This window comes from Ruegeria sp. AF8 (assembly GCF_056541825.1).
In genome coordinates this window covers 1-51244 of the sequence record NZ_JBQFYW010000023.1, presented here as the reverse complement: position 1 = coordinate 51244, position 51244 = coordinate 1, and the positions used below count along the sequence as shown (strand labels likewise).

General features: G+C 56.8%; 39 protein-coding genes, 6 pseudogenes and 1 riboswitch. Of the genes and pseudogenes, 17 read left to right on the top strand and 28 right to left on the bottom strand.

Annotated features, from left to right (window positions below):
* From ACR0AO_RS22275 to ACR0AO_RS22250, 6 genes are all read left to right on the top strand, one after another.
* Positions 1-353 (top strand): adenylate/guanylate cyclase domain-containing protein (locus ACR0AO_RS22275; protein ID WP_480608633.1); only part of this gene is annotated, 353 nt, incomplete at its 5' end.
* 423 nt (positions 354-776) lie between these two features.
* Entirely contained in the window at positions 777-1805 is a 1029-nt protein-coding gene (locus ACR0AO_RS22270; RefSeq protein WP_480608631.1) for a type 2 periplasmic-binding domain-containing protein, read from the top strand.
* Between the two features lie 9 nt (positions 1806-1814).
* Positions 1815-3887: an adenylate/guanylate cyclase domain-containing protein gene (locus tag ACR0AO_RS22265; RefSeq protein ID WP_480608629.1), complete on the top strand. Its 2073-nt coding sequence runs from the start codon at positions 1815-1817 to the stop codon at positions 3885-3887.
* Between the two features lie 306 nt (positions 3888-4193).
* Positions 4194-5090 carry a cyanophycinase gene (locus ACR0AO_RS22260; RefSeq protein WP_480608627.1) on the top strand — a complete coding sequence of 299 codons (897 nt, stop codon included), beginning with the start codon at positions 4194-4196 and terminating at the stop codon, positions 5088-5090.
* 15 nt (positions 5091-5105) lie between these two features.
* A complete protein-coding gene (gene cphA / locus ACR0AO_RS22255; protein WP_480608625.1) occupies positions 5106-7901 on the top strand; it encodes a cyanophycin synthetase in 2796 nt (931 codons plus the stop codon).
* A gap of 14 nt (positions 7902-7915) precedes the next feature.
* On the top strand, positions 7916-9652 hold the full coding sequence (locus ACR0AO_RS22250) for a Mur ligase family protein (RefSeq protein WP_480608623.1): 1737 nt from the start codon (positions 7916-7918) through the stop codon (positions 9650-9652).
* A gap of 232 nt (positions 9653-9884) precedes the next feature.
* Here ACR0AO_RS22250 and ACR0AO_RS22245 read toward each other — a convergent pair.
* The 6 genes and pseudogenes from ACR0AO_RS22245 to ACR0AO_RS22220 all read right to left on the bottom strand — a co-directional run.
* Positions 9885-10139: pseudogene (locus tag ACR0AO_RS22245) on the bottom strand (integrase core domain-containing protein); the annotation flags it as partial.
* 166 nt (positions 10140-10305) lie between these two features.
* Positions 10306-12750 (bottom strand): GcvT family protein, encoded by a 2445-nt coding sequence (locus tag ACR0AO_RS22240; protein WP_480608621.1) that lies wholly within the window; start codon positions 12748-12750, stop codon positions 10306-10308.
* Between the two features lie 8 nt (positions 12751-12758).
* Positions 12759-13640: a phosphotransferase gene (locus tag ACR0AO_RS22235; RefSeq protein WP_480608619.1), complete on the bottom strand. Its 882-nt coding sequence runs from the start codon at positions 13638-13640 to the stop codon at positions 12759-12761.
* A gap of 1 nt (position 13641) precedes the next feature.
* On the bottom strand, positions 13642-15633 hold the full coding sequence (locus ACR0AO_RS22230) for an ABC transporter permease (protein ID WP_480608617.1): 1992 nt from the start codon (positions 15631-15633) through the stop codon (positions 13642-13644).
* The gene (locus ACR0AO_RS22225; RefSeq protein ID WP_480608615.1) at positions 15630-16652 is read right to left on the bottom strand and encodes a quaternary amine ABC transporter ATP-binding protein; all 1023 of its coding nucleotides are present in this window, start codon (positions 16650-16652) and stop codon (positions 15630-15632) included. Before ACR0AO_RS22225 ends, ACR0AO_RS22230 begins: the two co-directional genes overlap by 4 nt.
* 75 nt (positions 16653-16727) lie before the next feature.
* Complete coding sequence (locus ACR0AO_RS22220; RefSeq protein WP_480608614.1) at positions 16728-17675, bottom strand: ABC transporter substrate-binding protein; 948 nt, start codon at positions 17673-17675, stop codon at positions 16728-16730.
* A 161-nt stretch (positions 17676-17836) separates the two neighbouring features.
* Here ACR0AO_RS22220 and ACR0AO_RS22215 point away from each other — a divergent pair, with 161 nt between their 5' ends.
* A complete protein-coding gene (locus ACR0AO_RS22215) occupies positions 17837-18667 on the top strand; it encodes a DeoR/GlpR family DNA-binding transcription regulator (protein ID WP_480608612.1) in 831 nt (276 codons plus the stop codon).
* A gap of 156 nt (positions 18668-18823) precedes the next feature.
* Here the strand turns inward: ACR0AO_RS22215 and ACR0AO_RS22210 are convergent.
* The 4 genes and pseudogenes from ACR0AO_RS22210 to ACR0AO_RS22195 form a co-directional block, all read right to left on the bottom strand.
* A pseudogene (locus tag ACR0AO_RS22210) lies at positions 18824-18967 on the bottom strand (IS3 family transposase); the annotation flags it as partial.
* A 55-nt stretch (positions 18968-19022) separates the two neighbouring features.
* On the bottom strand, positions 19023-19472 hold the full coding sequence (locus ACR0AO_RS22205) for a trimethylamine methyltransferase family protein (RefSeq protein WP_480608610.1): 450 nt from the start codon (positions 19470-19472) through the stop codon (positions 19023-19025).
* Between the two features lie 177 nt (positions 19473-19649).
* Positions 19650-20003: a helix-turn-helix transcriptional regulator gene (locus ACR0AO_RS22200; protein ID WP_480608608.1), complete on the bottom strand. Its 354-nt coding sequence runs from the start codon at positions 20001-20003 to the stop codon at positions 19650-19652.
* 677 nt (positions 20004-20680) lie between these two features.
* Complete coding sequence (locus tag ACR0AO_RS22195) at positions 20681-22591, bottom strand: DUF3604 domain-containing protein (RefSeq protein WP_480608606.1); 1911 nt, start codon at positions 22589-22591, stop codon at positions 20681-20683.
* Positions 22592-22799: 208 nt separating this feature from the next.
* Between ACR0AO_RS22195 and ACR0AO_RS22190 the strand changes: the two are divergent.
* A pseudogene (locus ACR0AO_RS22190) lies at positions 22800-23054 on the top strand (IS6 family transposase); the annotation flags it as partial.
* A gap of 260 nt (positions 23055-23314) precedes the next feature.
* Here ACR0AO_RS22190 and ACR0AO_RS22185 read toward each other — a convergent pair.
* From ACR0AO_RS22185 to ACR0AO_RS22175, 3 genes and pseudogenes are all read right to left on the bottom strand, one after another.
* Positions 23315-23825 (bottom strand): annotated as a pseudogene (locus tag ACR0AO_RS22185) (ABC transporter ATP-binding protein); the annotation flags it as partial.
* Positions 23822-24862 carry a FecCD family ABC transporter permease gene (locus ACR0AO_RS22180; RefSeq protein ID WP_480608635.1) on the bottom strand — a complete coding sequence of 347 codons (1041 nt, stop codon included), beginning with the start codon at positions 24860-24862 and terminating at the stop codon, positions 23822-23824. The gene ACR0AO_RS22180 and the pseudogene ACR0AO_RS22185, both read right to left, overlap by 4 nt.
* A gap of 5 nt (positions 24863-24867) precedes the next feature.
* Entirely contained in the window at positions 24868-25878 is a 1011-nt protein-coding gene (locus tag ACR0AO_RS22175) for an ABC transporter substrate-binding protein (RefSeq protein WP_480608604.1), read from the bottom strand.
* Positions 25879-26030: 152 nt separating this feature from the next.
* Positions 26031-26223, bottom strand: a riboswitch (cobalamin riboswitch).
* Positions 26224-26695: 472 nt separating this feature from the next.
* Between ACR0AO_RS22175 and ACR0AO_RS22170 the strand changes: the two genes are divergently transcribed.
* Positions 26696-27085, top strand: coding sequence for a Rossmann-fold NAD(P)-binding domain-containing protein (locus ACR0AO_RS22170; RefSeq protein ID WP_480608602.1), 390 nt, complete (start codon positions 26696-26698; stop codon positions 27083-27085).
* A 412-nt stretch (positions 27086-27497) separates the two neighbouring features.
* Here ACR0AO_RS22170 and ACR0AO_RS22165 read toward each other — a convergent pair whose 3' ends face one another.
* The 5 genes from ACR0AO_RS22165 to dctP all read right to left on the bottom strand — a co-directional run bounded on the left by ACR0AO_RS22165 (position 27498) and on the right by dctP (position 33212).
* Complete coding sequence (locus ACR0AO_RS22165) at positions 27498-29012, bottom strand: malonate--CoA ligase (protein ID WP_480608601.1); 1515 nt, start codon at positions 29010-29012, stop codon at positions 27498-27500.
* Between the two features lie 5 nt (positions 29013-29017).
* A complete protein-coding gene (locus ACR0AO_RS22160; protein ID WP_480608599.1) occupies positions 29018-30274 on the bottom strand; it encodes a malonyl-CoA decarboxylase in 1257 nt (418 codons plus the stop codon).
* Positions 30271-31587, bottom strand: a complete 1317-nt coding sequence (locus tag ACR0AO_RS22155; RefSeq protein ID WP_480608597.1) for a TRAP transporter large permease — start codon at positions 31585-31587, stop codon at positions 30271-30273. The genes ACR0AO_RS22160 and ACR0AO_RS22155 overlap by 4 nt, the downstream gene beginning before the upstream one ends.
* A 5-nt stretch (positions 31588-31592) precedes the next feature.
* Positions 31593-32135 (bottom strand): TRAP transporter small permease, encoded by a 543-nt coding sequence (locus ACR0AO_RS22150; RefSeq protein ID WP_480608596.1) that lies wholly within the window; start codon positions 32133-32135, stop codon positions 31593-31595.
* Between the two features lie 90 nt (positions 32136-32225).
* Positions 32226-33212: a TRAP transporter substrate-binding protein DctP gene (dctP, locus tag ACR0AO_RS22145; RefSeq protein WP_480608594.1), complete on the bottom strand. Its 987-nt coding sequence runs from the start codon at positions 33210-33212 to the stop codon at positions 32226-32228.
* A 138-nt stretch (positions 33213-33350) separates the two neighbouring features.
* On the opposite strand from dctP, the gene ACR0AO_RS22140 reads away from it, so the two are divergent.
* A complete protein-coding gene (locus tag ACR0AO_RS22140; RefSeq protein ID WP_480608592.1) occupies positions 33351-34007 on the top strand; it encodes a GntR family transcriptional regulator in 657 nt (218 codons plus the stop codon).
* Between the two features lie 499 nt (positions 34008-34506).
* Here the strand turns inward: ACR0AO_RS22140 and ACR0AO_RS22135 are convergent, their stop codons facing one another.
* Genes ACR0AO_RS22135 through ACR0AO_RS22115 form a run of 5 tightly spaced genes read right to left on the bottom strand, consistent with a single transcriptional unit; the run spans position 34507 to position 40461 of the window.
* Positions 34507-36018, bottom strand: coding sequence for a class I adenylate-forming enzyme family protein (locus ACR0AO_RS22135; protein WP_480608590.1), 1512 nt, complete (start codon positions 36016-36018; stop codon positions 34507-34509).
* Positions 36015-37436, bottom strand: coding sequence for an acylating sulfoacetaldehyde dehydrogenase (gene sauS, locus ACR0AO_RS22130; RefSeq protein ID WP_480608588.1), 1422 nt, complete (start codon positions 37434-37436; stop codon positions 36015-36017). The genes ACR0AO_RS22135 and sauS overlap by 4 nt, the downstream gene beginning before the upstream one ends.
* Positions 37437-37495: 59 nt before the next feature.
* The gene (locus ACR0AO_RS22125) at positions 37496-38455 is read right to left on the bottom strand and encodes a Bug family tripartite tricarboxylate transporter substrate binding protein (RefSeq protein WP_480608587.1); all 960 of its coding nucleotides are present in this window, start codon (positions 38453-38455) and stop codon (positions 37496-37498) included.
* Between the two features lie 42 nt (positions 38456-38497).
* Positions 38498-38953 carry a tripartite tricarboxylate transporter TctB family protein gene (locus ACR0AO_RS22120; RefSeq protein WP_480608586.1) on the bottom strand — a complete coding sequence of 152 codons (456 nt, stop codon included), beginning with the start codon at positions 38951-38953 and terminating at the stop codon, positions 38498-38500.
* On the bottom strand, positions 38950-40461 hold the full coding sequence (locus ACR0AO_RS22115; RefSeq protein WP_480608584.1) for a tripartite tricarboxylate transporter permease: 1512 nt from the start codon (positions 40459-40461) through the stop codon (positions 38950-38952). Before ACR0AO_RS22115 ends, ACR0AO_RS22120 begins: the two co-directional genes overlap by 4 nt.
* 113 nt (positions 40462-40574) lie before the next feature.
* Here ACR0AO_RS22115 and ACR0AO_RS22110 point away from each other — a divergent pair, with 113 nt between their 5' ends.
* A complete protein-coding gene (locus ACR0AO_RS22110) occupies positions 40575-41606 on the top strand; it encodes a LacI family DNA-binding transcriptional regulator (protein ID WP_480608582.1) in 1032 nt (343 codons plus the stop codon).
* Positions 41607-41811: 205 nt separating this feature from the next.
* Here ACR0AO_RS22110 and ACR0AO_RS22105 read toward each other — a convergent pair whose 3' ends face one another.
* The 5 genes and pseudogenes from ACR0AO_RS22105 to ACR0AO_RS22085 form a co-directional block, all read right to left on the bottom strand.
* Complete coding sequence (locus ACR0AO_RS22105) at positions 41812-42459, bottom strand: hypothetical protein (protein ID WP_480608581.1); 648 nt, start codon at positions 42457-42459, stop codon at positions 41812-41814.
* Between the two features lie 91 nt (positions 42460-42550).
* Positions 42551-42679 (bottom strand): annotated as a pseudogene (locus ACR0AO_RS22100) (IS5/IS1182 family transposase); the annotation flags it as partial.
* 62 nt (positions 42680-42741) lie between these two features.
* Complete coding sequence (locus ACR0AO_RS22095; protein ID WP_480608579.1) at positions 42742-43341, bottom strand: hypothetical protein; 600 nt, start codon at positions 43339-43341, stop codon at positions 42742-42744.
* A pseudogene (locus ACR0AO_RS22090) lies at positions 43265-44395 on the bottom strand (adenylate/guanylate cyclase domain-containing protein). The gene ACR0AO_RS22095 and the pseudogene ACR0AO_RS22090 overlap by 77 nt, the downstream one beginning before the upstream one ends.
* A gap of 291 nt (positions 44396-44686) precedes the next feature.
* Positions 44687-45604, bottom strand: coding sequence for a LysR family transcriptional regulator (locus tag ACR0AO_RS22085; RefSeq protein ID WP_480608577.1), 918 nt, complete (start codon positions 45602-45604; stop codon positions 44687-44689).
* 160 nt (positions 45605-45764) lie between these two features.
* On the opposite strand from ACR0AO_RS22085, the gene ACR0AO_RS22080 reads away from it, so the two are divergent.
* From ACR0AO_RS22080 to ACR0AO_RS22055, 6 genes are all read left to right on the top strand, one after another.
* Positions 45765-46781 (top strand): TRAP transporter substrate-binding protein, encoded by a 1017-nt coding sequence (locus ACR0AO_RS22080; RefSeq protein WP_480608575.1) that lies wholly within the window; start codon positions 45765-45767, stop codon positions 46779-46781.
* 66 nt (positions 46782-46847) lie between these two features.
* The gene (locus tag ACR0AO_RS22075) at positions 46848-47384 is read left to right on the top strand and encodes a TRAP transporter small permease (RefSeq protein ID WP_480608574.1); all 537 of its coding nucleotides are present in this window, start codon (positions 46848-46850) and stop codon (positions 47382-47384) included.
* A gap of 17 nt (positions 47385-47401) precedes the next feature.
* Positions 47402-48742, top strand: a complete 1341-nt coding sequence (locus ACR0AO_RS22070; RefSeq protein WP_480608572.1) for a TRAP transporter large permease — start codon at positions 47402-47404, stop codon at positions 48740-48742.
* A 17-nt stretch (positions 48743-48759) separates the two neighbouring features.
* Complete coding sequence (locus tag ACR0AO_RS22065; protein WP_480608571.1) at positions 48760-49254, top strand: universal stress protein; 495 nt, start codon at positions 48760-48762, stop codon at positions 49252-49254.
* A 26-nt stretch (positions 49255-49280) separates the two neighbouring features.
* Positions 49281-49667 carry a nuclear transport factor 2 family protein gene (locus ACR0AO_RS22060; protein WP_480608569.1) on the top strand — a complete coding sequence of 129 codons (387 nt, stop codon included), beginning with the start codon at positions 49281-49283 and terminating at the stop codon, positions 49665-49667.
* A gap of 29 nt (positions 49668-49696) precedes the next feature.
* Positions 49697-51100, top strand: coding sequence for an NAD(P)/FAD-dependent oxidoreductase (locus ACR0AO_RS22055; protein WP_480608567.1), 1404 nt, complete (start codon positions 49697-49699; stop codon positions 51098-51100).
* Positions 51101-51244 lie beyond the last annotated feature (144 nt).

The following is a 51244-nucleotide window of genomic DNA, read 5'->3' as shown; positions in this document are numbered from 1 at the left end:
TACAGGAAATGGTGAATACCTGTGAGCAAATCACCGCACGTCATGGGCTGGAAAAAATCAAGACCATAGGGGATGCATACATGGCAACTGCAGGATTGCTGCACTATGTTGAAAACCCGGCTGACGCGAGCGTACGCGCAGGGTTCGAGATGATTTCAGCAGTCAAAAACCTGGAAGCGTCCTGGGATCTGCGCGTTGGAATTCACATCGGGCCAGTTGTCGCCGGCGTTATTGGCCGCAAGCAATTTGTGTTCGATTTGTGGGGCGATACCGTGAATGTCGCATCCAGAATTGTAGCACAAGCTGAACCCTCAAACGTCGTTGTCATCGCCCCGGTTTGGCGTCTGATCTAGGGCAGTTTTCGCGGAAAGTCGATGGGACAAGTGGAATTGAAGGGAAAGGGAGCACTCGAGTTGGTCCAGTGCAAGTCGAGTTGAAACAACTTATTGACTTGAGCTGAACGATAGCTGGATTTGAATATCTTGAGTTTTTTGAATTCGGGCAGGATTATTTTCTAGCCACTTGGTGGGCTGACTTTGGACACCCTTAGCGACCTTGCAGATCCTTCTATACTTTATGGAATGTAAAAAAGTTTGTTCGTTAGAGGATTACCTCGTTACGTTTTTCATGATCCAGGACGCCGCATGCTTGTGGGCAGAAAACTCGCTGTAGGCATCCGAAAGCGACCACAGACAACAACGCATTTGGCGCTCAGGTTCCGCTTTGTTCGCGCAGCTTGCCGATTGTGGTAAAATGCCGGAAGAAATGGAGCTGGTATGAGGTCGCTCGCAACTCTTTTAGCGTTCTTCTTGATGTCGGTTGGCCCGACTGCCGGACCATCCTATGCGGCCGAAAGCGTTTTGGATGCGGTCCGCGAGCGCGGATATGTCAGGTGTTCCATCGGGAACCGGCTGGTCGGTGATACCCGCCTCGGCGAGGATGGTTATGAGGGTTTCTTCCCCGAGTTCTGCAAGGTGGTCGCACTCGCAGTATTCGGTGATCGGAACGCCGTGCAAATGTCACCAACACTGATACGCGCCGGTTTGCAAAGCATCGCGGATGGTGAGGTCGATATCTACGTCTCAAATGTGACATGGACATTTTCTCGGGATATCTCGCTTCACCTGACGCCTGCCGCAGTTCTCTACTACGACGGCCAAGGTTTCATGTCCCATCGCGGAACTTTTGACGGTCCGCTGACCGGTGTCCCAAGAGCAACTGTCTGTGTTTCGCGCGCGACGACAACCATCGGGAACCTACAGGATTTCGTCCAGCGGCACGGGTTGGATTGGGAAATCCTGCCATTTGAGTCGTCCCAAGGACGCAATGACGCCTTTTTGTCGCGCCGCTGCGATCTGCTGACGACCGATCGGTTCGCTTTGGCAACCATGCGGACCTCTGCTCTCGATGATCCCGGCAACTATGTTCTGCATGACGAGATCATCTCAAAAGAACCGCTGGTCGCTTATGTGGCAACCCGCGACATGCTATGGGCGAACATCGTTCGCTGGTCCATTTTTGCGACCATACTGGCCGAGGAAAAGGGGATTTCGCGGTCAAATGTCGAGGCGTTTCTTGACAGCCCCGATCCCGAAGTGCGTCGCCTGCTTGGCGTCGACGAGTTGGAAAGTTCTGTCGACGCAGGGCTGACAACCGACTGGGCGCGCAACGTAATTGCCGGAGCGGGCAATTATGGGGAGATATTCGACAGATATCTGGGGCAGGGCAGTCAGATGAAAATCGACCGCGGCCTCAACCGGCTCTGGAGCGATGGCGGCTTGATGATCAGCCCACCCTTCCGATAGGCTAGGTCGGTGGAGGATACCCACAGAGGCCGGATCAATGCGCGTCAGCGTATTTCCACCGTGCTGTTCAGCATCCTCGCCGGAGTTGCAGCGCTTCTAGTTGTGGGGCTTGTTCTGATCACGGTTCGGCTGTTCGAAATCCGAGGCGAACTCGATCTGCTCCGCAGCCAGTCGCTGCCACGTCTGATCAAGCTTTCTCAACTGTCTCAGGATGCGTCTGCCACAAGCTCGATCGCCCCTGCGCTCAGCCAGGCACCAACCCGGTCGGAATATGAAACGTTGCTCGCACGCATCCAAGACAAGGAAGCATCGCTGAACGCTGTTATCGGGGAATTGGCCGGGTTGTACGAAACCCCCGACCGCATTGATGTTCTGCGGCGCAACGCCGATTTGCTTATCGCCAATCTTACGCAATTGACCGGAGCCGTGGATAACCAGATCAAGGTCGACCGGCAGCTTGAGGCCTTTGCCGATGCCTTTGCACAAAACCTTGGAGTGCTGCGCAATACAGAGAAGGCGGCGGAGGCGGAAACGCAGGCACTTGCGTCCCAGGCTGTGTTTCAGATCAACAACATGTTGCTGGATATGAACAGGGCGCGTTTCCCAAAGAACAGGCAGGCCACGGAAACTAGCTTCGATGCGCTAGTGCGGCATCTCACTCATGTCGCCACTGACGTTGGACCAAACCTCCCGGAACTCGCGCCGTCGCGCAGCATCGCCGAATTTTGGGCCTCGTCCCATCAGGAGATCCTGTCGGAGAAATCGAAGCAGCTAACCAACGCGTTTCAAATCAAGGCCCTGGTCGAAGAAAACTCGTTGATCGCAAATCGGCTTCTCAGCAGCGCCAGCAATGAATTCTGGCGCGCGGGCGCTGACCTGGAGACCCAGGTCCGACTGGTGACCGAGACAACGCGGTTCACGCTGATGGCCATTCTTGGCCTGATCTTGATGGTTGTTCCGGGGGCATTCCTTGTCTTGAGAGTTCTCAACAGGCGTGTGTTCCGACGGCTCGAACAGATGCGGCAATCGCTGGCGCGCTATGCCGAAGACCGTGAACACAGGCTCTCAGATACTCGCCCGGATGAAATCGGCCAGATATCTGGTGCTATGGCGCATTACATGGATGTCATCGATCAGAGGGAAAAGGAATTGGCCGACAAGACGACCGCGCTGGAGCGACTGTCAAATCAACTGGCGAAATACCTCTCGCCTCAGGTATATGACTCGATCTTCAGCGGCAAGCAGGAGGTCAAACTTGTCAGCAGCCGGAAAAAGCTGACCATTTTCTTTTCCGATATCGTCGACTTTACTGAGGCCGCCGATCGGCTGGAATCAGAGGAACTCACGCAACTTCTGAATCACTATCTAACCGAAATGTCCCAGATCGCCTTCCGTCACGGCGCAACCATCGACAAATATGTCGGTGACGCCATTCTGATCTTCTTTGGAGATCCCGACACGCGTGGTGTGAAGGCTGACGCGCTAGCCTGTGTAAGCATGGCACTGGAAATGCGGCAACGTATGGAGCAGCTTCAGAACCAGTGGCGGAGATCCGGTATCGAGAAGCCGATGACCACCCGCATGGGTATCCATACTGGCTATTGCACTGTCGGCAATTTCGGAAGCGAAGACAGGTTGGATTATACCATCATTGGTGGCGCCGTGAATATTGCGTCTAGATTGGAGACCATGGCCGCACCGGGGGAGATCCTGATTTCCTACGAAACCTTCGCACATGTGGAAGACCAGATCGCCTGTAAAAAACGCGGTGAGATAGAGGTCAAAGGCATCGCCTACCCCGTCGCAACCTATCGAGTTCTCGATGCCCGCGCGGTTCTCGAATGCAATCTGCATGAGATGCACGAGCAAAACGCCCATCTACGTCTGGACCTGAATGTCGCATCGATGGCGGCCGAAGATCGCGCGGTTGCTGTCGAAAGTTTGGAAAAAGCATTGCGGCTCTTGGGGCAAGGCTCTGGCGTCTCGCCAACGCCGGAGAATGACGGCTCCCCGACAGGTGATCGGACTGAAGAGGCTACTTCGGCACCGTCGCGAGGTGACGATCCTAACACTGCAAAGTGATCTCCGCGTATGAAGCAGAGAGCGATCAAGAACAAGTTTCGGCAGTTCGTTCGATTCCTCGGGTGTGAGGGGTCACATTTGAGGTTGGAGCAACTTCACCCTGCGCCCGCAATGGTCGCCGGAAAGTGGGCACGGACGCCGATATGGTGGTTCTTGACGAATACTTTGCCGTGCGGCATGTGATGGCTTGGGGGGAATGGCATGTCCGCGATGGCCAGATAGCCCGGCGCGGCATGTATGAACAGGTTTAAGCGTCCACGCGGTCCCCGATGACTGCCCGCTTCAGCACCGGAAGGTAGTTAAGATATGTGCCCTGCGCCCGTTGATGCAGAGACCCCGCGCGGGTTCATCATTCCAATCGGCGGCGGAGAAGACCGCGTCAAGGAAATGCAGATTCACCGCAAATTCGTGGAATTGTCTGGCGGTGCGGATGCCGATATCGTCGTAATCCCGACAGCTTCGATGCTGGAGGAAACCGGACCGGACTATAACCGCATTTTCTCTGAACTCGGGGCTGGCCAGGTCGAATTCCTGCCCATCTCGCGTCGCGCCGATTGCGACAACCCGGACTATGCCGGGATGTTGGATCGCGCGACCGGGATTTTCATGACGGGCGGAAACCAGTTGCGGCTGTCCGCGATTCTGGGCGGCACACTTGTCGCGCAGAAAATTCGACGGCGAAACGCTGCGGGTGTGCCGGTTGCCGGAACTTCTGCCGGTGCCTCAATCATGTCAGAACATATGGTAGCAGGCGGCAGCAGCAACTCTGGTCCCGCCGAAGGCAACATCACACTGGCTCCGGGTATGGGTCTGACCAACGCCGTCATCATTGATCAGCATTTCACTCAGCGTAACCGGTTGGGACGATTGCTAACCGCTTCATCTTTCAATCCTTTTCTGATCGGCTTGGGCATTGACGAAGACACGGCGGCCTTCATTGGGCCAGACAACGTCTTTGAAGTCATCGGTAGCGGAACGGTTACCGTGGTGGATGCCAGCCATTTGACCCATTCTTCGATGTGGGATGCCCGCCGGGGTGAAGCGCTTAGCCTTCTTGGTCTTCGGCTTGACGTTCTGGGCGAAGGGTGCCGTTATGATCTGACGGCTCGCCAGGCTTTTCCGCCGGATGAGCATATGGCGTTCTGCACATTGCCGGATCTGTCCGGGGATGAGGCCGCCAGCGGGGGGGGAATAGCAAGCTAACCAACGGGGAGCCTCATGAAAATAATCTCGACCAATGTCTTTGTCGGCCCGAATGTCTGGGCAAGTTTTCCGGTCATTCGCCACGTCGTCGACCTAGGTGTTCTGGAAGAGTGGCCGTCGGCGAAAATTGGCCCCGAGTTTGTCGATGCATTGATCGAGGCGCTTCCCGGTCTGGCCGAACACGGCTGTTCCTATCGCGAACCCGGCGGGTTCATCCGCCGCTTGCGCGAAGATGAAGGCACTTGGCTGGGCCATGTGCTGGAGCATTGCGCCATCGAGGTGCAGAACGTCGCTGGGACCGACGTGACTTTTGGCCGGACACGCAGCACAGGCGAACCCGGCCAGTACAACATGGTTTATGAATACCGCCAGCGCGATGTAGGTCTTGACGCGGGCAAGCTGGCGATGCGGCTGCTGATGCATCTGTTGCCACAATCCCTCAAGGAGCAGGTGGATTACGATTTCGACCCGGATTTCAACTGGGATGACGAGTTGCGCAGCTTTGTGCTGCGCGCGCAGCGCAAGGAATTTGGTCCCTCAACCGGCTCGCTGGTCAAGGCGGCACAGGAGCGGGACATCCCCTGGATCAGGCTGAACTCTGGCTCACTGGTGCAATTCGGGCATGGGAAATATCAGAAACGCATTCAGGCAACCATCACTTCTGAGACCAAACATATCTCGGTCGAGATTTCCTGCGACAAGGAAGATACACACAATCTGCTGAACGATCTGGGCCTGCCGGTGCCGCAGCAACGCATGGTTTATTCGGCACGCGAGGCGGCAAAGGCGGCAGGACGCATCGGGTTTCCTGTCGTCGTCAAGCCGCTCAACGCCAATCATGGGCGAGGTGTTTCGATCAATCTGAATTCGGAATCCGAGGTCGAGGCCGGTTTTGCCGAAGCCAAGGAACATTCCCGCAGCAGGGCCATTCTGGTGGAAAGTTTCATCACCGGTTTCGATCACCGAATGCTGGTTGTGAACAACAAGCTGGTTGCAGTGGCCAAGCGCGTCCCCGGACATGTAGTTGGCGACGGCACGCACACGATTGCCGAACTGGTCGACATCGTAAACCAGGACCCGCGCCGAGGCATCGGGCACGAAAAAGTGCTGACCATGCTTGAAATCGATAATCAGGCCAAACGCCTGATGGAGAATGCGGGCGTGAACGTAGAGACCGTGTTGCCGGATGGCGAGATTTTCTATCTCCGTTCGACCGCGAACCTGTCGACGGGGGGTACAGCCATTGACCTGACGGATGTGGTGCATCCTGACAACCGTGACATGGCCGAACGCGCCATCATGGCGGTTGGGTTGGATGTGGGCGGCGTCGATTTTCTGATCGACGACATCACCAAATCCTACAAGGATATCGGCGGCGCAATCGTCGAGGTGAACGCAGCCCCCGGTTTCCGGATGCACGTGGCTCCGTCCGAAGGTCAGCCGCGCGACGTGGCGGGCAAAGTGATCGACATGCTGTTCCCAGCCAATGAGAAAACCCGCATCCCGATCGCGGCGATTACCGGCACCAACGGCAAGACGACGACTTCGCGGATGCTGGGGCATATCATGAAAACCAGCGGCAAGATCGTTGGTATGACTTCGACCGACGGCGTCTATGTGGACGGTAAACTGAGCGTCAAGGGTGATATGACGGGACCCAAATCCGCTCAGATCGTCCTCCGCGATCCGGCGGTCGATTTTGCGGTGATGGAAACCGCACGCGGCGGGCTTGTGCGGTCGGGTCTGGGTTATCAGCGCTCGAACGTGGCGGCGTGTCTGAATGTTTCGGCGGACCATCTGGGACTTGGTGGTATTAACACTGTCGAGGAACTGGCCGTGGTCAAGCGCGTGGTGGTGGAAAGCGCGACCGATACAGCGGTGCTGAATGCCGATGACATCAATTGTCTGAAAATGGCCGACTACGCCGGAGCGGATCAGATCTTCTATGTCACGACCAATCCCGGCCACAGCCTGGTCAAGGAACATATCAAGGCAGGCGGCAAGGCTATCGTTCTGGAAAAGGGCATGAATGGTGACATGCTGACCATCTATGACAACGGGCTTCACATCCCGGTTCTGTGGTCGCATTTGATCCCGGCAACGTTGGAAGGCAAAGCGATTTTCAACGTCCAGAACGCGATGTTCGCCGCCGCGATGGCCTATAGTTTCGGCGTGGACCTGGACAATATCCGCCACGGGCTGCGCACCTTCGACACCAGCTATTTCCAGGCCCCTGGGCGGATGAATGTCTATGACGAGCATCCCTTCAAGGTGATCCTCGATTATGGCCACAACCCTGCCGCGCTGAAGGCGATGGCCGCGCTGGCCGACCAGTTGGAGGTCAAGGGCCGCAGGCTGTGCGTCGTTGCGATGCCCGGCGACCGACGCGATGAAGACATTGTTGATGGAGCCGCAGCACTGGCCGGGCATTTTGATCATTTCATCTGCAAGGCAGATGACCGCCGCCGGGGTCGCGGCCATGACGAAGTGCCCCAAATGATGCGGCAGGCTATGATCGACAATGGAGTAGACACAGCTGCCATCACCATCATCCCCGATGAGATCGAGGCGGTAAGTACCGCACTGGAACAGGCCGGGCAGGGCGATCTTCTGGTGATCTTCGGTGACGACACGACGCGCTGCTGGAAACAGATCATCTATTTCAACTCCGATGACGAAGCACCCGAGGCCGTGCCGGCGCCAAGCCCAGTTGAAACGGCATTTGAAGACATGTTCGAAAGCGACCAGAACCTGATCCGGGATGAGCGTGGTGTGCGTCTGGCCCGTGAAATCAGCGAAGACTCGGATTGAGCGGAGGCACCGGAATGGACCGGATCGAAGAGCTTGAGGCCGCGCTGAAAATTGAAAGCGCGACCGCCGATCATATTCAGGTGGATGACGCACGGCGCCTGACCGGACCTGGCCTGCTCTGGGACCGGCCCGGCGCCGTGATGGATGTGTTTTTCACCGATATCGACGCCACGCAGGTTACCGCCCTGTGGGAGAAACATGCGCGCCGGGTGCTGGACGCTCTCGGCTGGCAGGTTCAGGAACTGACCCACCGCACCTTTACTGGTGGCGTCAATCTGGCGATCTCGGCGCCGATGGATCAGCTCTATTCCGCGATATTCGCGGCGCAAACCGCCTGGCATTTCTGTGCCGCTGAATTGTTGGTATCCGAGCCCAGAGACTTCGATCAGATGGTTGCGGATATCAAAGGCGTTATGGAAAAGGAAGCCAATCCCGCTCTGATCGCCCTGATCGCGGCAGCCGAGAAACATGGCGTGGATATGCTCTGCGATGATGACGAAGTGTCGATCGGGCATGGTATTGGCAGTCAGACCTGGCCAGTCGATGCGCTGCCCTCACCTGACGCGGTGGGCTGGTCTGCTCTGCACAATATCCCTGTCGCGTTCATCACCGGAACCAACGGCAAAACCACCACAACCCGGCTGCTTGAGGCCATCGCGCGCGCCTCGGGCAAGGTTGCCGGGCTGACCTCGACCGAGTTTGTGCGGGTGGGTGACGATATCCTGGACCGTGGCGATTACTCAGGCCCCGGTGGCGGGCGAATGCTACTGCGCGACAGACGGCTGGAGGTTGCATGCCTTGAAGTGGCTCGCGGAGGCATCCTGCGTCGGGGCCTGCCGACCCGCGCGGCCACGGCAGCAGCGGTCACCAATGTAGCGAACGACCATCTGGGGCAATATGGGGTCAACACGGTGCCGGAACTGGCTCAGGCCAAATTTGCCGTGCATCGCACGCTGGCCGAAGGAGGCGTTCTGGCCCTGAATGCCGATGACGACTATGTCCGCGCAGAAGCGGAAAACACATCCGCAAATATCTGGTGGTTTTCGCTGGATGCGCAGAACGACCTGATCCGTCGGGCTCGCGATGCGGGCAAGTGCTGCGCTTATGTACAGCAGGGAGAAATCGTTTTTTTCGATGGCACGGTTGAACAGGCAGTGATCGCAGTTTCCAATGTTCCTCTGACCATGGGCGGCGCCGCGAAATACAACATCCTGAACGCGCTGGCGGCTTTGTGCCTTGCCTTGGCCTTGGACCTGCCTGTTCAGGCGGCTCGGGATGGGTTGGCCGGGTTCAAGCCAGACGCCAAAGATAACCCAGGTCGTTGCAACGAGTTTCGGTACAACGAAGCGCGGGTATTTGTGGATTTTGCACATAACCCGCATTCGATTTCGGCTGTTTGCGGTGCGCTGTCGAGTCTGCCAGCAAAACGGCGTTTCATCATGCTCAGCCATGCAGGGGACAGATCGGATCAGGATATCCGGGACGTAACCGCGACGGCGTTGAATTTCCAGCCCGATGTGGTCGTCGCAGCCGAACTGGAAGGGTATTTAAGAGGCCGCGAATTGGGAGAAATCCCGGACCTGATCGAAAAATCAGCCTCAGAACAGGGATATGGCGCACAACAGGTCCTGAGAGCTTCTTCGCCCTCTCAGGCCGCCTCGATGATATTGGATATGCTGGAACCGGGTGATCTTGCCTTGCTCTTGGTGCTGTCCGAACGTGACGCCGTGCTCGCGATGCTCGACAGGTGAAGGCAAAGCCGGACGCCGGACTCACAAAGTTGCAGCCAGTACAAGGCGGTATCAGAAAGCGCAATTGCAGACAGGCAGACCTTCGGGTACCCAAAATGTTGCGACTTTGACCTTATGACCTTCCCCGCGACTAGGGCCGGTTTGATCTGGAATCTTCCGGTTGGGTTTTAGTGTTGAGCGGCAGCGCGGAGACCGCAGGAGTCTCAAGCGCTGGCGCCGTGGTTTTCATCAAGAACTCCGCTGGGGACAGGTAACCGAGCGCCGAATGTGGGCGCTTTGTGTTGTGGTGGTTGCGCCATCGTCCGATTTCCTCGCGCGCATGGCCTAGGGATCGGAACCGGTGAAGGTTCTGGCATTCCTGGCAAAGACGGCTGTTGAAGGACTCGAAATAGGCATTGTCCGTTGGTTTTCCTGGGCGCAAGAAGTCCAACTCGACCTTGTTCAAATAGGCTCATTGATCGAGCCGCCGACCTGCAAACTCTGAACCATAGCACGTCGGGAAGAGGCGGTGCTGAGAGGTTATGGCCAACAGGCACTACCGTCTGGATGCCACCCGTGCGTGGAAAACGGCGGCAAACGTTGCCTGAATCGAAGGCCGGTTTGCCGCTCAAAGCTCAGATAAGTTGCCGGGACAACACTCTCCGAAAGAGCCATCACGCTTTGACACGCTCCATTTTCGGATCGTAAAGCGGTTGTAACGTCACCTCGCAGGGCACGCGCCGGGTTGCAACGTCCAACTCATAGCTACCGGTTGTGACAAATTCGGCGTCCACACCATCCCGGTTGCGCACATAGCCATAGCCGATGGAATTGCCAACAGTGTAGCCATAGCCGCCCGATGTCAGCCAGCCGACCCGTTTGCCATCCCGGTAGATCGTTTCGCGGCCCAGCAGCACCACCTCTGGGTCTACGGTGAAGCAGGCCAGCATTTTATTCACACCTCTAGCCTTTTGAGCTTCGGATGCAGAGCGGCCCTTGAAGTCCACATCCTTGCGCAATTTCACAGCCCAGCCCAGCCCGCATTCGAACGGTGTATGGTCGGGGCCGATATCGGTCCCCCAGGCGCGATAGCCTTTCTCAAGCCGCAGCGATTCAATCGCGCGGTAACCCGCGTTGACCAGACCGTGCGGTCGGCCTGCTTCCATCAGCGTGGTATAAACGGTCTGGGCGTATTCGACTGGTAGATGCAGTTCCCAACCAAGCTCGCCCACATAGGTCACGCGTAGGGCTTTGACGGGGCATCCGGCGATGCCGATGGTGCGGATGGAACCGAATTTGAAGCCGTCGTTCGAGACGTCGTCGCGGGTGACCGCTGCCAGAATGTCCCGAGCCCTGGGGCCCATCAAGGACAGTACGGCGTTCGAGGAAGTGATGTCGAAAAGCTGGCAGTTCATGCCTTCGGGGATATTGCGGCTGATCCAATCGAAATCGTGCGTGGCAAAGCCTGTGCCGGTGACGATGTAGAACTCATCATGCGCGACACGGCCCACAGTCAGGTCGCATTCGATTCCGCCCTTGTCATTCAGCATCTGGGTATAGACCAACGCGCCCACCGGCTTGTCCACATCATTGGCGCAGATCCAGTTCATCGCAGCCAGGGCGTCAGGGCCTTTCAGTGCGAATTTGGCAAACGATGTCTGATCGAACAGCACCGCCGCCTCGCGCGCCGCTTTGTGTTCGCGGCCAACTGCGGCGAACCAGTTCTGGCGGCCAAAGCTGTATTCGTCCTTGGGCGTCTCGCCCAGCGATGCATCCGCATACCAGTTCGGACGTTCCCACCCCAGTTTCTCGCCAAAGCACGCACCCTGATCCTTGAGGGTATCGAAAAGCGGCGACTTGCGGCAGGGGCGGCCCGAGTCGTGTTCTTCATGCGGCCAGGCCATGGTGTAGTGTTTGCCATAGGCCTCGACCGTGCGGGTGCGGACCCAGTCGGTGTCGAAATGCGGGCGACCAAAACGGCGGATGTCGGCGGACCACAGATCAAAGGGCGGCTCGCCATTGGCGGCCCATTCCGCCAGCACCATTCCGGCGCCGCCGCCCGAGGCGATACCAAAGGCGTTGAAGCCGGCGCCGACAAAGAAATTCTTCAACTCGGGCGCTTCACCCACGATGAAATTTCCATCTGGTGTGAAGCTCTCGGGGCCGTTGGTCAGGGTCTTGATCCCGGCGGTTTCCAACGCCGGTACCCGGCCCAGTGACAGCTCCATGATCTGTTCGAAATGATCGAAATTACTGTCGAGTAAGGTATAGTGGAACCCTTTCGGGATGCCGTCGATTGCCCACGGGATTGGGTTCGGCTCGTACCCGCCCATTACGAGCCCACCGACCTCTTCCTTGTAATAGGTCAGCCGATCGGGATCGCGCAGAGTAGGCAGGTCACCGGGTACGCCAAAGGGTTCGGTGACCATGTATTGATGTTCCATCGGCACCAGCGGCACGTTCACGCCGAATTTGGCGGCGAAATCGCGCGTCCACTGACCGGCGCAGACGATCACCTTTTCGCATTCGATGCGGCCCTGTTCGGTAATGACGGCGCGGATCTTGCCATTGTCGATCTCAAGATCGGTGACCTTGGTATCTTCAAAGATCCTCGCGCCCGCCATCCGCGCGCCTTTGGCCAGCGCCTGGGTGATGTCCGACGGATTCGCCTGACCATCCGTCGGCAGGAAGGCAGCACCGATCACATCGCCGATGTCCATCAGCGGCCACAGATCCTGCGCCTCCTGCGGGGTCAGCAGCTGCATATCGAGGCCAAAGGAATGCGCCGTGGTCGCCTGGCGCTTCACTTCGGTCCAGCGTTCCTCGTTGCAAGCCAGCCGCAGGCCGCCATTCATCTTCCAACCGGTTCCGAGGCCGGTTTCTTCCTCCAGTTTCTTGTAAAGCTCCACCGAATAGCCCAACAACTGGGTGATATTGGCGTTTGAGCGCAACTGACCGACGAGACCCGCCGCATGGAAGGTAGTGCCCGAGGTCAGTTTCTTGCGCTCAAGAAGAACCGTATCGGTCCAACCCATCTTGGCCAGGTGATAAGCAGCCGAACAGCCGATGATACCGCCGCCGATGATGACCGCCTTTGCAGAAGAGGGAAGTTCAGTCATGTCTGTCCTCAGGTGTTATTGAAGTCGTTGAGCGCCGCGCGGAAACGCGCAAGGTTTTCAGCTGTGTAAGCCGCGTAGTCGAAGTCGATATCCGAGGTGATCTCGGACACCATGCTCCACATGGTTTCTCGCAGCAACGAAGCGCATTTCATCGCCGAATAGCGATGACGCAGGTCGTCGGTTACCGGGGTTTCGAAATAGGTTTCCAGCACCCAGTCTTCCTGTTTGGGCGTGAGTCCGTTGTTCGAGGCCAACCCGCCCAGATCAAACAGTGGCGAGTTGAACCCGGCATAATCAAAATCGATCAGCCAAAGGCGGTTGCCATCGTCCAGAAAATTGCCGCAGAGCAGGTCGTTATGGCCAAAGACCACGTCATAGGGCCCGGCCTCACGTTCCAACATCGCGCTCGCGTCGATCAGATCGGGGATCAGCGCGGTATGTGCGCTGCCCTGCTCGGTCAGGGTCGCGGCGTAGTCGCGGATGACGTGGAACACCCAAAACACCAGCGACGGTCCGCGCAGATGGGTGGGCACCTCGCGGTGGCAGCGTTTCACCAGATCCAGCACGCGCGGCAGCATGTCGGGTTGGCGCACGTCCCCTTCGGTCAGGGTACGGCTTTCGATGAATTCCAGCACCGTCAGATCACCTTCGGAGTGCACCACGGCTGGAGACAATCCTGCGGCATGGGCGGCGCGGCTGGCGGCCAGTTCGTTGAACCGCATGACCTGATGCAGCGGGATGTCATCGCCTACGCGCACCACATAAGCCCCTGCGTCATCGGTGACCTTGTAGTTTACATTGGTGATACCGCCGGTGAGCGGAGTGGCCGCGATCTCTCCCTGCCAGATCGACAGGGCGCGGACGCGGGTTATCAGATCGGGTTGGTTCAATTCAACTCTCCAGTCCAAAGCGGATGCGGGCCTGACGGGCCCCGGCATTCACCAGCCGGTCGGCGATGATGGCGATGAAGGCGATGGCCAGACCGGCGACCAAACCCCGGCCCGTGTCGGCCTTGGTCAGGGCGATATAGACCTCTTGCCCCAGATCGCGGGTGCCGACGAGCGCGGTGATCACCAGCATCGACAAGGCCAGCATGATGGTCTGGTTGATGCCCAGCAGAATCTCGGGCAGGGCCATCGGCAGGCGGATATGGCGCAGGAGTTGCATGCGGGTGCAGCCTGAGACCAGACCGGCCTCAATCAGTTCCTCGCTGACAGAGCGCACGCCATGTGCGGCGTAGCGCACTGCCGGGGCCAATGCGTAAAGGACTATGGCGATGAGGGCGGTGAAATCACCGACACGGAACAACATGACAACCGGGATCAGGTAGACAAAGCTTGGCAGTGTTTGCAGCGTGTCGATCAGCAGGTTGATCATTGATCCGGCACGTTTGTTCAGCGCCGCCAGCACGCCCAGCGGAACCCCGATCAGCGTAGCCAGAATGACCGAGGCGCCGCAGAGATACACCGTCACCATTGCCTTGGCCCACAACCCCGAGACAAGGATCAGTGAGGCCATACCGCCGCACAGCAGCGCCAGCCGCCAGCCGCCTGCATGCCAGCCCAGCAGGGTCAGCATGGTAATTGCCCAGGGCCATGGGATGCCTAGCAGAACTGTCTTGATCGGGATCATGAACCACGTCAGGAATACGACTTTGATCGCTTCGAACGTGTCGAAATAGTTGACATTCAGGTATTCAACCGTGTTGTCCCAGAACGCACCGGTAGTGATCGTCTGGCTTTCGGGATATTTCAGAAGCAGGGGCGAGAACTGGCCCAACACCCATGTGACAACCAACAGAATCAGTACCAGAACCGTCCGGCGATGTCGGGCGAACCACGAGCCAGGAACCTCGTGATGCACCTGCCCCATGCGCTCGGCAAAAGCCTGGCTCAGGCGGTCGACGGCGATGGCCAGAACCACAATGGCAATCCCGGCCTCGAACCCTGCGCCGATATCCAGACGACGCAGCGCCGCGAGAACGTCAAAGCCAAGCCCTCCGGCCCCGATCATTGAGGCGATAATAACCATGTTCAGCGTCAGCATGATCACCTGATTGACGCCCACCATCAGGCTGTGGCTGGCCGACGGCACCAACACGCGCCACATCAGCTGGCGCTGAGTCGTACCCGCCATGCGTCCGAAATCCAGAATCTCCGGGTCAACCGCCTTTAGCGCCAGCGCGGTAATCCGAACCATCGGCGGGGTGGCGTAAATGATCGTCGCCACCAGAGCCGAGATCGGACCAAATCCGAACATGAACAGGATCGGTACCAAATAGGCGAAGATCGGGATCGTCTGCATCAGGTCCAGAATGGGCGAGATGACACGTTCAAATGTTGGGTGACGATATGCGAGGATGCCCAACAACAGCCCGCCGCCTGCGCCAATCGGCACCGCGATCAGGACCGAGGCCAGAGTGACCATCGCACTGTCCCATTGGCCGAAGACGGCCAGATAGATGAAGCACGCGCCGACCAGCGCCGCCAATGCCCAATCCCGGCAATACTGACCCAGAGCGATTACGGCCGTGGTCACCACAATCCAGCTGATCGCCGGCAGAATGACCTGTGCGTCGTTGCCCTGACCGCTGACAAAGCCATCGGCCAACAGAGCCAGCACCAGATTATAGGGCTGCTCGATCAACCAGGCGATGGCGCGGGTGACGTCAGTGAATGAGACCGGCCCGATGGCCGCATCCTCGATCAGCCAGGACATCGCGGATGAGATGTAGGTTTTGAACGGGATCACCCAGGCTGAAGGAAACTTGGTCAGCCAGCGCGCATCCAGCGCATTACCCAGATCACGACCGAAATACCCCAGCAGGATCGTGATCCCGACAAGCGTCAGAATGACAACTTGGCTGCGGTTCGGGCGGATCATGCCGCGTCACCTTTGCCGAACAAGACATGCGCCACAGCTTTGCGATCAATGGCGCCAACAACCTGACCATTTTCGTCCGATACCGGTATCGGCGCATCTGCGGCAATGATCCGTTCTGCCACGTCCGAGACCCGATTGGATTGCGGGATGGGTTCGCCCTCACCCAAAGCGCCAGCAGTCATAACGCCACCGACCGTCAAGACTTTTGAGCGCGGAATATGGCGCGTGAATTCAGCGACGTAGTCGGTGGCCGGATACATCAACAGTTCTTCCGGCGTGGCAATCTGGATGACTTCCCCGTCTTTCATAATGGCGATCCGGTCGGCCAGGCGGACAGCTTCTTCAAAGTCGTGCGTGATAAAGACGATGGTTTTATGCAGCCGTTCCTGAAGACGCAGGAATTCATCCTGCATCTCACGCCGGATCAACGGGTCGAGGGCTGAGAACGGCTCATCCAGAAACCAAAGGTCAGGCTCGGTCACCAGCGAACGCGCAATGCCAACACGCTGTTGCTGTCCTCCAGAGAGTTCGCGCGGATAGTTATCCTCGCGCCCCTTCAGGCCGACCAATTCCACCACTTCGCGCGCTTTGGCCTCCGCCTCAGATTTGGGCGTGGCCTGAATTGTCAGCGGGAACATGACATTCTGCAACACGGTCAGGTGCGGCAGCAGGGCGAAATGCTGGAACACCATACCCATCTTGTGACGGCGGATTTCGATGAGTTCTTTTTCGCTGGCGCGCAGCAGATCAGTGCCGTCGAACAGAACCTCTCCACCTGTTGGTTCTATCAACCGCGACAGGCAACGAACCAGAGTGGATTTGCCCGAGCCGGACAGGCCCATGATGATGAAAATCTCTCCCTCGGCAATTTCGATATTGGCATTGCGCACCGCACCTATCACGCCTGCGTTGCGGATGTCGTCAGCCGACGGGTTGGGATTTTGCCGCAATAAAGCCTCGGCATTCGGACCATAGAGTTTCCAAACGTTAAGGCAGGACAGTTTTGTCGAGGATCTCATCTGTGGTGTCCGATTGATAAGCGCAAAAAACCGGAGCGGTAGGAGAGAGCGGGATCACCGCTCCGGTCAGGCAGATTATTTGGAAATCCAGCCGGACCAACGGTCCTTGTTGGCCTCCATCCAATCCGCGACAACGGTATCAATTTCCACTCCGTCCAGATCGGCTTTGCCGACCATTGCGCTCATCTCATCATTGTTGATGTTGTAGGCCTCGATGATGTCATACGCGCCCGGCCACTTTTCTTGCAGGCCAGACCAGGCAGCCTTCCAGATCGGGCCACGCGGCTTACCGCAGTCATAGGCCAGATCCGGGTTCACACCGACCGACGGGTCACTATAGCACTCGGCTGAAAACGGCGGGAATTCCACGAACTCACCATCATATTTTGCCGGCGCCCAATGAGGAACATAAACCCACAGCACGATCGGATCTTTGCGCTGATAGGCTGATTCCAATTCCGCAAACAGTGCAGCGTCTGTGCCCGCATGGACAACCTCAAACTCAAGTTCCAGCGCCTCGACACGTTCTTCGTCGAACCCCCCCCAAGTTACAGGACCGCCGACGTATCGCCCGTTTGGCGAGGTTTCGGCTGTCGCGAACTCCTCGGCGCAGTCTTTCAACGCTTCCCAGTCGGGCAGGCCAGGGCACCGTTCTTTCATATAGGACGGGTACCACCATTCCTCGATCGCCATCAGACCGGTTTCGCCAACGTTCACGACGTTGCCGGTTGCGGTCGCCTCGTCCAGGGCTTCGCGCCCGGTGGTTTCCCAAATCTCCATTGCCAAATGCAAATCGCCTGTTTTCAAGCCGGCAAACTGCGCGATGTAGTCGGCCTGAACATATTCAATGTTGTATCCGGCCTCTTGCAGGATGGCTCCCATTATCTTTGTGTTGATCAACTGACCCGACCAATCGTGCAAGGTCAGCTTGATTGGGTCCGTCGATTCGACGGCCCATGAAGCTGACGCTGATATGCCAGCCGTCAACGCAATTGCGTGTAATGTTTTGAATTTCCCAATCATGTTGCGCTCCCTTAGTGTGGCTTTTTGTGTATATTGTCTTTCATTTCTCCGCAACGCTGCGCTAGGTTAGCGATAATGTCAATAAAAACCACACTTACCCACGAATAGCCGCTGTATTTCACACAAAATTTCCGGACGCAGATGTCAAAACAGCCAGATTGTTGCTTTTCCCTGATAGCTACCCTATCCCAATTCCAGGAGGTCACATGCTAAAAGCACGAAAAACCACAAATCAGCGCGAAGAAGAAATCCTTCGCGAACTGCATGGGGCAGGCGGATCGTGCAGGGTCAGCTTTCTGGCTCAAAAGCTGAATGTCTCCAATGAAACGATCCGACGAAACGTCAAGGCGTTGGAAAAGCGCAGGATCGTGCGAAAGGTTCATGGCGGAGTGCATCTGAGTGAAGACGTCATCGAGCCACCCTTTGAAAATCGATTAAGCACGCAAGCGCACGCGAAGGAGTCAATTGCGCGGGCGGTAGCAAATACAATCAGCGACGGCGATTCATTGTTTCTCGATATTGGTTCGACAACGGCCTACGTCGCGCTTGCGCTTAGAAAACACAGCAACCTGTTTGTGGTCACAAATTCCGTTTTCGTGGCCTATACACTGTCAAGGCGCAACAATAACCGAGTGTATCTGGCGGGTGGGGAATTGCGTGCCCACGATGGCGGTGCATTTGGAGCCGAAGCCTTGGATCTGGTGAAACGTTTCAACGTGCAATTTGCGGTTTTCTCGGTCGGAGCCGTGAATGGCGAATTAGGCTTCATGCTGCACGATCTGGAGGAGGCGAATATCGCTCGGGCCGTTGCGGAGAACGCGCAGGTGCGCATCGTTGTTGCTGATAGCGGAAAATTCAACAAGCGGGCCCCGATTTCCCTCCACGACATGGCCGGAATTGATGTTTTGTTCACAGATCTCCCACCTCCGGACAACATCAAAGACATGCTTGATAAGTACGATATCGAAACCGTTGTCGCAAAGTCGGACTAGTTGCGAGGGCGTTGTTACACTAACTCTGTTAGCCTGAGAGCAAAGTCGTTGATGTAAATTCCAGCAATGCTTGCGGAGGTGTCCGTCGTCAGGGTTTTTGGGACTGATGGCGGCCTGAGCTAAGAGAGGACGTGGCTCATGTGGTTGCAGTGATAGTGCGGCGGCAATGCGGTGAAGCAAGCGCCGGTTTTCGGTTGTCTTCCGTTTGATCCTCTCTCGTTGTTTCAAGATTTTCTGGCCTCGACCGAAGTAGACATCGGTCGGGGTGAGGTTTTGCAGCCGCTCATGCCCGCCAGCGTGTTGGCCAGCGCCTTTTCGTATCCGGCCGGCGCATCGCTGTTTTCGACACCGTATTTCAGCGGTGATACGACCGGTATTGCCCCACCAAAAAGAAGGGCCGCTTGCGAAACTCGTCTTCTCCGCCCGCGAACATATGTGCCATGGCATACACATCATCGACACTGGTTGCGCCCATCACCGCCATCGAGCCATGTTTGGTCGTGGCGCTCAGTAACGCATAGGCCAAGTTGGCATCATGCAGCCGGACGTCTTCGCTCAGCTCATTCGAAATGACGGTCTGCGCGACCATGTGGATATGCTCCAGCGCGTCGGCCAGACGGGCAAAACCATACACATCGCGCAGCGAGGACGGACGATATTCGCGTGTCCCCAGATCAAGAGCCTGAACGGTCTCGCCGCAGGCTGAGAAATGCACCCGGTCCTTGCCAATCTGCGGTTCGTGCTTGGGATCGCACCCGTGGATCGTGTATTGGCGGGCAGCCCCTGCAGTCACGTCTTCGACCAATGTGCGCGTTCCATCCCCAACCTTGAAAAGTGCTACCTGTCTTGCCAGGCAGATTAGGAAGGTCGATGAAACGCGCACAATGGTCCAATTTCCGACCATCGCCCGCAACGCCTCTGTCAGAGTGCGTCCGTCAGGTGCCGGTATTTAGGGCCATAAGTTCTCGTTCAGAGTAGGTATTCAGTTTTTATACAGCCGCTTACGGTGATTTCTTATGGTTCCCTCGGACAGGCCCAACAGGTCGGCGATATCAGGGGCCGAGGTGCCTTCGATCGCCAACAGAACAATTTCGCGCTCGCGCGGAGTAAGCTGGCCTTCCAGAAATGTGTTAGCGATTTGGTCGATATCGGCAGAAGGATCAACCTGCGCGCTGGCTAATGGGTTGGTCTCATCCTGCAACCTCTCATGTAGAGCATGAAGGCTTTGCAAGATGGGCAATAACCGAGTACCGCGTCTGACAATTTCGTCAGGTACCCGGTCATGGCACTCATAGCAGATTGCAATGGCATCCCCCGAGGCCAACGGCAGGAACAAGCCAACTCCGTCACGGTATCAGGTTATGCGCTGGAACACGCGGAAATAGCTGCACTGCCGGCGTCGCGTGGGGGCTGTGTCGGACATGCGCAAAACAGCCGCCTGATGGCTCGACTGCCAATATGCAAAAACGGATCCAAACGATAGAATTTCGAAAGATACAACTCCATATCCGCCCGGAGCACATTTTCGACCCACAGATATTCCGGTCTGGCAGACTTCGAACAGCGCTTCAACATGCGCGCGTCATATCCTGAAGGTGGGCTCAATCTCCGACACATCCGAGCATGAAAGTCGGGCGTTCCAACGCCATCCACAACGTCGCTAAGATGGTCAATTAGGGTGAGCGTGTCTTGCAATCAGTCCAAGTCCCGTGCCGCTGCGCCCAGAGAACCACAATTGTCCGCGCCTTGCCATACAAGATGCGGGTATAGGTTTTCTCGCAGGGGAATTGCCAACCTGTATCACCGGGCTCGCCACGTCGTGATATCCACAGTGCTTCCCGATCTGCATACCGCAGCCACGAAAACGTGGCGCTACGTCGTTCAACTCGGAGCCGCGTGAATAACGCAATCAGCCCGGATCCAGGCCCATTCCACGCTCATTACAGTGCCGGTCGATCCCCTCTTCGCCGATTACGATCCAGCCTTTGTGCCCTTTTCCTTTGGGAGCTGGGTTCAGCCAGTTGTATACCAGATCGGCGAGGTATAGGCGCGATCCTGAACAAAGGCCGGTACGTCTTCGGGGATCTCGGCGCCGAAAAGTTTGGCGTCATAGGTGGTCCAGCGTGGTGTCGGAATTTCGATTACACGTACATAGTAAAAGGCGTTCTGCGCGGGATCGAACGCGGGGTCTTGCCAATGCGCCGCCAGGATCGGTTCGCCGATCGCGTTGCTGTAGCTGGCATTTTCCACATCGATCGTATTTCCAACCGGTGCGTCACAGCGGTTGTTCGCATCAAGGCCGCGACCGTCCGAGCAGGCCACATCAATGATGACTTCGTGAATCTCTCCATCCTGCCCGAGCCAGCCCTTGATCACCTGTACCCGGTCCAGATTGGCCCCCTCGGGGTCGCGTAACGCCCGGATCATCAGCGTCGGCGCGGAACCGTCCTGTGCCGCGCTCAAATCGCCGCCCATCGGAACACCGTTGGCATAGCCATGCGCGGCAAAGTCAGGACGGGCCAGATCATCTTTGGCAAAATCATATCCGCCAAAGACGCGCACACGCAGACGGGTTCCGGTAGTGGCATAAACCTCACGCCGTTTCATTGCATCCCAGATCGCCTCGCGCGTGTTCTCGCGAGCCCATACGGCGGCAAGACCCGAAGCCGCACTATAGGCGGCGGTGATGTCGTCCGAGGGATCGTCAGGCGTCAAAGCCCCGGTAATCGCCTCTTCCATGCGGATCGGATTGTCGGTGGGTTCCAGAACGGTGACCTTGCCGAAGAAGTTGTCCTCGGACGCTGTCGACAGGCCGGTATGGCTGTCGGTCGACCCCACGATGCCGAATTTGAACGGGTTTACGCCCAGGTCATTTTCGTAGGCCAGACCGCGTTTCAGCGCCTCGCGAACATATTCCCGCGGCAGCATATCGGGCGTCTTGAGCTGGGTGCCGAAGCTGCCCTTGTCCCAGGTTTCGAAATCGGCAAACTCGTCATTGGGCGACAGCAGCGGATGCGCTTCGCCATCGCCCTTGATCTGGGTCATCTCGTAGATCGGCTCCCAGCGTTGACGGCGGGCGGCATAGTCAGCATTAAGCGGCTCGCCCGAAAGCGTAACATCGTCGAACATCAGTCCGTTCGACAGGTTCCCGTTGTGGGCCAGTGCCAGAACCTGTCCGCCGGTCGTGTCCTCGTAAGCCTGCAGCCAGTCCCACAGTTTTTCGGGGTCTTCGGTGTCATAGGCCGACAACGGCACGATTTGATCCGCTCTGTCCTTGCCATCCCGGAAAATCACGTTGCGGTGCAGGTTGTTGCCATCCGGTGCAGAGGTCCATTCATAGCCGATAAATGCGGTGAAAGCGCCGGGATTGTTGTGGCGGTCCGCGGCTTCAGTGGTGTTTTGCCAATAGGTCTCCATCAGGCCGGTCCCGGCCATGGGATCGGTGGCCCCCGGCGTTGTCACGTGACCATACCAGATGCCGTAAGCCTCGAGCACGGCGTCCATGGTGCCAGGCTCATAGGCCTTGACGATCGAGCGGCTCCACTCGTTGGACTGCATGACCGGATCGTTCGACGTCATCGCCACGGGCAGCCCGAGGTTTTCTGCGTGATCCGCTACGACCAGCCAGTCGAGCGGCCGCTTCAGACGCGCAGGGACACCCAGCGAAGACACCACCGTCTCACCCTTGGCGAAGCGGTAGGCATCGTCGGGTGTCAGAGTCGCCAGCGCCAACCCCGCATCGGCGGAATAGGCGGTGTGCAGATGAGTGTCGCCAAAAAAGACCTGATTGGGGAAATCCTGCGCCACGTAGGGCGAGTATGTGGCGCTCTCCGGTGGAATCGGAACGATGGTCTGTTCCTGCGCCACCAGCGGAACGGCCCCTGTGAGAACTGCAAGAGAACTGAGCATACCGATCCGTTGCATGGAATCTCCCAATGTTTTCCGTTTTGTGTTCAGCTTATCCCGGTATGATCCGAAACGCTTCGATCACTGCACAAATTACTCTTGAATGTCTTATGGATACAAGCCGCCTTGCGACGCTTCAACGGTATATCGCGAGAACCGGATCACCAGTACGGGGCGATGTCACATTGACTTTTGCGTGATTTCCGACGACTCGATTTCCGCATGGATGACGCCAAGCTTGGATCACAGGTCACACAAAGGCTTGAACAACCGCGCTGAAAACAGAAACTTGTCGTTTCGCAAGCGCGAGCGAACGATGCATGGCTACAGATCGCCCGGCGGATTGCAAAAAATTGCCTCCATTCAGTCTGCAATCCGAAATTGCTTCGTCGTTCCCAACTGCCGCTGTGCGGCTTTGACCAACAGGCACCACCGTCTGGAAACTACCGGTGCGTGGAAACCTGCTGTGAACTGCGAATAACGACACCCGTCACGGAAGATGATAAGTCAGAAACCTTTCTGCCCCTTCTGCATTACGATTCCATTTTGCGTGAACTCCAAAAACGTCCGAAACCGTTTCCAACGACAGCGCTTGTTCGGGTGGGCCAAAAGCGGCCAGACGCCCCTTGGACAAAACGGCCACCTGGTCACAGGTCATTGCCTGATTCAAATCGTGCAGCGCCATGACCGTCGTCACCTTGAGGTTCCGAACGCAGCTCAGAATCGACAGTTGATGATGAATGTCCAGATGATTGGTCGGCTCATCCAATAACAACAGGCCCGGTTGCTGGGCCAGAGCACGGGCGATATGCAGCCGCTGACGCTCCCCACCCGACAAGGTTGCCCACTCCCTGTGCGCCATCTGCACCATGTCCACGGTCTGCAAAGCCTTATCGACCTGCCTTGTATCCTCTGCCCGCCACGGGCGCAGCACCGACAGCCAGGGTGTGCGGCCCAGTTCGACCACGGACCGGGCGGTCACGCGCTCAGTTGTCTCGGCCTGCTGCTCGACGATGGCGACGCACCGGGCGATCTGCCTGCGTCCAAACGCCGACAGAGGGTCGCCGGCCAGCACAACCTGCCCCGAACCCGGTCGCGCCAATCCCGCCAGCAGGCGCATCAATGTCGATTTTCCCGATCCGTTGGGACCGACCAGCGCCAGGGTCTCGCCGGGTTCCACAGCAAAGGAAACCTCGGACAGCAAGGTCTTGCCGCGCACCGAAAAAGAAAGATTGCGCGCTTCGACCCTCATCGGGCACTCCTTTGGCCACGCACCAGAATGACGGCAAAGGCGGGTGCGCCGATCAGGGCGGTGACCACGCCAATGGGCAGAACCTGACCGGGGATGATGACGCGGGACACGATATCCGCGCCGATCAGGAACACGGCCCCGACCAAAGCGGCGGCCGGGATCAGCCGGCGATGCCCAGGCCCCACAAGAAAACGCGCGGCATGCGGAATGACCAGCCCGACAAAACCGATGGAACCGACGATCGACACCATGACGGCGGTCGTCAGTGCCGTGGCGAAAATCAGAACCGACTGCACCCGCCGGACGGGGATGCCCAGCGAGGCCGCCGAATCCGAGCCAAAGGTGAATGCGTCCAGCGCCCTGGCATGAAAGCGGCAAATGAGCCATCCGGCCAGCGCCACGGGTATCGCCAGATAGACATCCGGCCAGCGCACCCCGCTGAGATTTCCCATCAGCCAGAACATGATCCCGCGCGCCTGATCGGCATTGGCAGACTTGGCAATGATGAACGCCGTCAGCGCATTGAACAATTGAGATCCGGCAATTCCGGCCAAAACGATCTGCGCCGTCGCGGCCCGCCCGCCGCCTGCGCCCGCTGCCCGAGCCAGAATTGCGACAAAGCCAAACGCCAGAAGCGCGCCATTGAACGCGCCAAACGACAGTGACAAAGCACCGCCCCCAAGGCCTGCAATAGTCACCGCCACCGCCCCGGTCGACGCTCCGGCGGAAATACCCAGAATATAGGGATCGGCCAGCGCATTTCGCAGCAAAGCCTGCAGCACGACCCCGGCGACGGCCAGACCGGCACCGCATGACGCGGCGACCAGAGCACGAGGGAGCCGATAGCTCCAGATTATGCCCTGGTCAATCGGATCGACCGGAAGGTTCGTCCCGACCAGCTTGTTGGCCAGAACAGACAGCACCAGGTCGGGCGCGAGCGGGGTTTCCCCAATCATCGCGCCCGCCAAAACCGCCGCAATCAGCACCGGCACAGCAAGACACACAGCACTGAAGCCGTGGCGGGCGATTGCGGCAATCTCGCTCACAGGTTGTTACCGCTGGCGCTCAGTTCTTCGGCCAGATCCTCCAGTGCCGGAATCGCGCGGATGGTGGCATCCATGGCTTGGGCATCCATGATCACGATCCGGTCATTCTTGACCGCATCCATCCGGCTGGCCACTGGATCAGTGCGCAGAAATTCCAGCTTTTTTTGGTAGTCATCCGCGGCAAAGCGGCGGCGATCCATCTTGGCAATCACGATCACGGTCGGGTTGGCCTTTGCGATGGTTTCCCAGCCCACTGTCGGCCATTCCTCATCCGTCTCGATAACGTTACGAATGCCCAATGCGTTCATCATGTATCCGGGTGCGCCCTTCTGTCCGGCCACAAAAGGATCGCTTTCCATTTCCGGAGACGAAAACCAGAAGACGGCGGACACATCGTCCAGCGCCGCCGCCTGTGCCTTGGCGACCGACGCTGCCTCGCGGGCCCTGTACTCGGCCACCAGTTTCGCGCCACGCTCGGACACTCCGAACACCGCCGCCAGTTCCTCGATGCCCTGATACAGCGTTTCAGTCGAGAACATTTGCAATCGAGTACCATCACCGCCGACGGTATTGTCTTTGCCGACGCAATCTGCGGGCATCACATATGTTGGAATACCCAGCTCGTGAAATTGCTCGCGCGTGGCGACGATGCCTTCCGGCCCGACATGCCATTCATATTGCGCTGTAACCAGACCAGGCCGCTTGGCAACCACGCTTTCAAAGCTGGGATCATTATCCGCCAGACGCTCCACCGTGGCATTCATCTCGGCATATTCGGGAAGCACCTCGTTAAACCAGACCGAGGTTCCCAGAACCTGCTCGCCCAGCCCCAGAGCATAAAGCACTTCCGTCGCGGCCTGACCAACCGTGACCGACGACGTCACAGGTGCTTCGAACGTCACTGAGTGACCGCAGTTTTCGATGGTTAGGGGAAAGTTCTCTTCGGCTACGGCGCTGGTTGCCACTAACGAAAAGGAAAGGCCAATCAGGCCAGTGCGCAGAAACATGACAATCGATCTCCATGTGTCAATGACCGGAGAACGGGTGAAAGGGCATTTACCGAAGCAACAGAGGCATTTGGCCTTCTGTCAGTGCGGGGCGGCACACAACCCACCCGGCAAATTTCTTCGGCAACCTCCCCGGACAACCCCGCCCGGTGTGTTTCGGTTTCATGCCGGCAGGTCTCCTGACTGACGGGTCAATGTCTGTCCTGTCTTCCCAGGCCTTGATGGCCCAGTGACGTAGTTGGACAACACTCGCCGCCTACAGTTGCGGGGGCAGTTCCGGTGAGTGTCAACTGACACCTCGGATTCCCTCTTAGCCCTTTCGGGACCGGTAAAACGCGCCTACCGCAACACATACGTTGCAGCAAGAAAAAATTCCGGCTTCGCGCTCATCTTGTTCGTTGGAGCATGAATCCGCCACCGTTCAAACCTCACGAGTACGTAACCCGAACCTTGTATAGGCTTTTCTGCTCGGCATTTGCGCAAAGGGTCCAGATCCGAAATCACGTGCAAAGATTTTTCCCGTACCCTGCCGGAGAGTGTAAGTAGCGTTCGGTCTTGCCAACTCTGGGCTGTCCACAGGCGGCATGCATAAGCCGCACTTAAAGATGGCAAAGTCGGCTTTGTACGGGAATGCACTCATTCAAGCGTTTTGTGGCAATTTGCACATTGTGCTCGTCGAACCCATTCCCGGCTCTATATGCGATGGCAATTTCGAGGCCTCCCAAGGTCTGATCTGGGAAAATCGCTTGGTGGGTGTGCGCAACGAAACCGCCATTCGCCCGGAAACACCGAATGGTCGCTTTCCGCGGCTCGCGACATGGCCTTTTGCAGTTGGGGCAAAGTCAACTTTCAAGGCATCTCTGAGGCTCTGCATTACGAACTGGAGGCCATCGGAGTAAAAGTGAAGATCGTGGAACCGGGCATGATTGCAACGGACTTCTCCGGGCGCAGTTTTGATTTTGCCAATGAGCCTGCGATTGACGAGTATCAGGGTGTGGTATCCGCTGTCATGGGTTCTTTTGCAAATCAGGCCTTCCCGCCGTCCCCTCCTGAAGTCGTGGCAGAAGTGATCTGGACGGCAGTAACCGATGGCACCAATACTCTGCGCTATCGCGCAGGGCAGGATGCCGATTTCCTGCTGACCAATCGGAAGGCCGCTGACGACGCGACCTTCATCGGTGGCATCAAAGAGCAGATGGGTTTGTGAAAGACAATAGTCAATCGAACCGGCCAGGAACGAGTGCCCCCGGCTTCGCCAATTGGGGCATTTCCGAAATCCAGCGCGGGGTTAGCGCGGTAACCACGGCTCCTGGCTGGGTTTCCAAGGAGGTCGCCAGATATTTCGTCTACTGGCGCATTTTCTACTTCCTTGCGGGCGTCACTCACCACGGAAGACGAAGCCATGAAAGTTGCTCGCAAAATACTAACTGCTGCGACGCACTTAGAGCGACCTGACACCGGTACCCAACGAAATCTGAACGAGGATATTCGGGCACATTGTCCGAAAACTCCTGTTCAGGAAAAGATCAACGGCTTGCAGACGCATTTTTCGCGCATTCAGGCCGTTGAAGGAAAACCTGCGGGTCGAGGCGTATCCCCCGGGTTCGGGGAGTGCAAATTTACGCGGCCACGAACATGTCCTTGTATTGGTCGCGCAGGATGTTCTTCTGGACCTTGCCCATGGTGTTGCGGGGCAGTTCGTCCAGCAGGATCAGCTTGCGGGGATGCTTGAACCGGGCCAGACTGTCGCGCACAGCATCCATCATCGCATCCAGGTCCGGCGACTGACCCGGTTCGGCGACGATCACCCCCAGCACCGTTTCGCCAAAATCGGGATGTGGTACGCCAACCACCGCACTTTCCAGAACGCCGGGCTGGTCGTCCAGCACCAGTTCGATTTCCTTGGGATAGATGTTGTAGCCGCCCGAGATGATCAGATCCTTGTTACGGCCCACGATCTGGACATAGCCGTCCTCGTCGATACGGCCCAGATCGCCGGTGATGAAGAACCCGTTCTCGCGCAGTTCGGCGGCGGTTTTTTCCGGCATCTGCCAATAGCCTTTGAACACGTTGGGGCCGCGCACTTCGATCTCGCCGATCTCGCCCTGCGGCAGCGGATTGCCGTCAGAGTCGCAGATCTGCAACTCGACCCCGGGCAGAGGAAAGCCCACCGTACCCGCGCGGCGTTCGCCGTCATAGGGGTTCGAGGTGTTCATATTAGTCTCGGTCATGCCATAGCGTTCGAGGATGCGATGGCCGGTGCGGTCCTCGAACTGCATATGGGTTTCCGCCAGCAGCGGGGCCGAGCCCGACACGAACAGACGCATGTGCGCCACCAGATCTTTGGTAAACCGGTCATCGTCCAATAGTCGGGTGTAAAAGGTCGGCACGCCCATCATCGTGGTGGCACCCGGCATTCGGCCTATGATTTCGTCCAGATCGAATTTGGGAAGCCAGATCATGCTTCCGCCTGCAGCCAGCATGATATTGGTGGCCACAAACAGACCATGCGTGTGAAAGATCGGCAGCGCGTGCAGTAAAACGTCGTCGGATGTGAAACCCCATTCGGAGACCAGCGCCTGCGCATTCGACAACAGGTTGTTTTGAGTCAGCATCGCCCCTTTGGAGCGGCCCGTGGTGCCCGAGGTGTACAGAAACGCCGCAAGATCATCGCCATCGCGGTCGACGGTTTCAAAGCTGGCGGGCATCACCGCCGCCTGATCCGTCAGACTGCCCGAGCCATCGGCGTTAAGCGATTCGACCCTGGCGCCAAGCTGCGCGCCGACGGGGGCAAGTTTCTGCTCGCTTCTGCCGTCGCAAACAATCAGCGAGGCACCGCTGTTTTCGATGAAATAGGTCAGTTCATCCACCGTATAGGCGGTGTTGAGCGGCAGGAACACCAGACCGGCCTGCGCGCAGGCGGCATACAGCGCCAGCGCCTCGGGCGATTTCTCGATCTGTGCCGCGACCCGGTCGCCGGGCTTCAGGCCAAGCTGCGTCGCTACATGGGCGATCCGAGCGGCGGTGCTCAGGAATTCCTCGTGGGTGATGGTTGTTCCGTTCAGCAACTGCAAAAAGGGCGTGTCTTTACCGGCATGAGCGCCGAACAAACCGTCATAGAGAGGATTGGCCATATGGGTTACCTTTCCTGTGTCGTGGTGAGAATGGCGGAGGCGGCAAGGGATTTGGCCTCGGCCGAGGCGATCACGTCGCGGGTATTGGCGAACTGCTCGTGGTTCTGGGCGACGCGAGGCAAGTCATAAAGGTAATTGACCATGGTGCCGCCCGACTGGGCGCGCCCCTTGTCCGATATATCGGCATCGGCATGCACTGCGTGAACCAGCGCGCCATTGCCCAGATGAAACCGGGCGACCGGGTCAAAGGGCATGTTGCCTTTTCCTTTGGCGTTCAGCAGGTAATGCGCGGCCAATGCCTTCATCTGGTCCGGCAGCGCGACATCCCATTCGATACCTTCCTGCATCAACCATTTGGTCAGCCCCGGAATGGGTGACAGGGTGACAAAGGTCTTCAACCCGGACAGCTCTGCCGCCAGATCCGAGGCGACCTGTTTGATCAGCGAGTTGCCAAAGGAAATGCTGGCCAGACCTGCCTGACAGTTCGAGATCGAATAGAACACCGCCGTGTCGGCCTGATCCTCGGGCAGGGGCTCGCGGTCTTCGGCCAGCAGGGCCTGAATCGAGCCGGGAATGCCGCTGTTCAGTGCAACCTCGACAAAGATCAGCGGTTCATCCGGCATCGAGGGGTGGAAGAAGGCAAAACAGCGCCGGTCCTTGGGTTCCAGCCTGCGGCGCAGGTCGTCCCAGCTGTCGATGGCATGCACCGCCTCGTATGCAATGATCTTTTCCAGTATATGCGCCGGGCTTTCCCAGTTGATCGGGCGCAGCACCAGAAAGCCCCGATTGAACCAGCTGGCGAACAGATGCCGGAAGTCCAGATCCAGCGCCTGCAACTCGGGCTCTTTGCCGCCCAGCCGCAGCAGATCGGCGCGCATCTGCACCAATGCCCCGGTGGCCCCCGGCACTCGGTTGAGGCGCCGGATCATCTCCTGCCGGGCAGGTTCGGCGGCTACCGCAAATTTGCGATAGGTCGCCCTCGACGGGTTTCGTTCGTATTCGTCTAAAGACGAGCGCACTGTCTCAGGATCGATATTCATCGCCGACGCGAGATAGCGAAAGAACTCCAGTTTGTCATCATCGCTAAGCGCGTCGAAACGGGTCAGGATTTCCTCGGCCAAGGCTAAGCCCGAGGTTTCCCCGGCCGAACCCACCAGCGCATCGGCCAGTTCGGTCAGCGGTCGGCCGTCGAGAGCCGCCGCGCCCGAGCGGCGATAGCGCCGCTCGAACACGGTGGACAGAAGATCCGCCAGCAGGGTCATACTGCTGCTCCCATCACCAGGTCAGGCAACCAGGTGGCCAGACCGGGGAACAGGCACAGCAGGACAATCGCGATCACCATGCAGGCCACGAAGGGGAGAGAGCCTGTCAGAATGGTCTTCAGCGAGATGTCGGGCGCGATGCCGTTGATCACATAGAGGTTCAGGCCGACAGGAGGCGAGATCAGACCAATCTCCATGTTGATGGTCAGCACAACCGCGAACCAGATCGGATCGAAGCCAGCGGTGGTGATGATCGGCAGCAGGATCGGTGCCGCCATCAGGATCACCGCAACCGGCGGCAGGAAGAACCCGGCGATCAGCAGGAACACGTTGACCGCGCCCATCAGCACCCAGCGGTTCACGTCCAGCGTACCGATCCACTCGGCAATCGCCTGCGTGATGAACAGCGAGCTGAGCATGTACGAGAACACACCGGCGGCTGCGATGATGAACAGGATCATCACGCTTTCCTTGGTGCTGTCGCGCAGCACGACCCAGATGTCCTTGGGGTTCCACAGCTTGTAGATGATCATCGCGATCAGCAGACACAGCAGGGCACCAACAGCGGCAGTTTCCGACGGTGTGGCGATGCCGCCATACATGGCGTAAAGCACACCCAGAATGATGCCGAGGAAGGGCAGCACGCGCGGCAGGATCTCGAACCGTTCGGCCCAAGTGTAGCTGCCGGAACCCAGACGGGTGGCGTCACCGGATTTCCAGGTCGAATACAGCGACCAGGCCATGAACAGACCCACCAGCATCAGGCCCGGGATCACACCGGCCAGGAACAGACGGCCGATCGAGGTCTCGGTGGCGATGCCGTAGACGATCATGGTGACCGACGGCGGGATCAGGATGCCCAGCGTACCGCCCGCGGCGATCGAACCGGCAGCAACACCGTCGGGATAGCCGCGCTTGCGCATCTCGGGGATGCCCATCTTGCCGATGGCGGCACAGGTGGCGGGCGATGATCCGGACATTGCGGCGAACAGCGCGCAAGCGCCGAGGTTCGACACGACCAGACCACCCGGCACGCGGGTCAGCCAGCGTTCGAGCGCTTCATAGAGGTCGGCCCCCGCCCGTGTCGAGGCGATGGACGCCCCCATGATGATGAACATCGGGATCGAAAGCAGGGCAAAGTTGTCCAGCTTGCCAAACAGAATTTCCGGCATCAATTCCAGCGACCGGGGACCGTCAAGGGCGATCAGGAATCCGGCCGAGACGATCAGCAGACCGATGGCAACGGAAACGCCTGAGAACAGAACAAGGATGGTGGCGATGGCGACAATGGCGCCGAGCAGAAGGGGATCCATCGGCTTTACTCCAGACCAAAGGGTTTATCGATGCCCAGCAGGACGGCGACGAGGTCAGCGATCAACTGCAGCAGCAGCAGACCAAAACCGACAGGGATGGACAGGTAGGGAATCCACAGGCGCACGCCCCAGACAGTGTCGGATTTCCAGCCGCGCTCCCACGCGAAGTGCCAGTATTCGTAGCCGTAAAACAGCATGACCGAGATAATGGCGATGGACAGGACCGAGGTCAGAATCGCCATTAAGAACCGTGCGCGTGGGGCAAGCGAGATCGGGACCAGGTCGACATTCACATGTCCGCGCAGCCGCTGCACATAGGGCAGGCCGACGAGCGTGGCGGCGATTACCAGATAGATGACCGCTTCGGTCTGCCAGATGGTCGAGCCATTGAGCACAAAGCGCACGATGATCATCTGGCAGGTGATTGCAACAGCAGCGACGATCATGCCTGCGGAACACCAGCCCGCCAGAGTTGAAAGCGAAGCGACGAAGCGAAGAAAGGGATTGTTCCCGGTATGGGAAGCAACGGCAGAGCTATGGCCAGCCATGTGCGCCTCCTGTGATTGAGATGCAGGGAAGTCTGAAGATCAGACAGAGAGGCAGTTGCCGGGCGGCGTTATACCGCCCGGCCAACGGGGTCACTCGACCGCCAGTGCCTTGTCCAGCAGTTCTTGCCCGTCGGGAACTTCTTCCACGAAGGCTTTGTACGAGGTTTCCATCGCCAGCGTGCGCCAGGCTTCGAAATCCTCTGGTGTCATCTCGACGATTTCGACACCGGCCTCTTCAAAGACCTTGGCCGAGTTGGCGTCCTGTTTCTTGGCCTCTTCCAGATAGAAGGCCTGCGCCTTTTCGGATGCGGCCAGCAGGGCGGCCTGCTGATCTTCGTTCAGCCCTTCAAAGGTCGATTTGTTCATCAACAGTGGCTGATACATGAACCACAGCGCCACATCGCCCGCCGGCGTATAGCAGCTGACCTGCTCATAGATGCGGTAGCTGACGAAAGACGAGGACGAGGTATTGGCCGCCTGCAGAACGCCGGTCTGCATCGCGTTATAGATTTCAGAAGATGCCATCGACGCGATCGAGGCATCGGCACCGGCCAGCATCTGCTCGAACGATTTGCCCGCCGCGCGGGTTTGCAGGCCCGCAACGTCTTCGGGTTTGGTAATGCACTTGTCTTTGCCAGCAAAGCCGCCGGCCAGGTAACCGTGGACCAAAACCATCACATCATCGTCCGCCATCTTCGCTTCGAGCGCGTCCATGAAGGGCGAGTCGGCCAGACGGGCGGCGTGGTCATGGTTTTTCACCAGGCCCGGCATCAGAGTCAGATTATAGGCGGGCTGCTGACCGCCGGCATAGCTGAGTGGCAGAACCGTCATGTCCAGCTGACCACGGCTGAGAGGCTTGTACTGCTCACGCGGCTTGAACAGGGATTTCGAGCCGAAAATCTTGATTTCCAGGTCGACATCAGCCGCGGCAACCTCATCAGCGACCATCTGAGCGACCTGATGGCGTATGTCTTTGTTCGACCATTGGTGGGACAGGCGCAGCTCTTCCGCACTTGCCATGGTTCCGGCAGACGCAAGAGCCATGGCAGCAACGGCTGTTCTTAGCATCGACTTCATTTCTTCCTCCCGTTTTGAAACCCGGACGTGCCGGGGATGAATAAAAGCATAGGGTAGTGTTGTTTTTTTAGTCAAGCTTTTTGTATACAAGAATTGATTTCTTGAGTTCTCGTTTGTTCATAAGTAAAACAGAAACCTATGGACCAACGGCTTGCAGATACCATCGCTCAGGATTTGGAAGAGCTGATTTTTGACGGCACGTTTTCAGACGGGGATCGTCTGGACGAGGTTAAACTGGCCGAACAATTCGGTGTTTCAAGAACACCACTTCGGGAAGCATTTCAGAGGCTTGCCCTGTCGGGTCTGGTCGAACTGATCCCGCGCCGGGGCGCCTTTGTCCGACAGCCCGGACCGGTCGAACTGATGGAGATGTTCGAGGTCATGGCCGAGATCGAAGCCGTATGTGGCCGCCTCGCCGCGCTTCGCATTTCCGATCAGGCATTGCAGGACCTTACCGACGCAAATTCAAAATGCCAGATGGCAGTCGATGCTGGTGATCCTGACAAGTATTACCTCGAAAACGAGCGGTTTCATCGAATCATATACAGCCAGTCCGGCAATTCGTTCCTGGAACAAGAGGCGTCCAAACTGCACAGGCGGCTCAAACCATTCCGTCGGCAACAGCTGCGGTTTCGGGGCCGTATGTCACAATCGATGTCCGAACATGAAGACATCGTGCGCGCCCTCGATAGTGGCGACCCGGAAGAAACGGCAAACGCCCTGCGCGCGCATGTCGCGGTGCAGGGGGAAAAGTTCCACAACCTGATGGCCTCATTGAAGGTCGCATCCCAATAACGTCCCGATCTGCAGCCGTAACGGGGTGTTGATTTCTCGTACGTGGGCTTCCAATCGCTACAGGCACCGCGCAATGTCAGGGTAACGGCGTGTCCAAGGCCGCAAGGATCATCCGGACGGTGCTTTCAATGAAACAGAAATACCTGCGGCCCGCGTTTTGAAGGCGTTGGTTAACCACGAGATGAAAGACGTTGAAGTGATGATGCGGATTTAGGTCAACCAAGAGTACGGAAATTCCGGGAATGTCAGCGGCCGTTTTTAGCGGCCGATCAGCCGACCGGAGCCTCGCTCGGGGATCTCAACAGGGCCAGTGGCAACAACGCCGCCACCCAAACAGGCAGGACACAGAACAGTACTGTCGACATGACCGCTTAGATCTTCAAGTAAATTCTTGCAGTGCGCGAACCATCCACACAGGATATCAGACCACCCTGTTGGTGCAGCAGTGCAGCTCTGCCAGCGCGCAATTCGGGTTTTCCAATAACTGTGTCGCGGATGTTTACATCTTTGAGTTGCCAGTTTTCTCGTTAACAATCTTGAGTATTCTGTTTCTTTGAATTTTTCCCGATGGCCCTTTTGGAAGTTCCGGCAAGATATGAACTTCATCGGGTGACTTGAAACGGCCCAATTGGGCTTCGCAAATCCTCGACAGGTCCAGCGGCGTCAACTCAGAACCTTTGCGGATCTTGACAGCTGCCTCGACGGTTTCGCCGTAGCTGTCGCAGGGGCGCGCAAAAGCAGCGGCTTCAACAACATCGGGATGAGAGTAAAGAGCCTCGTCGATTTCGCGTGGAGCAATGTTTTCACCGCCCTTTATGATCAGTTCCTTCAGCCGGCCGGTGACAAAAACGTACCCGTCCTTGTCCATCCGGGCGAGATCACCAGTTCGCAACCACCCATCAGAACTAAACGTACCAGCAGTTGCACCGGGGTCCTTGAGGTACTCAAGCATCACATTCGGTCCGCGAATAACCAATTCACCTTCCGTTCCGTGTGGAACACGTCGAAGGTTTGCGTCAAAGATTGCTGCCTCATTTCCGTAAGCGATACCGGGCGAGCCAATCTTGCGGACACCCGGAGGTAACGGGTTGGACAGAATTTGCGCGGCGGTTTCCGTCAGCCCCATGGTTTCCACGATGGGAATTTCGAACCGGTCTTCAAAAGCGCGCTGTACATCCGGCGCCAATGCCGAAGATGCGGAACGACCGAAACGCACTCGCTGGCGAGTTTGCGCATCGGGTCTGGTATCAGCGTGCAGCAAGTGAGAAATTATGGTTGGCACGACCGAAAACCAGGTGGCCTCGACCTTCCCCAAATTGTTCCAGAACCGGCTGGCCGAAAAGCGTTCGCACATGGCCAATGATCCGCCCGAGACAAGCGTTCCCATGACAGTCACGCAAAGCCCGTTGATGTGGTAGATCGGCAATACGCAAAACCCGCGATCAACCTCGGACAACTCATGAGCAACGGCGGTGGTCCAACCGCCTGCCAGCAGGCTGGAATGGGTGTGAACCACTCCCTTGGGGCGACCGGTCGTTCCGGACGTGTACATCAGCAGCGCATGACTATCGGACGAAATGTTGTGCAGGTTACCTTCGGCCTCGGTGGCATCTGCAACTTGCAACGGGGTGATCTTTGCGGGATCCGCTGTTCGCTGGAACAATTCCGTTTGCCCGGGATGCACAAAACCATAGCGTGCGCCGCTGTGTTCCAGCGCATAGGCCACAGCGCTGTCACCAGCGACAAGGTTAATCATCGTCGCCCGGAAACCTCCGTAGAGAACGCCGAACAGGATCTCTAGCGCTTCACGGCAATTGGGGTAGAGGATGGCGACGCTTTCGCCTTTTTCCACGCCTATTCCGGTCAACATGCCCGCGATGCTGCGCGCTGTATTGCGCAATTCGGCCCACTTCAGGTCCGGAGCCCCGTCCGGGAAGACAAATCCTATCCCGCCCTGATCGGCCCTCAAATCCAGCCAGTCCCTGACGGTTCCTTTGGGTGGTTCCATCATTGGCCGACCTCTTCCCAATAATTGCCGAAGAGTTCTTCCAACCGGGGTTCGCGCGGCGGAGTTTCACGCACGATCTTGGTAGTCTGAACGAAGTGCCGCCAATGTAGGTTGGTGTCGATGGAATTCCCCCCCCAGCTGCCGCAGCCCATCGAGAGGGAAAAAGGCATTCCATTGGTGAAACTGCCACCAGTGGCAAAGGTATGCGCCTGGTTTACGATGATCCGACAGGTCGGCAAATCACGACCCAACCCAACCGCACGCTCGTCATCGCCAGTATGGATGCCAACGGAATGCCCAGCCCCCTGATGCGCCAGAATGCGAGTGGCAATAGCCTTGGCTTCTTCGAAATTTGCCGCGCGATAAAGTGCCAAAACCCGGCTGAGTTTTTCGCCGGACAAAAGATGATCCGAGCCTATCCCGTCGGTTTCTACTGCCAGAAATTTGGTCCCCTTGGGCACTTTATCCGCCATCTCCAGGGCTTCGAGCATTTTGTCAGCATCCTGCGCAATGACCGAACGGTTGAGATGACCGTCGGGCCAGAGCCGCACGACGATGTCACTTGCACCAGAAGACGGCACCAATGCACCGCCCTCGGCAGCCATCGCCGCTACAAACGCGTCATAGACCGCGTCCACCACGACCAACGCATTCTCAGATGAGCACGAAGTCGCGTTGTCAAAACATTTCGAAGCAGCGATCTTGGCGGCTGCCGCTTGCAGATCAGCAGTCTCATCCACAATCACCGTAACGTTGCCAGCACCGACGGCGACCGAAGGGGTGCCACAGGATTGCGCACGATGGACGTTGTTTTGGCTGCCGGTGCAGATCACCCGATCTACCGTTTCCATCAGCCGTTGTGTCTTGGCTTTGGATCCGGGCGCGGGGATCATCTGGACCAGATCATGATCCAGCCCCAGCTTGTCGAATTCAGAGTGAATATAGCCGATCAGCAACTCGCAGGACGCCACGCCCTTGGGGGAGGGCGCCACCACGATGGAATTGCCACCCTTGAGCGCATTGATGATGTTGTTTGCGGGCGTCGCGGCAGGGTTGGTCGACGGTACCACCGCACCGATTACACCGATAGGACGGGCAATCTCGGTAATGCCTGTTGCCGGGTCATCACTGATGATGCCATGTGTTTTCGCGTCAGCGATATCGCGCAACAGGCCAAGTGTCTTTCGGTGGTTCTTTGTGATCTTGTCGGGCACATTGCCCAGACCGGTGGTTTCAACAGCAGTCTCGGCCAGCGTCCGGTTGCGTTCCGGTTCCATGATGGCCCATCCCGCCGCCAGTGCCGCTTTGTCGTATAGTGCCTGACTGCCACCAGCTTCGAATGCTGCCTGGGCCGTACGCGCTCGTGCTATGATACGATCTACTTCGGCTATTTCGGGGGCAATCCCGTCCTGAGCGTTCATCTTGGTCCTCGATTGGTTGTTTGGGGCGGACCCGCTCCGCCCCGTTGGGAATGTCCGGATCAAAGACCGGCCAGCAATTCGTTCAGTGTCTGCTGACGTGCCGCCCACATCTCGATTACCTCATCACGGGTCATGATGTGCATGGGCGACCCGCCTGCCTCCATCTTCTTGGCCACACGGTCGTTGGCGAACATCTCGGGGACTGCTGCCGCCAGTTTCTCTATCACCTCGGGCGGCGTCCCTTTGGGCACCATGACACCGCGGAAATTGACCGACGAGTTGTCTACATCCAGCCCCTGTTCCATCATCGTCGGCACATCCGGTAGAAACGCGTTGCGCTCCAGATCGGCGACCCCCAGGATTTTGACGTTCCCTGCCTCTTGCGCGCGGAACGCATCCGACAGGTTGTTGATACCGCCCATCACTTCACCAGCAATCACTGCTTTCATGGCCGCGGCCCCGCCGCCTTTGGTCGGGATATAGGCCATCTTGGTACCCGCCGCCTTGTCGATCTGCAGGGCTGCAATGTGGTGGCCCACAAAAAGACCCGCCCCGGATACCGTCAGCTTACCGGGGTTTTCCTTGGCAAAGGCAACGACATCCTCCATCGAGTTGAATTCGCTGTCGGCACCAACCACAAAGACCGCCGGATCAGCGCCCCAGTTGGCGATGGGTTCAAAACTGTCTGTCGAATAGTCCACTCCACCCTTGATCGATTGAGCAATGAAATGCGGTACGTTATAGGCTGCCAGCGTATAGCCGTCCGGATCTGCCTGTGTGGCGAACCAGTTCCAGCCAACGCGCCCACCTGCACCGGGTTTGTTGATGATGGCGATAGGCATCCCCAGCGCGTCCTCGTTCCCGGACGTCATGGTGACAATCCGCGCCTGAAAATCCGTGGCACCTCCTGCGCCATAGCTGACCATCATCATGATCGGTCGTTCGGGGTATTCTTGGGCCACTGCTGCGCCTGTCAGGCTCATGACGGCCAATGTGGCCCCTGCAATCATTCGTCTCATTTGCGTTTCCTCCCAGATTAGGTTCAGACGCGCCCTACGCGGTCAGAACAAAATTTCCCTTGGTGTGTAGACATTTAGAAGCATGGCAAAGAGCCCGTACATCACCGCTACAAAGATCGCAGTGATAACCCCGCGCTTAGCCCAGGTCTTGACTTCGGAATGTGGGGCCGGATCGTAGGTCGACAGCAGGATGAAAAAGGCGATGGCTGTCGCAGTATAAAAACCAAACGCCTTCGCGGCCCAGAAAACGTAGATCAGTGTAATGATCAGACCCGGCAGCATGTTCAGGAACATCGTGCGTGTCACACCGTTTCCGACCTTGGACAAACCCACTACCGCTTTGCCGAACGTCCAGCCGGCCAGAACCACAAACACGGATGCGATAAGTCGCGGGAACAGGAATGCTTCGGCCGGCTGCTGGGTATAGCTGATCCAGGTCACCCAAAGACCCACTGCAAACACCAGACCCGACCCGAATATGTGTTGCGAGCGGTTCATGCCTGTGCCTCCTCTTTGGTGGTGTAGCGACGGTGGCGCAATTCCATCCAGACCGAGTAGGCGATTGAGGCCAACACAACCGCAATCAGCAGCAGGTTCAATCCGCCGGTCAGAAAATACGAAGCCTTTCCTACGGTCGCATCTGCAATCATCCCGCCTTGAATGAAGTTGGCCTCGGCGATGGGACCAAGGATCAACCCCAACACCAACGGTGCGGCTGAAAGACCAAAGCGCTCAAGGAAGAACATGCCGATGCCAAGACAGGCCATGACATAGACATCACCCATCGAGCCTTGCACCGAATAGGCCCCGAAGACTGACAGCGCCAGAACGATGGCGGCCATGACCGATTGCGGCACCTGTGCAACGCGTGCCGCAAGACCGGCAACATAGAGGCCGAAGATGCACATCAAGACCTGACCGATCAGCATGGAATTGATGAAGGTCCAGGCCACGTCGGGGTGATTGTCGAACAGGTCCGAGCCCGGGAATATCCCGTGGATCAGCAGCCCGCCCAGCAACACGGCGGCGGTGGGGCTGCCTGGGATCGACAGGGTCAGCAGCGGCACCAGCGAAGGGCCGACCATCGCATTATTGGCGGATTCCGCAGCAATCACGCCTTCGGGATGACCCGTACCGAACTTGTCTTTTTCAGATGAGAACTTTTTGGTCTGGTCATAGGCGACCAGCCCGGCGATCTGCCCGCCAACACCCGGGATCAGGCCAATGATCGAACCGGTCAGCGTGCCGATGCTGAGTGCCCGGGTTCGGGTGAACAACTCTCGAAATGCAGCCATGATCGAGTGGCGCTGCACTTCGATAACTTCAGCGCCCGTGTTGCGGCGACCCTTCGCAAACATCGTCAGAACCTGAGGGATCGCGAACAGGCCGATCAACGCGGCAATGATGTTGATGCCTCCGCCCAATGCCGGGTGAAAGATGAAGCGTTGCGCCCCCATGATGTCGTCAAACCCGATGGTAGCCAGCCACAGCCCGATACAACCTGAAAGCAGGCCTTTGACCACCGAGGCGGAATCCAGTGTCCCAATTACCGTCACACCCAGAATGGCCAGCCAGAACAGATGCGAGGGGCCAAAAGCCAGCGCCCATTTGGCCAGAACCGGGGTCAGAAAGATCAACAAGAGCACACCAAAAATACCGCCGACGGCCGAGGCCAAAAACGACAGTTGCAACGCTCGCGCACCTTGGCCCTGTTTCGCCATTGTATGCCCGTCAAGAGTTGTCGCGATATTTGCTGGTGCCCCCGGAATCTTGAGCAAAATGGCGCTGACTGCGCCGCCGGCAACGGTCGAAGTATAGGCAGCACCAAGCAGGATCAGACCCTGAGCCGCCTCAAGTTGGAAGGTAAACGGGATCAGAAGCGCAACTGCCATTGTGGGTGATAATCCCGGCGTTGCGCCCAAGATCAGCCCCCCAATCGTGCCACCCAACAGCAGGAGAAACGACAGCGGGGTGAATACGTCTCCGAAGTAGTAAATGAATTCCATTCAGGGCCTCCCAACCCGTCGGTTCACATTTTTACTTTTGTTGACAAATCAGGGTAGGCGATGAAAATAGTATTGCAAATGTTTTCATAACTTCGACCAGAAGGGAGAATATTTTGACTAATTTTCAAAAGGGTAAGGTCGATATTGTTGCGGTTGCAAAGGCTGCAAAAGTATCGCCATCCACAGTTTCCCGCACCTTCAATCACCCGAACTTGGTGAACCCTGCGACTCGCAAAAAGATTAACAGAGCGGTTCAGAAACTCGGGTACATCCGCAACCGGGCGGCACAGACGATGCATGGCAAAAGGTCAGGCACAATCGGTCTCGTAGTCCCCACGATCAACCACGCCATTTTTGCCGAGGTTATTCAGGCCTTTTCAGATTCGATCGACAAAGCCGGGTTCAGCCTGTTGCTGGCGTCACATGGATATGACCTCGACCGCGAATACGCGATGGTGCGCAAGCTATTGGAACATCGCGTGGACGGAGTGGCGCTGGTCGGGTTGGAGCACTCCGACGCAACCGCCCGGTTGATCGAACAGCAAAAAATTCCAGCGCTTGCCATTTGGAATTATTCGGAGGATTCCATCCTTCCGTGTGTCGGGGCTGACAATCGGCTGGCCGGGCGCCTTGCAACCGAGCATCTGCTCGCATTAGGACACCGAAACATTGGGCTGATCTTTCCCAAGACCACTGGGAACGACCGCGCGCAAAATCGCCTTTCGGCCGTGCATGATGCGCTCAACGAAAAAGGTATATCCGTTCCGAGTGAGCATGAGTCCGAAGCCCCATATAGCGTGTCTCAAGCCAAGCAAGCAGCCTTGTCCCTATTGACTGAACGCTCTCGTCCGACGGCTCTGCTTTGCGGAAATGACGTCATTGCACAGGGCGCATTATTTGCGGCCCAGAACCTGGGTTTGAAGGTTCCCGATGACCTGTCAATCATCGGTATCGGAGATTTCAAAGGATCCGCGGATGTCGAACCGGGGCTCACCACCATTCGTATCCCTGCAGAAACCATCGGAAAACTCGCCGGCGAGAGGTTCACTGATTATATTACCGCAGACGATCCGGAGCCATTCAGAATCTGCTGTGCGTTGGAACGCGTCGTTAGAGGAACAACAAGCCTGGCGTCGATTTCCTAGGTGTTCAGCCTCAGCCTGAGACAAAGTAACTGGATCCGCTATATCCAAAGTAGCTACAGGTATCTCCGTACCAGTTGTAAAATCGCTATTTGAGATCACGGGTCTTTTTCCATCACTGACCTTCCGAAGATCTTATTGTAGACATTTTTAGGGAGTAGATAAGTCTCAGATACCGCCCTTACCGCGTTAAGAAACTTCCATTCGTTTAATGGACACAATCTACAAAAGCACGACTTTCAAGAACCTTCCGTACAGGTATCAAGAATGCATCCGTTTTTAGCAGGCAATATAACACGAAATCAGATCTGATTGTATCAAGCTCACTAAACGCTTCTCCCATTATTTTTTCCATGGAGGACACGCTTTGAAGACTATCACAAAGCTCCTCAGAACACATTGCTTGTACTGACAAACGTTGCATTTCAGACAGTAAATGAGAGTACAGAACGGCGCGTTCAATGTCACCTGAACGGGCCATTTTAATTGTTATTAGGCGGCTTGCCCCATCCGACGCTGAATATATCTCCGAAGCATCACTCTGAATAACGGCCAGCACGGCCTCGGCCAGCGCGCCCAAAGCCGTATTCCCACCCGCGTCCCTCAGCATTCGCCGCAAGTAAGGTCTATTTTTCTCGTCACGATTCGATATTTGAAAGTGTGCAATCTCGTGGCATCCGTCGGGCGTTACGGTATCCTCGCCCTCCAAAAAGCTCAAATATCCCTCACAAGAATCAATAGTAAACATGACCGAGCTGGGATTTACTACTTCCGCTCTAACTTTCTCAATGGCGCTGAATGCGCCAAAGAAAACAATTACAGCCATTGCGCCAAAAAGGTACTTAGGCACTTTCATCATTATTTCTTAACTCTCTTGAAAAATTTCAAATTAGGGTCAGGACTCGTTCTTTTTTCATAGTCAGAACATGGCGGTTGCGGCAAGGGCGATTGCGGTTGATGAAGATTATTCCGCTTAACACACGCCGATCATCAACACGTGGCTTACCGTGTGACTACGGGCAGTAGGGCCCCAAACGCGCCATCTGCGCGTCGCTCAACCAGAAAAGATCAGACATGTTCACAGCTCGTTTTTGAACCGTGAATCACGCCGTCCAACAGAATTCAATGCGTCCTGACCCTAGATAAAGGGATCATGGGACCATTGCAAAAGTGCCTGTCTCTGTTTTGGTCGACACAGCAAATCTCCGGGCTCGCAATTTGCGCGGATTTGTCCGGCGTGTCGAGCAAAACTGCGCCATCGCTTTGATTGAACCACATCTATTTCCGGTAGCCGTCTTCCCAAATAGTAACGACAATACCACTGAAACCAGCCTCGAGGATCAGGGCCATAAATCCATCCTTTCATTTTCCAGTACGATAGGGGCTGTCGACTCTTGATCCCAAAAAAATTGAGCTTTGGATCGGGATGGTCTGCAATTCGAGCTTCAGCGAACCATTCTTCCGGAAGTTCGTTCCGGCAGTCGTTACAGTATTTGCCTTCGAAAACACCCATTTCCAACATCTGCGCCGGTGAGAAACGGGGCTCAAAACCCGGCATGAAATCCATTCCTTCGCGCGCGGAAATCCGGTACCGATAATTCCGCTGCATTCGGTCATTCACAACAATGGTGGAGCCAATAGTGTACATCTCTCTGGACCGCTCAATTCGCATCGGACGCTTGGGCAAAAGTCCAAACATCAATCGATTGAGAGCGACCGCGTAAGGTAAGCTTGCCATGTTGGTTTAGCGGCTCCAACAACCCTTCCTTTTTTCCGCTCTCAGGTAGTTCCCTGATCGCATCAACAATATTCTGGCTGACAACCAGATCACATTTGAGGGCCCGCGTTGCCTGCTGTATTCGGCTTGAGGTATTCACCGTGTCGCCAATTGCGGTAAAATCAAAATACTCTCTACCGCCGATGTCACCCAGAACAACAGGGCCATAGTGCAACCCAATGCCAATCTCGATTGGAAACAGACCTTTTTCGGCTCACATTTTATTCCAGTCGCGCGACGCCGCCAGCAACTCATATGCGCAGTGCAGCGCGTTGGCAGCATCCTGTTCTTCGACTTCCGGAAACCCAAATATGGCCAAAACTGCATCACCAATGTAGCTTTCAATCGAGCCGTTTGCTTCAAAAATTGCCCTTTCCATCCAGACATGAATATCACGCAGGATTTCGATTACCTGCTCAGGCTCAAGCTGTTCCGAAAATCTTGTAAAACCAACGATATCGGCAAACAGAACGGCGAGGTTCTGCCGCCGGACCTGACCAAGCGGCCTATCTTTCTTCACCAAGGCCTCTACAAGCCGAGGGGAAAAATAGCGGGCCAGATTGGACCTCGCCCGTTCCGCGGCGCGTTCCGCAGCTTGTGCCACTTGAACTCGCTTTGCTGCTGCCACACGTACCGAAACATCGCGTTGGATTGCCACATATTGGTGAATCTCACCGTGTTCGTTCCATAGAGGTACGATAGACCATTCCATCCAGAATTCTGAACCATCCTTCCGGTAGTTGATCGTTTGACCTTCCCATGTTTGCCCGCCCCTCAGCTTCTGAGGCATCCCTCGAAATATTCTCAGATCAGTCTTGGGTCCTTGAAGTATTCTTGGGGACTTGCCGAGTATTTCCGTTCTGGACCATCCGGTCATACGTTCAAATGCCGGGTTTACATAGACAATCGTCGGGCCGGGGGCATCAAGATCTGCGGCAGTGATCAATATGCTTTCTGCGGCAGCTTCAATTACCGCAGCCGCATCAATGTCGAGACTTGGGCCAGACCTTTGCAATACACATCTCCATTGTAAAACACCCTGCTTGCGCTGACGCTAGACAACATACATTAAGACGTTTGAAAAAATTAAGAGTCTCAACTTTGACGTCGATGATTTCGCAAGTTGGGCGGAACGAGACGGGTGCACCTCAAAAGGGAAACTACTGAACCCCACTTGTCGTTACGCACACTTCGGCCATATACGCAGCCAGTTCAAAGTGCCCGGACGAAAGGCCTGCTGTGGGCTGGGGCAACACCACTCCGAACAAAATCATGTCCGACGAGGCCAGTCCCTAAAATCGCCTTTTCATCTGTGTTCTCTGATCAAGTGTTTGAGAAACAGCTCAGCAACTCGCGTCACGCCGAGTTGTTTTCTGGTAATTGCAGCGAAATTCGTACGGTATTGAATCTCCTCTGGTAAAACGGTTTGCATAAGATTCTGGTTTACGAACCCTCCCGCCAAATGATCTGGAAGAAAGCCAAGGTAGCGTCCTGACATGACGAGGACTGCAAGCGCCTGTTCATTTTGAACCCTTGCTGACCGGCGAAAGCCGAGCTTTTGACCGACGAACTGGTTTGGTGAATTTACACTGATACCGGCATAGCTGTGATTGCGCACATCCTGAACACTCAACGATTGGTCGGGCACACCGAAAAGAGGGTGCCCAATGCCGCAATAGAGAAACATGTTTTCGCCGTACAAAGGTTCATAGTTCAAGCTGGATGACGGTCGGTGTAAGGCTACAATTCCAATATCAAGCTTGCCACCGATTACCTTCGCCTCAATGACATTTGGGGGCTCGATGGACAGTTCGATCCGGACCGCCGGCGCGGCTTTGTTGAACTCGTTGATGGACTTGGCCACGCGGGCTTCCGGATTTGACATACACTGGTCGAACAACGCGATCCGAATTGTGCCCGCCAATTTTTCCTTGATTTCGTTGACCTCGGTTCGAAATTTCGAAACCGCAATCAAAAGATCTTCCGCTGCAATCAAAACCTTCTGGCCGTCCTCTGTCAGCGAAAACCCCGCTGGCCCACGATTGCACAGCTTCAGACCCAATCGCAGTTCGAGGTCGGAAATGTGCTTTGAAATCGTTGATTTACCGATATTCAGGTCAACTTCCGCCGCTGACAGCCCGCCACTTTCCACAACTGTCTTGAATATTCGAAGAAGACGGAAATCAGTGTCTCCAATTTGGGTCGGAAGCAGTTTTTTGTTCATCCCTTAGGTTCGATATCTATGAAACCTTTCACGCAAATTTTAACAACGAAGAAACTTCCTTTGCAAGATAGATTTTCTCGACCGAGGCAGAATCGGACCGGCTTAAATTCTCCCCAAGCCAGCGCGCACCCCGGCAAACCTGACAAATGGGAGGACATCCATGTCATTTATCAAAAAGCTTGGCACTTTCACCGCTGCTGTTTCCACTGCGGCGTTGATGGTAGCAGGCGCAGCTGACGCGAAGAATTTCAAGATCGCCGTTGGCGACAGTGCGGGCAGTGCACAGGAAGCACTAGGCATCGCATTCGTCAAAGCGCTCGAAGAGAAATCGGGTGGCGAGCACACCGCGACCCTGTTTCTGAACGGTCAGCTGGGTTCCGAGCAAGACACCGTTAACGAAGCCGCCATCGGCACGCTGGACATGTCTCTGCTGGCCATCAACAACATCACGCCGTTCTCTCCTTCGGTGGGCGTGTTCACGCTGCCTTACGTGATCCTCAGCCTGGAAGACGCGGAAAAGCTGACCCAGGGCCCCATCGGTCAGGAGCTGGTTGAAAACACCATTCGTGACGCCGGCGTGCGTATCATCGGCTGGACCTATACCGGTTTCCGCCGCCTGACCAACTCGAAGAAGCCGGTCAAATCGGTTGCCGATCTTCAGGATCTGGTCATCCGTGTTCCCAAAAACGAGATCATGATCGAGACCTACAAGGCGTGGGGCATCAACCCGACACCGATGGCGTGGTCTGAAACCTTCACCGGTCTGCAGACCAAGGTGGTTGACGGGCAGGACAATCCGTACCTGACCATCAACGCGATGAAGTTCTACGAAGTTCAGGATCACGTTACCAACCTTCGCTACATCTTCTCGATCGAACCACTGATCATTTCGGAAGCCGTTTTCCAGGACCTGTCCGAAGAAGAGCAGCAGATGATCCTGGAAGCTGGACAAGAAGCCACCCAAGTTTCGGCCCAGTTCCTGCGCGACTCCGAAGCAGCCATCAAAGAAGAGCTGACCTCCAAGGGGATGGAAATCATCGATCCTGAGAACGACGAAGCCGAGTTCATCGAGCTGGCAACCGGTGCCGTCTGGCCGCAGTTCTACGACTCCATCGGCGGTGTTGAGAAACTGAACGCAGTTCTCGAAGCCATCGGCCGCGAGCCGGTCCAGCAGTAATTGCTGCAGAGCAAAAAAGAAAAGAGCGCTTCGGCGCTCTTTTCATCTCAGGGAGGAGTGAAACGCATGTTCTGGAAATTTCTGGACAACATAGAAAGTGTTATCTGCCGGGTCCTGCTATCCGGTTTCGTCTGCCTGCTCTTCGTGCAAATCATCGCGCGCGAAGTGTTCGGCTTTTCGATCAGCTGGATTGAGGAGCTCTCGGTCTATATGTTCGTCTGGTTTGTCTATTTCGGCGCCAGCTATGCAGCCCTGAAGGGCGCGCATAACCGCGTGACATTCCAGTTCAAATTCCTGCCTGACGGCTCGATCAAATACATCGAAGCTTTCGCGGATCTCTTCTGGCTCTTTTTCAACGTCTATTTTCTGTATCTGGCAACGGATTTCGTCTTTAACAAGATGAACAAGTTCTGGAAGTCCCAGACCCTGGGCGTCGAGATGAAGTATATCTACATGGTGCTGCCCATCGCCTTTGCGCTGATGACATTCCGCATCATTCAGGTGAATTACCGCCGCCTGATCAAAGGCGAGGAAATCCACGATCCGGATCAGATCGATCTGGATGAGATCAAAGCCGCCACCGAAGCGACAAAAGACCACTGAGGTAGGGAGGGGTAATCATGGAATCCGAAATCGTCACAATCCTCTTTGGATCATTTCTGTTTCTGCTGCTCATCGGCGCACCGATCACGGTGGCGCTGGGTGTGGCTTCGCTGGTCTCGTTCCTTTATCTGGATGAGAACCCGATCAAGTTTGTGCAGATCGCCTTTACCTCGGTGGGGTCCTTCCCGCTAATGGCGCTGCCCGCCTTTATCCTTGCCGGCGCCCTGATGGAGGCAGCAGGCATTTCGAAACGGCTGATCAACGTCGCCGAAAGCCTGGCCGGCCCGTTCACCGGCGGCATCTCGGCTGCAACAGTGATGGCCTGCCTGTTCTTTGGCGCAATCTCGGGCTCGGGCCCGGCAACAACCGCGGCCGTGGGGATGCTGATGATCCCCGCAATGATCGACCGCGGCTATGAGCGCGGCTATGCCTCTGCGATCACGGCCTCTTCTGGTGGCCTCGGGATTATCATTCCTCCCTCCATCCCGATGGTGATCTTCGGCATTGCCGCGCTCGGTATGGCGCCACCGGTGGAAGCGGTCGAGAAATTCGGTACATTCCAGTCGGTTTCGATTTCGAAACTGTTCATCGCGGGCTTCATTCCGGCCTTTCTGATCGCCACCAGCCTGCTGATCCTGAACTATTTCATGTCGAAAAAACGCGGCTATCAGGGCGTGGCCGAGGGCTGGTCGTTCCGCAACGTGATGTGTGAAATGTATCGCGGGTTCTGGTCGCTGATGGCGCCGCTGGTAATCCTGGGCGGTATCTATACCGGCTTTTTCACACCGACCGAAGCCGCCATCGTGGCGATCTTCTACACGCTGATCGTGGGCGTTGTGATCTATCGCGAACTGACCTGGAAATCCCTGTTCCAGTCGCTCGAGGCCACCACTTGGCTGACGGGCCGCGTTCTGCTGATCCTGTTCACGGCAACCGTGTTCGGCCGCCTGCTGGTGGAAAATCAGATCCCGGCGATTATCGCGGATTCGATGCTCAGCTTTACCAACAACCTCTATGTCATCTGGGCGCTGATCATCTTCTTCCTGCTGTTCGTCGGCATGTTCATGGAAACGCTGGCCACCATCCTGATCCTGGTTCCGGTGATGCTGCCCGTCGCCTATTCGGTGGGCATCGATCCGATCCACTTTGGCGTGGTGATGGTCTGTACTCTTGGCATCGGCTTCCAGACGCCGCCATTGGGTGAAAACCTGTTCATCGCATCGGGTATCTCGAACATCACGATCGAACAAATCTCGCTGCGTGCACTGCCGTTCGCCGCCGCCAACACGATCGCGATCTTCATCATCGCGTTCTTCCCCGAACTGTCGCTGTGGCTGCCACGGCTGTTAGGCTATTGATCTGAAAGGATGACGACATGAAACAACTGGTCACCAACATCCTGTTTGCCACCGATCTTTCGGAGAATTCATCTCATGCCCTGCGTCATGCCGCCAGCATTGCGCAGGCGACCGGGGCCAAGATTCACGTCCTGCACGTAAACGAACCGCTGTCGGATGATGCCAAGATCACGATGGAGATATTCATCCTGAACGAAGAAACGCGCAAAACCGCCATTACCCGCCGCCACGAGATGGTGCGCAAAGTACTGGCGGAACGGCAAGCGAATTTCTGGGCCCGGTTCGAAGGTGATGACGCTAAGATTCGGGAACAGGTGGCCTCTGTCGAGGTCACCGATGGCCATCCGGCCGAAGTGATCCTGCGCCGCTCGGTCGAACTGGACTGCGATCTGATCGTACTGGGCGCGCATGACCACGGCTTCTCTCACACTTTCCTCGGAACCGTCGCAAAGCGCGTTTTGCGGCGTTCCAGGATACCCACACTGATCGTACCGAACCCGGACGAAACGTAACAACCCCTCTGATAAGGAAGTACAAAATGAACAAAACCCTGACCGCGCAGGACCTGGCAGACACGTTCGACGCGTTCAACCGTCACGACATCGACGGTGTTATGACCCACTTTGCCGACGATTGCGTGTTTTACACTGTCGCCGGCAACGAGAAATTCGGCAACAAGGTCGAGGGCGCCGAAGCAATTGCCGCAGCCTTTTCGGGCGTGTGGGCGGGCATGAAAGATGCTCATTGGGACCACCACAGCCACTTTGTGCATGGTGACCGAGCCGTTTCGGAATGGACTTTCTCAGGTACTGACGCTGATGGCATGCGAGTCGAAGCAGAAGGTGCAGATCTTTTTACGCTGCGCGACGGGAAAATCATTGTAAAACAGGCGCTTCGAAAATCGCGCCCGATGTTCAAAGCCTGATCCACCACGCGTAACCGGAGGAAATAGGAATGGTGGACAACTCCATCCCTCGGCACTGGCCCAAGTCCAGCTACGATCCCAAATACGACCCGATCATCGATGCAGGACCGGGTCACAACCGCGATCATGCGCCAACCTACTGGATCGGCACCGCGGGCACTCCGCCCGCGGATGATGGACCGGTTTCGGAGGATATGAGCACAGATGTAGCCGTCATTGGCTCCGGCTATACCGGCCTGTCCACCGCCATTCATCTCGCCAAGGAACATGGCATCCAGGCCACTGTTCTGGAAGCAAACACCGTAGCCTGGGGCTGCTCGACCCGAAATGGCGGGCAGGCCCAGATCTCGTCCGGCCGGTTGAAGCGGTCGCAATGGATTCAGCGCTGGGGCGTCGAAACGGCCAAGGGAATGCACCGCGAAGTGTCCGAGGCGTTCGAGCTGTTCAATGACCTGATCGCCAGCGACGACATCGACTGTGATCCACAGACGGGGGGGCACTATTACATCGCCCACCGTGCCAAGGTGATGCCGGCGCTGGAAAAGGAAAGCGCGCTTCTGAACGAGACCTTCGGCTACGCCTCGCGCATTATTCCGCGCGAGGAATTGCATGCGGAACATGTGCGCGACATGGAAGCTCACGGTGCAATGTGGGAACCTGACGGAACCTGCATCCACGCGGGCAAGCTCGCTTTTGGTTATGTGAATATGGCCCGTCGCCTGGGTGTAAAGATCCACACAGGCAGCCCGGTCATGGGGTGGGAAACCAAGAACGGTGTGCACCATCTGCGCACGCCGGGCGGCATCGTCAAGGCCAAGACGGTGGCTCTGGCAACAGCCGGCTACACACCTCCGGGTCTGAGCAACAAGACAAGACATCGCCTGATGCCGATCTTGTCCAACTCGATGGTCACAAGACCTTTGACACAGGCAGAACTGGACGAGTGCGGAATTAAAACCAAGTCGCCGCTGACTGACACTCGTACTCTGCGCCACTACTATCGCCTTTTGCCCGACAACCGGATGCAGATCGGAAGCCGTTCAGCAGTCACGGGGCGTGATGCCGAGAACGAAAAGCATCTGGAAATGCTCAAGAAAGGTCTTGCCAGGAAGTTTCCAGCCTTGGAAGACATCAATCTGGACTATTCATGGTGGGGCTGGGTCGATGTCAGTCACGACATGATGCCACGCATTTTCCGGCCAAATCCCAGCGAGCGCATCTTCTATGCAATGGGGTATGGCGGAAACGGGGTGATGTATTCAGCACAAGCCGGTCGCCGCATGGCGCAGCAGATAGCCGGCGTCAAAGACGACGTCTTCAAACTGCCTATTTTCGCGTCGCCTCTGCCCAGCCACGGCGTGCTGACACCTTTCCGACGGCTCGGTCAACGCATGGCCTACGTCTGGTACCATCTCAAGGACGAAGTGATCTGATCGGCCGCAATCACACTCATGCAATAAACGGAACATATACAGAGGATCGAACCATGAAAATGACCACGGAAGAAGCCTTCGTCAAAACGCTGCAGATGCATGGCATTGAGCATGCATTTGGCATCATCGGTTCGGCCATGATGC

Excerpts from the sequence above, each read along its gene's own strand:
- ACR0AO_RS22270 (WP_480608631.1), top strand. The coding sequence starts at position 777 with ATGAGGTCGCTCGCAACTCTTTTAGCGTTCTTCTTGATGTCGGTTGGC.
- ACR0AO_RS22260 (WP_480608627.1), top strand. The coding sequence starts at position 4,194 with ATGTGCCCTGCGCCCGTTGATGCAGAGACCCCGCGCGGGTTCATCATT.
- cphA (WP_480608625.1), top strand. The coding sequence starts at position 5,106 with ATGAAAATAATCTCGACCAATGTCTTTGTCGGCCCGAATGTCTGGGCA.
- ACR0AO_RS22250 (WP_480608623.1), top strand. The coding sequence starts at position 7,916 with ATGGACCGGATCGAAGAGCTTGAGGCCGCGCTGAAAATTGAAAGCGCG.
- ACR0AO_RS22240 (WP_480608621.1), bottom strand. The coding sequence starts at position 12,750 with ATGACTGAACTTCCCTCTTCTGCAAAGGCGGTCATCATCGGCGGCGGT.
- ACR0AO_RS22230 (WP_480608617.1), bottom strand. The coding sequence starts at position 15,633 with ATGATCCGCCCGAACCGCAGCCAAGTTGTCATTCTGACGCTTGTCGGG.
- ACR0AO_RS22225 (WP_480608615.1), bottom strand. The coding sequence starts at position 16,652 with ATGAGATCCTCGACAAAACTGTCCTGCCTTAACGTTTGGAAACTCTAT.
- ACR0AO_RS22220 (WP_480608614.1), bottom strand. The coding sequence starts at position 17,675 with ATGATTGGGAAATTCAAAACATTACACGCAATTGCGTTGACGGCTGGC.
- ACR0AO_RS22195 (WP_480608606.1), bottom strand. The coding sequence starts at position 22,591 with ATGCAACGGATCGGTATGCTCAGTTCTCTTGCAGTTCTCACAGGGGCC.
- ACR0AO_RS22175 (WP_480608604.1), bottom strand. The coding sequence starts at position 25,878 with ATGTTTCTGCGCACTGGCCTGATTGGCCTTTCCTTTTCGTTAGTGGCA.
- ACR0AO_RS22170 (WP_480608602.1), top strand. The coding sequence starts at position 26,696 with ATGGCCTTTTGCAGTTGGGGCAAAGTCAACTTTCAAGGCATCTCTGAG.
- ACR0AO_RS22165 (WP_480608601.1), bottom strand. The coding sequence starts at position 29,012 with ATGGCCAATCCTCTCTATGACGGTTTGTTCGGCGCTCATGCCGGTAAA.
- ACR0AO_RS22160 (WP_480608599.1), bottom strand. The coding sequence starts at position 30,274 with ATGACCCTGCTGGCGGATCTTCTGTCCACCGTGTTCGAGCGGCGCTAT.
- ACR0AO_RS22155 (WP_480608597.1), bottom strand. The coding sequence starts at position 31,587 with ATGGATCCCCTTCTGCTCGGCGCCATTGTCGCCATCGCCACCATCCTT.
- ACR0AO_RS22150 (WP_480608596.1), bottom strand. The coding sequence starts at position 32,135 with ATGGCTGGCCATAGCTCTGCCGTTGCTTCCCATACCGGGAACAATCCC.
- dctP (WP_480608594.1), bottom strand. The coding sequence starts at position 33,212 with ATGAAGTCGATGCTAAGAACAGCCGTTGCTGCCATGGCTCTTGCGTCT.
- ACR0AO_RS22140 (WP_480608592.1), top strand. The coding sequence starts at position 33,351 with ATGGACCAACGGCTTGCAGATACCATCGCTCAGGATTTGGAAGAGCTG.
- ACR0AO_RS22135 (WP_480608590.1), bottom strand. The coding sequence starts at position 36,018 with ATGATGGAACCACCCAAAGGAACCGTCAGGGACTGGCTGGATTTGAGG.
- sauS (WP_480608588.1), bottom strand. The coding sequence starts at position 37,436 with ATGAACGCTCAGGACGGGATTGCCCCCGAAATAGCCGAAGTAGATCGT.
- ACR0AO_RS22125 (WP_480608587.1), bottom strand. The coding sequence starts at position 38,455 with ATGAGACGAATGATTGCAGGGGCCACATTGGCCGTCATGAGCCTGACA.
- ACR0AO_RS22120 (WP_480608586.1), bottom strand. The coding sequence starts at position 38,953 with ATGAACCGCTCGCAACACATATTCGGGTCGGGTCTGGTGTTTGCAGTG.
- ACR0AO_RS22115 (WP_480608584.1), bottom strand. The coding sequence starts at position 40,461 with ATGGAATTCATTTACTACTTCGGAGACGTATTCACCCCGCTGTCGTTT.
- ACR0AO_RS22105 (WP_480608581.1), bottom strand. The coding sequence starts at position 42,459 with ATGAAAGTGCCTAAGTACCTTTTTGGCGCAATGGCTGTAATTGTTTTC.
- ACR0AO_RS22095 (WP_480608579.1), bottom strand. The coding sequence starts at position 43,341 with ATGGCAAGCTTACCTTACGCGGTCGCTCTCAATCGATTGATGTTTGGA.
- ACR0AO_RS22085 (WP_480608577.1), bottom strand. The coding sequence starts at position 45,604 with ATGAACAAAAAACTGCTTCCGACCCAAATTGGAGACACTGATTTCCGT.
- ACR0AO_RS22080 (WP_480608575.1), top strand. The coding sequence starts at position 45,765 with ATGTCATTTATCAAAAAGCTTGGCACTTTCACCGCTGCTGTTTCCACT.
- ACR0AO_RS22075 (WP_480608574.1), top strand. The coding sequence starts at position 46,848 with ATGTTCTGGAAATTTCTGGACAACATAGAAAGTGTTATCTGCCGGGTC.
- ACR0AO_RS22070 (WP_480608572.1), top strand. The coding sequence starts at position 47,402 with ATGGAATCCGAAATCGTCACAATCCTCTTTGGATCATTTCTGTTTCTG.
- ACR0AO_RS22065 (WP_480608571.1), top strand. The coding sequence starts at position 48,760 with ATGAAACAACTGGTCACCAACATCCTGTTTGCCACCGATCTTTCGGAG.
- ACR0AO_RS22060 (WP_480608569.1), top strand. The coding sequence starts at position 49,281 with ATGAACAAAACCCTGACCGCGCAGGACCTGGCAGACACGTTCGACGCG.
- ACR0AO_RS22055 (WP_480608567.1), top strand. The coding sequence starts at position 49,697 with ATGGTGGACAACTCCATCCCTCGGCACTGGCCCAAGTCCAGCTACGAT.